This window comes from Pseudomonas sp. Leaf48, from assembly GCF_001421885.1.
GTDB lineage: Bacteria > Pseudomonadota > Gammaproteobacteria > Pseudomonadales > Pseudomonadaceae > Aquipseudomonas.
The window spans coordinates 56,498-101,648 of the sequence record NZ_LMLH01000013.1 but is presented as its reverse complement, the minus strand read 5'-3'; the positions used below and the strand labels follow the sequence as shown (position 1 = coordinate 101,648).

41 protein-coding genes and 1 tRNA gene are annotated in these 45,151 nt (G+C 59.1%); 24 read left to right on the top strand and 18 right to left on the bottom strand.

Annotation, left to right across the window (positions count from 1 at the left end):
* Window positions 1-116: 116 nt before the first annotated feature.
* From ASE98_RS12550 to ASE98_RS12540, 3 genes are all read right to left on the bottom strand, one after another.
* Window positions 117-2,018, bottom strand: a complete 1,902-nt coding sequence (locus tag ASE98_RS12550) for a PhoX family protein (RefSeq protein ID WP_060541677.1) — start codon at window positions 2,016-2,018, stop codon at window positions 117-119.
* A 67-nt stretch (window positions 2,019-2,085) separates the two neighbouring features.
* A complete protein-coding gene (locus ASE98_RS12545) occupies window positions 2,086-2,850 on the bottom strand; it encodes a TOBE domain-containing protein (RefSeq protein ID WP_060541676.1) in 765 nt (254 codons plus the stop codon).
* Between the two features lie 61 nt (window positions 2,851-2,911).
* Window positions 2,912-3,652, bottom strand: a complete 741-nt coding sequence (locus ASE98_RS12540; RefSeq protein WP_060541675.1) for a ComF family protein — start codon at window positions 3,650-3,652, stop codon at window positions 2,912-2,914.
* Between the two features lie 92 nt (window positions 3,653-3,744).
* Here ASE98_RS12540 and bioB point away from each other — a divergent pair, with 92 nt between their 5' ends.
* The 10 genes from bioB (at window position 3,745) to ASE98_RS12490 (ending at window position 16,346) form a co-directional block, all read left to right on the top strand.
* A complete protein-coding gene (gene bioB / locus ASE98_RS12535; protein WP_060541674.1) occupies window positions 3,745-4,800 on the top strand; it encodes a biotin synthase BioB in 1,056 nt (351 codons plus the stop codon).
* A gap of 173 nt (window positions 4,801-4,973) precedes the next feature.
* Window positions 4,974-6,152 carry an 8-amino-7-oxononanoate synthase gene (gene bioF, locus ASE98_RS12530; protein ID WP_060541673.1) on the top strand — a complete coding sequence of 393 codons (1,179 nt, stop codon included), beginning with the start codon at window positions 4,974-4,976 and terminating at the stop codon, window positions 6,150-6,152.
* On the top strand, window positions 6,145-6,876 hold the full coding sequence (locus tag ASE98_RS12525; RefSeq protein WP_060541672.1) for an alpha/beta fold hydrolase: 732 nt from the start codon (window positions 6,145-6,147) through the stop codon (window positions 6,874-6,876). The genes bioF and ASE98_RS12525 overlap by 8 nt, the downstream gene beginning before the upstream one ends.
* A complete protein-coding gene (bioC, locus tag ASE98_RS12520; RefSeq protein WP_060541671.1) occupies window positions 6,869-7,681 on the top strand; it encodes a malonyl-ACP O-methyltransferase BioC in 813 nt (270 codons plus the stop codon). The genes ASE98_RS12525 and bioC overlap by 8 nt, the downstream gene beginning before the upstream one ends.
* Window positions 7,678-8,358 carry a dethiobiotin synthase gene (bioD, locus tag ASE98_RS12515; RefSeq protein WP_060541670.1) on the top strand — a complete coding sequence of 227 codons (681 nt, stop codon included), beginning with the start codon at window positions 7,678-7,680 and terminating at the stop codon, window positions 8,356-8,358. The genes bioC and bioD overlap by 4 nt, the downstream gene beginning before the upstream one ends.
* A 107-nt stretch (window positions 8,359-8,465) precedes the next feature.
* Window positions 8,466-8,762 carry a hypothetical protein gene (locus tag ASE98_RS12510; RefSeq protein WP_060541669.1) on the top strand — a complete coding sequence of 99 codons (297 nt, stop codon included), beginning with the start codon at window positions 8,466-8,468 and terminating at the stop codon, window positions 8,760-8,762.
* 279 nt (window positions 8,763-9,041) lie between these two features.
* Window positions 9,042-10,847 (top strand): phenylacyl-CoA dehydrogenase, encoded by a 1,806-nt coding sequence (locus ASE98_RS12505; RefSeq protein ID WP_060541668.1) that lies wholly within the window; start codon window positions 9,042-9,044, stop codon window positions 10,845-10,847.
* Window positions 10,848-11,087: 240 nt separating this feature from the next.
* A complete protein-coding gene (locus ASE98_RS12500; RefSeq protein ID WP_060541667.1) occupies window positions 11,088-12,380 on the top strand; it encodes a GGDEF domain-containing protein in 1,293 nt (430 codons plus the stop codon).
* A gap of 86 nt (window positions 12,381-12,466) precedes the next feature.
* Window positions 12,467-14,263 (top strand): acyl-CoA dehydrogenase C-terminal domain-containing protein, encoded by a 1,797-nt coding sequence (locus tag ASE98_RS12495; protein WP_060541666.1) that lies wholly within the window; start codon window positions 12,467-12,469, stop codon window positions 14,261-14,263.
* A gap of 304 nt (window positions 14,264-14,567) precedes the next feature.
* Window positions 14,568-16,346: an acyl-CoA dehydrogenase C-terminal domain-containing protein gene (locus ASE98_RS12490; RefSeq protein WP_060541665.1), complete on the top strand. Its 1,779-nt coding sequence runs from the start codon at window positions 14,568-14,570 to the stop codon at window positions 16,344-16,346.
* 227 nt (window positions 16,347-16,573) lie between these two features.
* On the opposite strand, the gene ASE98_RS12485 is transcribed toward ASE98_RS12490, so the two are convergent.
* On the bottom strand, window positions 16,574-17,503 hold the full coding sequence (locus ASE98_RS12485; RefSeq protein ID WP_060541664.1) for a LysR family transcriptional regulator: 930 nt from the start codon (window positions 17,501-17,503) through the stop codon (window positions 16,574-16,576).
* A gap of 169 nt (window positions 17,504-17,672) precedes the next feature.
* Here ASE98_RS12485 and ASE98_RS12480 point away from each other — a divergent pair, with 169 nt between their 5' ends.
* A complete protein-coding gene (locus ASE98_RS12480) occupies window positions 17,673-18,956 on the top strand; it encodes an aspartate aminotransferase family protein (RefSeq protein ID WP_060541663.1) in 1,284 nt (427 codons plus the stop codon).
* Window positions 18,957-19,144: 188 nt separating this feature from the next.
* Window positions 19,145-19,303, top strand: a complete 159-nt coding sequence (locus tag ASE98_RS25815) for a YqaE/Pmp3 family membrane protein (protein ID WP_007947822.1) — start codon at window positions 19,145-19,147, stop codon at window positions 19,301-19,303.
* 107 nt (window positions 19,304-19,410) lie between these two features.
* Here the strand turns inward: ASE98_RS25815 and ASE98_RS12475 are convergent, their stop codons facing one another.
* The 10 genes from ASE98_RS12475 to ASE98_RS12435 form a co-directional block, all read right to left on the bottom strand.
* Complete coding sequence (locus tag ASE98_RS12475; RefSeq protein WP_060541662.1) at window positions 19,411-21,270, bottom strand: S9 family peptidase; 1,860 nt, start codon at window positions 21,268-21,270, stop codon at window positions 19,411-19,413.
* Window positions 21,236-22,408, bottom strand: coding sequence for a pyrroloquinoline quinone biosynthesis protein PqqE (gene pqqE / locus ASE98_RS12470; protein ID WP_060541661.1), 1,173 nt, complete (start codon window positions 22,406-22,408; stop codon window positions 21,236-21,238). Before pqqE ends, ASE98_RS12475 begins: the two co-directional genes overlap by 35 nt.
* Entirely contained in the window at window positions 22,380-22,655 is a 276-nt protein-coding gene (gene pqqD, locus ASE98_RS12465; RefSeq protein ID WP_008051583.1) for a pyrroloquinoline quinone biosynthesis peptide chaperone PqqD, read from the bottom strand. Before pqqD ends, pqqE begins: the two co-directional genes overlap by 29 nt.
* Window positions 22,652-23,404: a pyrroloquinoline-quinone synthase PqqC gene (gene pqqC, locus ASE98_RS12460; protein WP_060541660.1), complete on the bottom strand. Its 753-nt coding sequence runs from the start codon at window positions 23,402-23,404 to the stop codon at window positions 22,652-22,654. Before pqqC ends, pqqD begins: the two co-directional genes overlap by 4 nt.
* Before the next feature lie 129 nt (window positions 23,405-23,533).
* Window positions 23,534-24,445, bottom strand: coding sequence for a pyrroloquinoline quinone biosynthesis protein PqqB (gene pqqB, locus ASE98_RS12455; RefSeq protein WP_060541659.1), 912 nt, complete (start codon window positions 24,443-24,445; stop codon window positions 23,534-23,536).
* 81 nt (window positions 24,446-24,526) lie between these two features.
* The gene (pqqA, locus tag ASE98_RS25810; RefSeq protein ID WP_003422658.1) at window positions 24,527-24,601 is read right to left on the bottom strand and encodes a pyrroloquinoline quinone precursor peptide PqqA; all 75 of its coding nucleotides are present in this window, start codon (window positions 24,599-24,601) and stop codon (window positions 24,527-24,529) included.
* A 155-nt stretch (window positions 24,602-24,756) separates the two neighbouring features.
* Window positions 24,757-27,171 (bottom strand): pyrroloquinoline quinone biosynthesis protein PqqF, encoded by a 2,415-nt coding sequence (gene pqqF, locus ASE98_RS12450; RefSeq protein WP_060541658.1) that lies wholly within the window; start codon window positions 27,169-27,171, stop codon window positions 24,757-24,759.
* A gap of 38 nt (window positions 27,172-27,209) precedes the next feature.
* Window positions 27,210-28,004 (bottom strand): carbon-nitrogen hydrolase family protein, encoded by a 795-nt coding sequence (locus ASE98_RS12445; RefSeq protein WP_060541657.1) that lies wholly within the window; start codon window positions 28,002-28,004, stop codon window positions 27,210-27,212.
* Between the two features lie 12 nt (window positions 28,005-28,016).
* Window positions 28,017-29,699: a flavin monoamine oxidase family protein gene (locus tag ASE98_RS12440; protein WP_060541656.1), complete on the bottom strand. Its 1,683-nt coding sequence runs from the start codon at window positions 29,697-29,699 to the stop codon at window positions 28,017-28,019.
* Window positions 29,700-29,958: 259 nt separating this feature from the next.
* Window positions 29,959-30,420, bottom strand: a complete 462-nt coding sequence (locus ASE98_RS12435; RefSeq protein ID WP_060541655.1) for an Lrp/AsnC family transcriptional regulator — start codon at window positions 30,418-30,420, stop codon at window positions 29,959-29,961.
* A gap of 212 nt (window positions 30,421-30,632) precedes the next feature.
* Between ASE98_RS12435 and ASE98_RS12430 the strand changes: the two genes are divergently transcribed.
* The 7 genes from ASE98_RS12430 to ASE98_RS12400 all read left to right on the top strand — a co-directional run bounded on the left by ASE98_RS12430 (window position 30,633) and on the right by ASE98_RS12400 (window position 36,708).
* Window positions 30,633-31,310 (top strand): hypothetical protein, encoded by a 678-nt coding sequence (locus ASE98_RS12430; RefSeq protein ID WP_060541681.1) that lies wholly within the window; start codon window positions 30,633-30,635, stop codon window positions 31,308-31,310.
* A gap of 455 nt (window positions 31,311-31,765) precedes the next feature.
* The gene (locus ASE98_RS12425; RefSeq protein WP_060541654.1) at window positions 31,766-32,857 is read left to right on the top strand and encodes an integrase family protein; all 1,092 of its coding nucleotides are present in this window, start codon (window positions 31,766-31,768) and stop codon (window positions 32,855-32,857) included.
* Window positions 32,854-33,384 (top strand): hypothetical protein, encoded by a 531-nt coding sequence (locus tag ASE98_RS12420; RefSeq protein ID WP_060541653.1) that lies wholly within the window; start codon window positions 32,854-32,856, stop codon window positions 33,382-33,384. The genes ASE98_RS12425 and ASE98_RS12420 overlap by 4 nt, the downstream gene beginning before the upstream one ends.
* A gap of 72 nt (window positions 33,385-33,456) precedes the next feature.
* Window positions 33,457-33,735: a helix-turn-helix transcriptional regulator gene (locus ASE98_RS12415; RefSeq protein ID WP_060541652.1), complete on the top strand. Its 279-nt coding sequence runs from the start codon at window positions 33,457-33,459 to the stop codon at window positions 33,733-33,735.
* Between the two features lie 127 nt (window positions 33,736-33,862).
* Window positions 33,863-34,123: a hypothetical protein gene (locus ASE98_RS12410; protein WP_060541651.1), complete on the top strand. Its 261-nt coding sequence runs from the start codon at window positions 33,863-33,865 to the stop codon at window positions 34,121-34,123.
* Entirely contained in the window at window positions 34,113-35,246 is a 1,134-nt protein-coding gene (locus tag ASE98_RS12405) for a DNA-primase RepB domain-containing protein (RefSeq protein ID WP_060541650.1), read from the top strand. The genes ASE98_RS12410 and ASE98_RS12405 overlap by 11 nt, the downstream gene beginning before the upstream one ends.
* Window positions 35,239-36,708, top strand: a complete 1,470-nt coding sequence (locus ASE98_RS12400) for a primase-helicase family protein (RefSeq protein ID WP_060541649.1) — start codon at window positions 35,239-35,241, stop codon at window positions 36,706-36,708. Before ASE98_RS12405 ends, ASE98_RS12400 begins: the two co-directional genes overlap by 8 nt.
* Before the next feature lie 503 nt (window positions 36,709-37,211).
* Here ASE98_RS12400 and ASE98_RS12395 read toward each other — a convergent pair.
* A complete protein-coding gene (locus ASE98_RS12395) occupies window positions 37,212-37,886 on the bottom strand; it encodes a hypothetical protein (protein ID WP_060541648.1) in 675 nt (224 codons plus the stop codon).
* Window positions 37,887-38,018: 132 nt separating this feature from the next.
* Window positions 38,019-39,176 (bottom strand): DNA cytosine methyltransferase, encoded by a 1,158-nt coding sequence (locus ASE98_RS12390; RefSeq protein ID WP_082457531.1) that lies wholly within the window; start codon window positions 39,174-39,176, stop codon window positions 38,019-38,021.
* A 374-nt stretch (window positions 39,177-39,550) separates the two neighbouring features.
* Between ASE98_RS12390 and ASE98_RS26565 the strand changes: the two genes are divergently transcribed.
* Genes ASE98_RS26565 through ASE98_RS12375 form a run of 5 tightly spaced genes read left to right on the top strand, consistent with a single transcriptional unit; the run spans window position 39,551 to window position 41,051 of the window.
* A complete protein-coding gene (locus ASE98_RS26565; protein ID WP_156465498.1) occupies window positions 39,551-39,721 on the top strand; it encodes a hypothetical protein in 171 nt (56 codons plus the stop codon).
* A gap of 49 nt (window positions 39,722-39,770) precedes the next feature.
* A complete protein-coding gene (locus ASE98_RS12385; protein ID WP_156465497.1) occupies window positions 39,771-40,064 on the top strand; it encodes a hypothetical protein in 294 nt (97 codons plus the stop codon).
* The gene (locus tag ASE98_RS26560; protein WP_156465496.1) at window positions 40,061-40,222 is read left to right on the top strand and encodes a hypothetical protein; all 162 of its coding nucleotides are present in this window, start codon (window positions 40,061-40,063) and stop codon (window positions 40,220-40,222) included. Before ASE98_RS12385 ends, ASE98_RS26560 begins: the two co-directional genes overlap by 4 nt.
* 2 nt (window positions 40,223-40,224) lie before the next feature.
* Window positions 40,225-40,836 (top strand): hypothetical protein, encoded by a 612-nt coding sequence (locus ASE98_RS12380; RefSeq protein WP_060541645.1) that lies wholly within the window; start codon window positions 40,225-40,227, stop codon window positions 40,834-40,836.
* On the top strand, window positions 40,833-41,051 hold the full coding sequence (locus tag ASE98_RS12375; RefSeq protein WP_060541644.1) for a hypothetical protein: 219 nt from the start codon (window positions 40,833-40,835) through the stop codon (window positions 41,049-41,051). Before ASE98_RS12380 ends, ASE98_RS12375 begins: the two co-directional genes overlap by 4 nt.
* A gap of 202 nt (window positions 41,052-41,253) precedes the next feature.
* Here ASE98_RS12375 and ASE98_RS12370 read toward each other — a convergent pair.
* Both ASE98_RS12370 and ASE98_RS12365 read right to left on the bottom strand, forming a co-directional pair.
* Window positions 41,254-41,330: transfer RNA gene (locus ASE98_RS12370), tRNA-Ile, on the bottom strand.
* 15 nt (window positions 41,331-41,345) lie between these two features.
* Window positions 41,346-45,092 (bottom strand): EAL domain-containing protein, encoded by a 3,747-nt coding sequence (locus ASE98_RS12365; RefSeq protein ID WP_060541643.1) that lies wholly within the window; start codon window positions 45,090-45,092, stop codon window positions 41,346-41,348.
* Window positions 45,093-45,151: the final 59 nt, after the last annotated feature.

Sequence of the window (45,151 nt, the reverse complement as noted above, 5' to 3'; positions counted from 1 at the left end):
AGGAGGGGCGAAATCTCCCACGGTCTGTACTGCGTCAACAGTCAGAATCGAGCCTTGTCCCTCCTCCTCCCTTCAAGTCCTACCATACAAGCGAGCCTGCTCGCGATGAGGGCCGATCAGGCGCCGACGATCCCGCCATCTTCGCGAGTAATTGCAATCACCGAAGAGCGCGGCTTGCCATTCGGCAAGTGCTCAGGGAAGGTTGAACCACCGTTTTCCCCGGGATGCTGAATCCCGACAAACAAGGTTTTCTGGTCCGCAGAAAAGCTGATCCCGGTCACTTCACACCCCACGGGCCCGACCATGAAGCGACGAATCTCGCCGGTCACCGGGTCGGCACAGAGCATCTGGTTATTGCCCATGCCGGCAAAGTCCCCGGCATTGCTCGAATCGCCATCAGTCAGGATCCACAACCGCCCGGCCTTGTCGAAGCCCAGTCCGTCCGGGCTGTTGAACATGTTCTGTGGCGTGATGTTCGACGATCCGCCTTTTGCGGTGCCGGCGTGAACCCCCGGGTTACCGGCGACGACGAACAGGTCCCAGGCAAAGGTTTTTGAGCCGTGATCGTCACGCTCGGTGCGCCAGCGCAGAATCTGCCCGTAGACGTTTTTCTCCCGCGGATTAGGTCCGCCCACCGGCTGGCCGTCTTCCCCGCGTTTCGCGTTGTTGGTCAGCGTGCAGTAGACCTGGCCATCCTTGGGGCTGACCACGATCCATTCCGGACGGTCCATGCGCGTGGCCTTGACTACGCTGGCCGCGAGCCGCGCGTGAATCAGCACTTGGGCCTGGTCGGCAAAGCCGCTGCTGGCGTCGATACCGTTTTTGCCGTGGGTCAGCTCGATCCATTCACCCTGACCTTTCGGGTGGTCGGCATTGCCGTCGCCAGCGTCGAAGCGCGCCACGTACAGGGTGCCGTGGTCCAGCAGGTCGCGGTTGGCCTTGGGGTTCTTGTGGTCGATCTTGTCGCGGCTGACGAACTTGTAGATGAACTCGCCGCGCTCATCGTCGCCCATGTACACCACGGCATGACCGTCGCCGGTCTCGGCCAGGGCGGCGTTTTCATGTTTGAAACGGCCCAGGGCCGTGCGCTTGACCGGGGTCGATTGCGGATCGAACGGGTCGATTTCCACCACCCAGCCATGACGGTTCAGTTCGTTGGGATTCTTCGCCATGTCGAATCGTTCGTCGTGCTGGTGCCAGTTGATCTCTTTGCTGGTGACCACCACTGCGTAGCGTTTCTGCGCGGCGTCGAATTTCTGCTCGGCATTGCTGCTGCCGAAGCAGTCGGTGAAGTTCTCCTCGCAGGTCAGGTATGTGCCCCACGGTGTCTTGCCGTTGGCGCAGTTCTGGAAGGTGCCGAGAACGTTCTTGCCCTGTGGGTCGGCGCTGGTTTTCAGCAGCTCATGACCGGCAGCAGGACCGCTCAGGCTGATCGGCGCATTGCCATGAATCCGGCGGTTGTAGCGTGAGCCCTGGACGAAGTGCCATTGGCCGTCCTTGCGCTGCACCTCGATCACCGACACACCTTCACAGGCCAGCGCTTTGCGCACTTCTTCGGCCGATTGCGGCATGCCGCCGTGGGGGTAGAGGTAGCGGTAGTTGGTGTATTCGTTGTTGATGGCCATCAGCGCCCGGTCGTTTTCACCGGGAAACTCGAAAAGGCTCATGCCGTCGTTGTTGTCACCGAACTGCAGTTCCTGGTGTTCGGCGCTGCCGTTGCCGCTCGGGTCGAAGGCCGGACCGTCCTTGTGCAGCGGCTGGCCCCAACTGATCAATACCGAAGACTTGTAACCCGGCGGCAGGGTGATGGTGTCGCTGGTGGCGGCGGCAATACTTTCAAATCCCAACAACTGGCTGTTGCCGGCGCTGACACTGGCGGCCAGTACGCTGCGGCTCAGCAGGTTGCCACCGAGGAACATCGCGGCACCGCAAAGGGCTCCCGCGCTGATGAAGCCGCGACGGCTGAGACCGACCATGTTTTCGAGGTCGGTGGCTTGGTTTTCTTCTAATAGGCTCATTTCAGGCTCCCTGCGGTCAGAGCAGTCACCTTAATGATCGAGGATGAAACTTTTGTTGCAGTAGTGTTTACAGCGGCGTGCCCAGCAAAACCATGGAGGGTGAAAACTCCACACGCACCGGTTTGCCCATGCCAAGCCCCTGAGCTTCAAGATGTTCTGGCTCAGCCAGGGCACAGAGTGTCAGGCCACCGGGCAGGGTGATGCGCACTTCGCTGGGGCCATCTTCGGCATCGAGTATTTTCTCGATGATTCCTCTCAAGCAGTTGCTTGCGCAGGTTTCGCGGGTGTCGAGCGCCAGTACGTCGAGCCAGCCGGCCTTGATCAAGGCCACGACTTCGGTACCGATCTGCAATTCCAGGCGTTCGGTACTGTCGTGAGTGATCTGGGCATTGATGATCAAGCCCTCGGCGATTTGCAGGCGAATCAGATCGTTACGCCCATGGGAATCGATCGCCACGACCTTGCCATGTAACTGATTGCGCGCACTGGTTCGCAGCATCAAGCGTCCCAGCAGATCGAGGTCGCTCGCGTCTTCAGCCGCTTCCAGTACCTGGGCCTGCAGCGCTTGCAGTTTCTGATACAAGCGCAACACGCGCTCACCCTCGCTGGACAGCTTCGCCCCGCCACCGCCCTTGCCGCCGACCACCCGTTCCACCAATGGTTTCTGCGCCAGGTTGTTCAGCTCATCAATGGCATCCCAGGCTGCCTTGTAACTCAGGCCGGCGCTTTTTGCGGCGCGGGTGATCGAGCCCTGTTCGGCAATGTGCTGCAGCAGGGCAATGCGCTGCGGGCGGCGGACAATGTGCTGGGACAACAAGGTAGGCAAGGACATGGCAAAACGCTTTGGCTGTGGCGATGGGGGGACGTTGGCGGCTCAGGGCGCGGGAGTCAAGTCAGGGCGACTCGCCAGGCTTGGGGGTACGAGCCAGGCAATAGACATCGACCCGCGCCGCGCCAGCATCCACCAACAGACGAGCCAGCGCTTGTGTCGTGGCGCCGGTAGTCAGCACGTCGTCGACCAGGGCCAGGTGTTTGCCTTTGACGGTGGCGTTGGCTGCCAGGGCGAAAGCGTTGCGCAGGTTTTTATGCCGGGCATCGGCATTCAGTTCCTGTTGTGCGTCGGTGTCCTGTGTTCGCAAGAGCAGCTGTTCGTCACAAGCAAGGTCGAGACCGGCGCCGAGCCACCGAGCCAGCATCGCAGCCTGGTTGAAACCCCGTTGGCGCAGGCGCCGCTTGGCCAGAGGCACGGGCACCAATGCGTCGGGGCGGTCCAGGCCATTATCGAAGTTATGCTGCACCGATTGCGCGAGCAGTTCGGCGAGCAGACGGCCGAAGGGCCATTTCGCACTGTGCTTGAAACGAGTGATCAGGCTGTCGATCGGAAAGTTGTAGGTCCAGGGTGCAATAACTCGTTCGAAAGCTGGCGGATGCTTCAGGCATTGACCGCAGTACAAGCCTGCGCCAGGCAGGGGCAGGGCACAGGTCTGGCACTGATCGCCGAGCCAAGGCAATTCTGTTTCGCAGGCCGTGCAGATAGGGATGATGTCGTCGGCGGGCTCATCGCAGAGTAAACAGGATTGTTTGTTTTTTAACCAGATGTAAACCGGTCCATCGTATCGTGGTTGACAGCGCATCACTCTTCCTTAAATATGCCGAAACATTTGTGAAGCAACTGCGGGTCTCCATGACCCAGTCGCCTGCCAAGCATAATTCAAAGGAAACACCCATGAGCGCCAGCACCACTGCAACCCTGCGTCATGACTGGTCTTTGGCCGAAGTCAAAGCACTCTTCGTTCAACCGTTCAATGACCTGTTGTTCCAGGCGCAGACGGTGCACCGCGCACATTTCGACGCCAACCGCGTCCAGGTGTCGACCCTTCTGTCGATCAAGACCGGCGCCTGCCCGGAAGATTGCAAATATTGTCCGCAGTCCGGTCACTACAACACCGGTCTGGAAAAAGAGAAGCTGATGGAAGTGCAGAAGGTCCTCGAAGAGGCTGCGCGCGCCAAGGCCATCGGTTCCACCCGTTTCTGCATGGGCGCAGCGTGGAAACACCCTTCGGCCAAAGACATGCCGTACGTGTTGAAGATGGTCGAGGGCGTAAAAGCCCTTGGTCTGGAAACCTGCATGACCCTCGGTCGCCTCGATCAGGAGCAGACCGAAGCCCTGGCACAGGCCGGCCTTGACTACTACAACCACAACCTCGATACCTCGCCGGAGTTCTACGGCAGCATCATCACTACCCGCACCTACAGCGAGCGCCTGCAAACCCTGGCCTATGTGCGTGATTCGGGGATGAAGATCTGCTCCGGCGGTATCCTCGGCATGGGCGAGTCTCTCGACGACCGCGCCAATCTGCTGATCCAGTTGGCCAACCTGCCGGAGCACCCGGAGTCGGTACCGATCAACATGCTGGTGAAAGTCGCCGGCACGCCGCTGGAAAATGCCGACGATGTCGATCCGTTCGATTTCATCCGCATGCTCGCCGTTGCCCGGATCCTGATGCCAAAATCCCACGTGCGTCTGTCCGCCGGCCGCGAAGCCATGAATGAGCAGATGCAGGCCCTGGCGTTCTTCGCCGGCGCCAACTCGATTTTCTACGGGGAAAAACTGCTGACCACCGCCAACCCGCAGGCCGACAAGGACATGCAACTGTTCTCGCGCCTGGGAATCCTGCCGGAAGCCCGCGAAGAGCATGCCGACGAAGTGCATCAGGCAGCGATCGAACAGGCGCTGGTGGAGCACAAGAACAGCGAGCAGTTCTACAACGCGGCTGTTTGAAGCTTCTGATGATACCGCTGATGGAATGCATCCCTCCTGTGGGAGCGGGCTTGCTCGCGAAGACGGACTGACATCCAGCAACGATGTCGACTGGCCTGACGCTTTCGCGAGCAAGCCCGCTCCCACCGGGAGGGGCGTGTTCTGATTTATGTGAATTGATCCACGAGGCCTGCATGTCTTTCGATCTCGCCGCACGCCTTGCTGCCCGCCGTGCCGAAAACCTCTATCGCCAGCGCCCCCTGCTCGAAAGCCCGCAAGGGCCGCAAGTGGTGGTCGATGGTCAATCCTTGCTGGCGTTCTGTAATAACGACTACCTGGGCCTGGCCAATCACCCGCAAGTGATCGAAGCCTGGCGCGCCGGCGCTTCGAAATGGGGTGTGGGCGGCGGCGCTTCGCATCTGGTCATCGGTCATAGCGGCCCGCATCACGCCCTGGAAGAAGCCTTGGCCGACCTGACCGGTCGCCCGCGTGCCCTGCTGTTCACCACCGGCTACATGGCCAACCTCGGGGCGGTGACGGCGCTGGTGGGGCAGGGAGATACGGTGCTCGAAGACCGGCTCAATCATGCCTCGTTGCTGGACGCCGGGTTGTTGTCCGGTGCGCGGTTCAACCGTTATCTGCACAACGACGCCACCAGCCTGGCCAAGCGCCTGGAGAAAGCCACCGGCAATACGCTGGTGGTCACCGATGGCGTGTTCAGCATGGACGGCGACCTCGCCGATTTGCCGGCGCTGGCTCGGGAAACCAAGGCCAAAGGCGCATGGCTGATGGTCGACGATGCCCACGGTTTTGGTCCGCTGGGTGCCACCGGTGGCGGCAGCGTCGAGCATTTCGGCCTGAGCCAGGAAGACGTGCCGGTCCTGGTCGGCACACTCGGCAAGGCGTTCGGTACGGCGGGGGCTTTTGTAGCGGGCAGCGACGAGTTGATAGAGAGCCTGATCCAGTTCGCCCGGCCCTACATCTACACCACCAGCCAGCCACCGGCACTGGCCTGTGCGACGCTGAAAAGTCTGGAACTGCTGCGTAGCGAACACTGGCGGCGCGAGCATTTGCAGACGCTGATCCGCCAGTTCCGCCGGGGTGCCGAACAGATTGGCCTGGAGCTCATGGACAGCTTCACGCCGATTCAGCCGATCATGATCGGCGACGCCGGTCGTGCGGTGCGCTTGTCGCAAATGCTGCGCGAGCGAGGCTTGATGGTCACGGCGATTCGTCCGCCCACCGTGCCCGCTGGCAGCGCACGCCTGCGGGTCACCCTGACCGCAGCCCACAGCGAGGCGCAGGTACAGCTATTGTTAGAAGGATTGGCCGACTGTTTCCAACAACTTGATCCGGAGCCGGGCCATGCGTGATCGACTGATTCTACTGCCCGGCTGGGGCCTCGGCGTTTCGCCGCTGGAACCCTTGGCCGCCGCGTTGCAAGGCCTGGATGAACGCCTGCGGGTGGAGATCGAGCCGTTGCCGGAGTTGGAGTCTAGCGATCTTGAAGAATGGCTCGATGAACTCGACTCCAATTTGCCTCAGGATGCCTGGCTCGGCGGCTGGTCTCTGGGCGGTATGCTCGCGTCCGCGCTCGCAGCCCGTCGCGGCGATCGCTGCTGTGGTTTGCTGACGCTGGCCAGTAACGCCGCATTTGTCGCCAGTGACCAATGGCCGAGCGCAATGGCTGGCGAAACCTTCGATGCGTTTCTTGCCGGTTGTGCGGCCGATTCGCGACTGACGCTCAAGCGCTTTTCACTGCTCTGCGCCCAAGGCGCCGAAGATCCCCGCGGCTTGTCGCGGCTATTGCTCGGCGGGGCGCCCCATACCACGGCCGCCGTGTTGCTGAGCGGCCTGGAGCTGCTCGCACAACTGGACACACGCCAGGCCTTGCAGGCTTTTCGCGGCCCGCAACTGCATTTGTTCGCCGGCGTCGATGCACTGGTGCCGGCCGAAGCGGCAAGCGATCTGCTGGCGTTGTTGCCAGACGTTGAAATCGGTCTGATCGAACAGGCCAGCCACGCATTTCTTCTGGAAGACCCCCACGGTGTGGCGGGGGCTATCCAGGCCTTTTTGCACGAGTGCGGCGATGACTGATCTGTCCCTTTCCCATCAGCCCGGTGGCTTGCCCGACAAGCGTCAGGTAGCGGCTTCGTTTTCCCGCGCGGCGGTGAGCTATGACAGCGTCGCCCAATTGCAGCGTGACGTAGGCAGCCAGTTGTTGAGTCGTTTGCCGGAGGATTTTTTTCCGCGACGCTGGCTGGACCTGGGCTGCGGCACCGGTCATTTCAGCCGTGCCCTGGGTTCGCGTTTTTCTACCGGTCACGGGGTGGCACTGGACATTGCCGAGGGCATGCTCAACCACGCCAGGCCATTAGGCGGCGCAGCGGATTTCATTGCCGGTGATGCCGAGTGTTTGCCGTTGCAGGATTCGACTTGCGATTTGATCTACTCCAGCCTGGCGGTGCAGTGGTGCGAAGATTTCGCGTCGGTGCTCAGCGAGGCTCATCGGGTACTCAAACCGGGGGGGATTTTCGCGTTTGCTAGTCTATGCGTAGGCACATTGTGTGAGTTGCGTGATAGTTGGAGTAAGGTCGATGGCATGGTGCACGTCAACCGCTTCCGCGAGTTCGCTGTTTATCAACAGCTGTGTGCGGACAGTGGCTTGCGGGCGATCAGCCTGCAGACCCGTCCACATGTATTGCATTACCCGGATGTGCGCAGCCTGACCCATGAGCTCAAGGCGCTGGGAGCACATAATCTGAATCCTGGTCGGCCGGGTGGTCTGACCGGCAGGGCGCGGATTTTGGGTTTGGTTGAAGCGTATGAGCAGTTTCGTCAGGCCCATGGACTGCCGGCGACTTATCAAGTGGTGTACGCCGTACTGGAGAAGCCCTTATGAGCGCAGCCTATTTCATTACCGGTACGGACACCGATGTCGGTAAAACCACCGTAGCTGCAGGTCTGTTACATGCCGCGCGTTCGGCGGGCATGAGCACGGCAGCGGGCAAACCGGTTGCTTCCGGCTGCGACGTGACGCCCAAGGGCTTGCGTAACTCCGACGCCCTGGCGCTTTTAGCCGAGTGCTCGCTACCGCTGACTTATGCACAGGTCAATCCGTTGGCGTTCGAACCGGCCATTGCCCCGCATCTGGCGGCGCGCGAGGCCGGCGTGGCACTGACGGTGCAGTCATTGTTGGTACCGATGCGGCAGATTCTCGACATGCAGGCGGATTTCACCTTGATCGAAGGTGCCGGCGGCTGGCGTGTGCCGCTGGCGGATCAGGACAATGTATCCGACCTGGCCATAGCCCTGGATCTGCCGGTGATTCTGGTGGTCGGAGTGCGACTGGGGTGTATCAATCATGCCTTGCTGACTGCCGAGGCGATTGCCCGGGACGGTCTGCAATTGGCGGGTTGGGTGGCCAATATCATCGATCCGAAGACCTCGCGCCTGGAAGAAAACCTCGCGACGCTTGCCGAACGGATTCCGGCACCGTGCCTGGGCCGGGTGCCGAAACTCAAGACAGTCTCGGCCGAAGCGGTGGCCGAGCACTTGCAACTGGATCTGCTGGACTAGCTTTTGCCTATGACAAGGCATAGTGCCATTAGTGTTTTTGACGGGTGTTTTGCAAGCGGCTCTGCTTCAATGGTCACTGTTGATCCTTCACCAGGACGAACTCTCCCATGGAAATCTCAGGTAACAGCGCTTTTTATGCCGGTCTGAGCACTCTTCAGGCAGGCCAGAATCGTGTCGATCAAGCTGCCGGGCAGATCGCCAGTCATTCAATCGAACGCTCGGTCAGCAGCCAGTCCTCTGAGGCCCAGATCGATCGCCTGCAGTCGGTCGATCGCAGCCAGCGGTCGGACCTGACCAGTAATCTGGTGGAAATGGACCAGGGCCAATCCCAGGTCGAGCTGGGCGCCAGAGTCGCCAAGGCGTCCGATGAAGTGCTTGGAACCTTGATCGATACTTTCGCCTGACGCTTCACTGAACCCGCGCCCCTGAAACGCCGCGTTTGTTCGCGGCGTTTTTCTGCGTAAGTCGTTCTTCCTCAACTAATCTTTTCTACACGGCAGATAGCGATGCAAGGCGCCTGCCGCGTTGTTGCGTGCCTGGCTGAGTGGATATCGTGACCAGCGGCAAAAGAACGACGCTTGACAAGATTTCGGCGTAAACGTATGTTTCAAACAACTGTTTGATCGTAGCGACAAATCGCCGCGGTCGTTCATCCCCGGTTACATCAGCAGAGGTTTTTCGCTATGCCTGACTACAAGGCCCCCTTGCGTGATATTCGCTTCGTTCGTGACGAACTGCTCGGTTACGAAGCGCACTATCAGAGCCTTCCGGCTTGCGCAGACGCAACTCCGGACATGGTTGACGCCATTCTCGAAGAAGGCGCCAAGTTTTGTGAGCAGGTGCTGGCTCCGCTGAACCGCGTGGGTGACACTGAAGGCTGCACCTGGAGCGAGTCCGGCGTTAAGACGCCGACCGGTTTCAAAGAGGCCTACAAGCAATTCGTTGAAGGCGGCTGGCCAAGCCTGGCCCACGACGTAGAACACGGCGGCCAAGGCTTGCCGGAGTCGCTGGGTCTGGCAGTCAGCGAAATGGTTGGCGAGTCCAACTGGTCGTGGGGCATGTACCCAGGCCTGTCGCACGGCGCGATGAACACCATCTCCGAGCACGGCACCCCGCAACAGCAAGACGCTTACCTGACCAAACTGGTTTCCGGCGAATGGACCGGCACCATGTGCCTGACCGAACCGCACTGCGGCACCGATCTGGGCATGCTGCGTACCAAGGCCGAACCTCAGGCTGACGGTTCCTACAAAGTTTCCGGCACCAAGATCTTCATCTCTGCCGGTGAACACGACATGGCCGACAACATCGTCCACATCGTACTGGCCCGCCTGCCGGATGCACCGGCCGGCACCAAAGGCATTTCCCTGTTCATCGTTCCGAAATTCATGCCCAACGCTGATGGTTCGATCGGTGAGCGTAACGCGGTGTCCTGTGGTTCCCTGGAACACAAGATGGGCATCCACGGCAACGCCACTTGCGTGATGAACTTCGACGCGGCCACCGGTTTCCTGATTGGCCCGGCGAACAAAGGCCTGAACTGCATGTTCACCTTCATGAACACCGCACGTCTGGGTACCGCACTGCAAGGTCTGGCCCACGCCGAGATCGGCTTCCAGGGCGGCTTGAAATACGCTCGTGATCGCCTGCAAATGCGCTCGCTGACTGGCCCGAAAGCGCCGGACAAAGCCGCTGACCCGATCATCGTGCACCCTGATGTACGTCGCATGCTGTTGACCATGAAGGCATTCGCCGAAGGCAACCGCGCGATGGTGTACTTCACCGCCAAACAGGTCGACATCGTCAAGTACGGCGTGGACGAAGAAGAGAAGAAGAAAGCCGACGCTCTGTTGGCGTTCATGACTCCGATCGCCAAAGCCTTCATGACCGAAGTCGGTTTCGAATCGGCCAACCACGGCGTGCAGATCTACGGCGGCCACGGCTTCATCGCCGAGTGGGGCATGGAGCAGAACGTTCGCGACAGCCGCATTTCGATGCTGTACGAAGGCACCACCGGTATCCAGGCACTCGACCTGTTGGGCCGTAAAGTGCTGATGACTCAAGGCGAGGCGTTGAAAGGCTTCACCAAGATCGTCCACAAGTTCTGCCAGACCAACGAAGGCAACGAAGCCGTTCAGGAATTCGTCGCGCCGCTGGCTGCACTGAACAAAGAGTGGGGCGAGCTGACCATGAAGGTCGGTATGGCCGCCATGAAAGACCGCGAAGAAGTCGGCGCGGCTTCCGTGGACTACCTGATGTACTCCGGTTACGCCTGCCTGGCCTACTTCTGGGCTGACATGGCGCGCCTGGCTGCGGAAAAACTGGCTGCCGGCACTTCCGAAGAGGCGTTCTACTCCGCCAAGCTGCAGACTGCGCGCTTCTACTTCCAGCGCATCCTGCCGCGTACCCGCACTCACGTTGCAACCATGCTGTCGGGCGCCAACAACCTGATGGACATGAAAGAAGAGAACTTCGACCTGGGCTACTAAGTCCCGGCGAGGTTGTACAGGAAACCGCTGGTCCTTCGGGGTCAGCGGTTTTTTTGTATGCGAAAGCCTAGAACCAGCCCTCGCTGGTGTCTCGCCCTTGCATGACGGGCGCCCCGCTTGTCGGCAGTGAGGCTTTTTTTTTGCAAATACCGCAGTATTTCACTCAGTAACTTGAGGGTTCTGCCGTTACAGTAGTTGGCACATTGCCATCTATTGAATCGACGGGTCGGAGCTTTACCCTTGCCACGTTCTTCCGCTGTACGTTTCAGTCATTTCCTGCCGTCACTGCTGCTGTTACTGGCGGGGCTCGCGGCTGCGTACATCAAGGACCTGAACGTCTTCTTCACTTCACTGTTCAACGTGCTGCCAACCCTTGTGCTGCTGCTCGGCGGCGCCTACTGCGCGGTTTACCGACGTCAGCGTGAGTTGTTTCTGATGGCCACGGTGTACATCGCCTACTTTCTGCTCGACACCCAGACCGACTATTACCGCGACAACGGCAAGGTTCGCGACGACGCCGCCGTGGTCTTTCATTTGTGTTGTCTGCTGCTGCCGTTGATGTTTGGCGTGTTCGCGGCATGGCAGGAACGCACCCATCTGTTTCAGGATATGGTGGCGCGCTTTGCGGTGTTGCTGGCTGTCGGCAGCGTTGCGCTGGGCCTTGAGCAAAGTTACCCGCATGCGCTGTTGATCTGGCTGTCGGAGATTCGCTGGCCGGCGTTGCACGGTGCATGGATGAGCCTGATTCAGCTGTCTTACCCGGTATTCATTGCCGCTTTTCTGCTGCTGACCTACCAGTACTGGCGTAACCCGAGGCCGCTGCATGCCGCGCAACTGGTGGGCTTGCTCGGGCTGTTCTGGATGTTGCCGAAAACCTTCATCCTGCCGTTTACCCTGAACATCATGTGCAGCCAGGTGATGCTGATGATCGCTGCGGCCGTGGCCCACGAGGCCTATCAGATGGCATTTCGCGACGAGCTGACCGGGCTGCCGGGTCGTCGGGCGCTGAATGAGCGTATGCAGCGGCTGGGACGCAACTATGTGCTGGCCATGAGCGACGTCGACCATTTCAAGAAATTCAACGACACCCACGGCCACGACGTCGGCGATCAGGTGCTGCGCCTGGTCGCCAGCAAACTGTCGAAAATCGGCGGCGGCGGGAAGGCGTATCGCTATGGCGGCGAGGAATTTGCACTGGTGTTTGCTGGCAAGACCCTCGAAGAGTGTATGCCGCACCTGGAAGTGATCCGGGAATCCATCGCTACCTACAACATCCAGTTGCGTAATCAGGACAACCGTCCCCAGGATGATAGTCAGGGGCGCCAGCGTCGCTCCGGTTCGGGTGCTTCGAGCGTGTCGGTAACGGTCAGTATCGGCGTAGCCGAACGGATCGATCAGCGCACCCCGGAAGAGGTGCTCAAGTCCGCAGACCAGGCCCTCTACAGTGCCAAGGGCGCCGGGCGTAACTGTGTGATGGCGTTCGGTCAGAACCGCCGTGGCGCGGTGCGCATGGACGCCGCTACGGTTCAGTGATGATGGCGCATTCAGGGTCTGCACTGTGATTGTCGGGTGTGGCCGCCGGCAGTAGGTTGATTCAATCTGCTGACGGAGAAATGACCATGCCTGAGTACAAAGCTCCCTTGCGCGACATGCGCTTTCTGATCGACCACGTCTTCGATTTTCATGGCAACTATGCGGCGCTGGGGGCTACCGACGCCAGCCCGGACATGGTCAATGCGATCCTGGAAGAAGGGGCGAAATTCTGCGAAAACGTCCTGTCGCCACTCAACCGCAGCGGCGACGAAGAGGGCTGCCATTTCGACAAGGGCGTGGTCACGACGCCTGCAGGTTTCAAGCAGGCGTTCGCCCAATACGTCGAGGGCGGCTGGCATGGCCTGGCGGCGGATCCGGCCTACGGTGGCCAGGGCTTGCCGAGCTCCCTGGGCCTGGTCATCAGCGAGATGGTCGGTTCGAGCAACACCTCCTGGGGCATGTACCCGGGCCTGACCCATGGTGCGATGTCGGCGATCCATGCCCACGGCACCGAGGAACAGAAACAGACCTATTTGAACAAGCTCACCGCCGGCCAATGGACCGGCACCATGTGCCTGACCGAAGCCCATTGCGGCACTGATCTGGGCATCATCAAGAGCCGTGCCGTACCTGCGGCCGATGGCAGTTACGCGATCTACGGCAGCAAGATTTTCATCTCCGCCGGCGAGCACGACCTGAGTGACAACATCATTCACCTGGTGCTGGCGAAACTGCCGGACGCTCCGGCCGGGACCAAGGGCATTTCGCTGTTCATCGTGCCGAAGTTCCTGCCTGATGCCGGGGGAGAGGCGGGCGAGCGCAATGGTGTTTCCTGCGGCTCGATCGAACATAAAATGGGTATCAAGGCCTCCGCCACCTGCGTGCTCAACTTCGACGGTGCCAAGGGCTTCCTGATCGGTGAACCGAACAAGGGCCTGAACTGCATGTTCACCATGATGAACCACGCCCGGCTGGGTACCGGCATGCAGGGCCTTTGTTTGGGCGAGGCGAGTTTCCAGGGCGCGATCAAGTATGCCAACGAGCGCTTGCAGATGCGTTCGCTGACGGGCGCGAAAGCCCCGGAAAAAGCGGCCGACCCGATCATCGTGCATCCCGATGTGCGGCGCATGCTGCTGACCATGAAGGCCTTCAATGAAGGCAACCGCGCGTTGACTTACTTCACCGCGCAACTGCTGGACGTGGCGCACCGAAGCCCCGATGAAACGGCGCGTCAGGATGCTGAAGACCTGCTGGCGTTCCTCACGCCGATCTGCAAGGCCTTCATGACCGACACGGGCCTGGAGGTGACCAACCACGGGATGCAAGTGTTTGGTGGCCATGGCTTCATTCGCGAATGGGGCATGGAACAACTGGTTCGCGACTGCCGGATCGCGCCGATCTACGAAGGTACCAACGGCATTCAGGCGCTCGACCTGCTTGGGCGCAAAGTCCTCGGCAGCCAGGGCAAACTGTTGCGCGGCTTTACCAGAATCGTCCATAAATTCTGCCTGGCCAACGCCGCCCATCCGCAGCTGGCCAGCTATGTGGCGCAGCTCGATGAGCTGAATCGGCAGTGGGGTGAGTTGACTGGCAAAGTCGGCATGGCCGCCATGAAAAACCCTGACGAAGTCGGTGCCGCGTCGGTGGATTACCTGATGTACAGCGGTTACATCATCCTCGGCTATCTGTGGCTGCGCATGGCACTGGTGGCTCAGGCCCAACTCGATGCTGGCAGCGGCGAAGCCGATTTCTGCCGGGGCAAACTGGCGACCAGCGAGTTTTACTTCAAGCGACTGCTGCCGCGCACCGCCGCTCATCGGGCGGCAATCGAGGCGGGCAGTGATTGCCTGATGCAGTTGCCGGCGGAGTTATTTGCGCTGTAACGATGCCATCTGTCCGGTACTTGTAGGAGCGAGCATGCTCGCGAAGAACCAGAGAACGCCGCGGGAATTTTGAATGCCCGCGTTATCGTTACGACCCTCGCGAGCATGCTCGCTCCTACAATTGTCTGCGTTGTTGGAAACCCGCGATACAGCGGGTTTTTTTATGACCTGATAGTCAGTGACCAATCATTACAAATTGGTCACGGGCTGACCCTATGTGTCTGAAAAGTTGTTGGGTTACACTCGGACCCAACGCAAAAAACAACTCCTGTGAATCACCTGTTTAGATCTTGTGAGGTTTGCCATGGCTGACTACAAAGCGCCCCTGCGCGATATGCGCTTCGTCCTCAATGAAGTTTTCGAGGTCGCCAAACTCTGGGCCCAGTTGCCTGCTCTGGCCGAGACTGTCGATGCAGAAACTGTCGAAGCCATTCTCGAAGAAGCCGGCAAGGTCACCAGCAAAAGCATCGCGCCCCTGAGCCGTGGGGCTGACGAAGAAGGTTGCCATTGGGCGGACGGTGCGGTCACCACGCCGGCAGGTTTCCCACAGGCCTATCAGACCTATGCTGAAGGCGGCTGGGTGGGTGTGGGTGGCGATCCGGAGTTCGGTGGCATGGGCATGCCCAAGGCTGTTTCGGCCCAGGTCGAAGAGATGGTCAACTCCGCCAGCCTGTCGTTCGGTTTGTACCCGATGCTGACCGCCGGTGCCTGTCTGTCGATCAACGCTCACGCCAGTGAAGAACTGAAAGCGGCCTATCTGCCGAACATGTACGCCGGTGTCTGGGCCGGTTCCATGTGCCTGACCGAACCGCACGCCGGTACCGACCTGGGCATCATCCGCACCAAGGCCGAGCCTCAGGCCGACGGATCCTACAAAGTCAGCGGCACCAAGATCTTCATCACCGGTGGCGAACACGACCTGACCGAAAACATCATCCACCTGGTACTGGCCAAGTTGCCGGACGCACCGGCGGGTCCGAAAGGTATCTCGCTGTTCCTGGTGCCCAAGTTCATGGTCAATGCCGATGGCAGCCTGGGCGCACGCAACCCGGCGAACTGCGGCTCTATTGAACACAAGATGGGCATCCAGGCGTCCGCGACCTGCGTGATGAACTTCGACGAAGCCGTGGGTTACCTGGTCGGCGAGCCGAACAAGGGCCTGGCGGCCATGTTCACCATGATGAACTACGAGCGTCTGGGCGTCGGTATCCAGGGCCTGGCCACTGGCGAACGTTCCTACCAGAACGCTGTGGAATACGCCCGTGATCGTCTGCAAAGCCGTTCGCCGACCGGCGCGCAGAACAAAGACAAGGTGGCAGACCCGATCATCGTCCACCCGGACGTGCGTCGCATGCTGTTGACCATGAAAGCCTCGAACGAAGGCGGTCGTGCTTTTTCCACCTATGTGGCGATGCAACTGGACACCGCCAAGTTCAGCGAAGACGCCACGACCCGCAAGCGCGCGGAAGATCTGGTTGCGCTGCTGACCCCGGTAGCCAAGGCATTCCTGACCGACCTCGGTCTGGAAACCACCGTTCATGGCCAGCAGGTTTTCGGCGGCCATGGTTACATCCGTGAGTGGGGCCAGGAGCAGCTGGTGCGCGATGTGCGCATTACCCAGATCTACGAAGGCACCAACGGCATTCAGGCGCTGGACCTGGTCGGGCGCAAGATCGTCGGCACCGGTGGCGCGTTCTACAACCTGTTCGCGGACGAAATCCGTCACTTCACATCGACCGCCAGTGCGGACCTCGCGGAGTTCACCAAGCCGCTGAACGACGCAGTGACCACCCTCGACGAACTGACCGCCTGGCTGCTGGACCGAGTGAAAAACAACCCGAATGAAATCGGCGCGGCGTCGGTCGAGTATCTGCAGGTATTCGGTTACGTGTCGTACGCCTACATGTGGGCACTGATGGCCAAGGCCGCCATCGGCAAAGAAGCCGAGGACGATTTCTACGCCAGCAAAATGGGCACGGCACGCTTCTATTTCGCCCGTCTGCTGCCGCGCATTCATTCGTTGAGTGCATCGGTGAAGGCCGGTAGCGAGTCCCTGTTCCTGCTGGATGCAGGACAATTCTGATGTTGTAACGGCATGTAAGCATTCTCTTACATGCCGTGCTGCTGTTCTCCCATAGAAGCAAATTGGATCCAGGGCTAATCTACTTGCCATGGACGTAGCGCAGGAAGCGCAAAGCAACAACACGGACACGTAGGATTCTGCCAGGACGGTGGAGCGAAAAGGATGTCAGGGAAACAGTCTGCAAAGCCCCGCTTCGGCGGGGTTTTCTTTTGGCCGCGAAAAAGTTCTCAGCTCAATCCATCTATAGCCTGTGCGCTGTTCAAGCGCTCATCCTGAGCCTTCATCACTTCTTCCAGCACCGTGCGCAGCAAGGCCAGAGAGGCCTGTTGCCGTTGCACATCGCGACACACCAAACCGACTTTCAGTGGCACTCGCGGTTCGCTCAGGGGCTTCCACAGCAGTTCATCGGTGCCGTGGGTCTTGTGTGAGCGCCCGGGCAGTACGGTCGCCAGTCGCGTGTTGGGCAAGCTGTCGAGAATCCCCGCCATGTTGTTCAGTTCCGCTTGCACCTGCGGGCGGCGTCCCAGGTTTGCCAGTTGGGCCTGCCAGATCTGCCTGATCTGAAACTCTTCACCCAGCAACAACATCGGCAGCTCGGCGGCCTGACGGATGGACACTTTCTTGAAGTCGCGCAACGGATGCTCCGCCGGGATGACCAGGGTCAGTTCATCCTCATACAGCATCACGCCATGCAGGCCCGGCTGACGGGGCGGCAGGTAGCCGATGCCGATGTCCAGCGAGCCATTGAGCAGCCGGCGCTCGATTTCCAGCCCCGTCAGCTCGTAAATCTGCACCACCAGATGCGGCTGCGCCTGGCGCACGCGCTCAAGCATTTGCGGCACGAGGTTGGAGTGGACGGTCTGCAATACACCGATGGCCAGGGTGCGCAGCGCCTGCCCCTTGAAGTTGCCGAGGGCTTCGCGCGCACGCTGCAAGCCATCAAGCAGGGGCTGGGCGTGGTTGTACAGCGTATGGGCCGCGAGGGTCGGCAACAGGCGTTTGCTGCTGCGCTCGAACAGGCTCACATCGAGGTTCTGTTCGAGGTGGCGGATTTGTTGCGACAGCGCCGGCTGGGAGATTGACAGGCGTTCTGCGGCCCGGCCGACATGACCTTCTTCATACACCGCGACGAAATAACGCAGTTGCTTAAAATCCATAACTAATACTTATCGAAAATGCTCGGAAATCGAAATGGCTCTACGCCTTGGCTGAGCCTAGTCTAACTGTATTCACAAGGCTTACAGGGCCACAGAGCGCGATGAATACTGTTTGTTTCGATGGCATTTGCATAGGTAACGCAAAAAACCTCTTGGGAGGTTTTTGCCAATGAATCTATTCAGTCTACGCCGTAGCACGCCCAGCCTTGATGACCTGGTCATGGGCGCCGCCGCGCCATCCCAAAGCGATAGTCTATCCACTGAATACCTGATGCCGAGTGTCGAACGGCCGGCCCAGGTTTTTACGCGCGGCCAGGGTTCCTGGTTGTGGGACAGTGATGACCGCGCCTATCTGGACTTCTCCCAGAGCGGTGGCGCCAACAGCCTGGGCCATAGCCCCTCGGCATTGGTCAACGCGATCACGGCGCAGGCCCAATCGCTGATCAACCCGGGTTTTGGATTACATAACCGTGGCATGCTCAGCCTCGCTGAAAGACTGTGTGCCAGTACCGGCAGCGATCAGGCGTACCTGCTCAACACGGGCAGCGAAGCCTGTGAAGCGGCGATCAAACTGGCGCGCAAATGGGGTCAACAGCATCGAGGCGGCGCTTCGCGGATCATCGTGGCCAATAACGGCTGTCATGGCCGTAGCCTGGCGACTATTTCGGCGTCGGACAGTTCGACACTGACCAACCGCTTCGAACCGCAACTGCCAGGTTTCAGCCACGTGCCGTTCAATGACCTGCCGGCACTGCATGCCGCCGTGGATCAGCGGACCGTGGCGATCATGCTTGAGCCGATCCAGAGTGAAGCGGGAGTCATCCCTGCCACCGCGCATTACCTCAAGGGGGTCGAGCGGTTGTGTCGCGAACTCGGCATCCTGTTGATCCTCGACGAAGTGCAAACCGGCATCGGTCGTTGCGGCACTTTGCTTGCCGAACAATCCTACGGCGTGCGGGCAGATATCGTCGTGCTCGGCAAAGGCCTGGGCGGTGGGGTGCCAGTGGCCGCTTTGCTGGCGCGGGGCAAAGCCTGTTGCTTCGACATGGGTGAAATGACCGGGACCCACCACGGCAATGCACTGATGAACGCAGCGGCACTCGCGGTGCTCGAGAGCGTGCAGGACAAGGGATTGCTCAAGCACGTGGGAGAAACCGGCCAGTATCTGAGCGAAGGCCTGCGGCGTTTGTCCTGGCGCTACGGACACGGCGAATTGCGCGGGCAAGGGCTGCTCTGGGGGCTTACGTTATCTGACGATTCGGCCGCTGCCGTGGTCAATGCCGCACTACAGGAAGGCCTGCTGCTCAATGCCCCGCAAACCGACTGCCTGCGCTTCACCCCCGCGCTGACCGTCAGCAAGGCCAGCATCGACGAAATGCTCCTGCGCCTGACGCGCGCCTTCTCCCGCGTGCGCACCGCGCAATTGCACTGCCGCAAAGGGATTGCCGTCTGATCGCAGGCGTCCCTCAACTCATTCCAGAACCGTCTCGCGGTATAACGCACGCCCCATGCCTGATTCTTTTGGCGTGGGGCGTTTTTTTTCGCCGGGTTTTCCCCGGGATGCTTTACTGAACCCTGACGAACGGTAGCGGTCGATTAACTGTAGGGTTTTAGAAGCCCACCTCAACCAGGAGCAAGCCCATGGATTTTGTTCGAATCATCATTGCCATTCTGTTGCCGCCATTGGGCGTGTTTCTGCAGGTCGGATTCGGCGGGGCGTTCTGGCTGAATATCCTGCTGACACTGTGCGGTTATATTCCGGGGATCGTGCATGCGGTTTACATCATCGCCAAGCGTTGAGTGACACGTTGTCAGGTAACCAGCCCTCGCCAGCAGGCCCGCATTGGAAGTGCGTCGCTCACAAAACCTTGTGGGAGCGAGCCTGCTCGCGATGGGGGCGCTAAATTTCAAGCACTTTGCCCTGAACTCAGCCCCCCCTGATCCATCACCCGCCGATAAAACAGCCACTCCTGCTCCAGCGCATGGGCCTGGTTACCCGCCTTGCGAAAGCCGTGACGTTCGTCGGCGTAGTAGTGCGCTTCAACCAGTACGCCGTTGTCTTGCAACGCCGTGACCATGTCGCGGGTCTGTTGCGGGACGACCACGGCGTCCAGTTCCCCTTGAAAGAATATGACCGGCACGCTGATGTTGCTCGCATGCAGTAGTGGCGTACGGGCGGCGTAGCGCTCGGCATCCTGCACGGGATCGCCAATCAGCCAATCCAGATAATCGCCCTCGAACTTGTGGGTCGCCCGTCCGAGGGCCACAGGGTCACTGACACCGTAAAGGCTGGCGCCGGCGCGGAACACCTTGTGGAATGCCAGCGCGCAAAGGGTGGTGTACCCGCCGGCACTGCCGCCGCGAATGAATGCCTTGTCGCGGTCGATCAATCCGCGCTTGGCGAGATAGTCGACCACCGCGCACGCATCCTCTACGTCAACATCGCCCCAGCTCAGATGCAGGGCCTGGCGATAAGCCCGGCCATAACCACTGCTGCCGCGATAGTTGAGGTCGGCTACGGCGAACCCCCTTTGTGCCCAGAACTGGATGCGTGGATCGAGCATCGGGTAGCACGCCGAAGTCGGACCGCCGTGGATGAACACCACAAGTGGAGGTTTCGCCTCACCGGTCATCGCCGGGTAGAAGAAGCCGTGGGCTTCACCGGAGCCGCTGGGGTAGCGCAAGGTCCGCGGGCGGCTGATTTGCTCGGCAGGCAACGGTGCAATGCCACCGGCCAGGACCTTTACCTGTCGGGTCTGGCGGTCGATGGCGATCACCGCCGTGGCGCTGACGGGCGAAGCGGCGATGCAGTAAATGAACTGCTTATCCACAGCGAGATGACGGAAGCGACTGTAGTCGCCGGTGAAGTCTTCGCTGCTGGCGCCACACAAGCCCAGCCGGCCAAAGCCGCCGTCGGTCCAGCTGGCCAGATAGGTGTCTCCGTCCAGCGGCAGCCAGGTGCAGCCGCCCAGTTGCCAGGGCGCGGGGCCATGATCGGCGGGGGCACTGGGCAACGGGCTCAAGCCTACGGCCGATTCCACCCATGGCTGCCAGAATCCGCCGCGATCGGTCAGGCAAAACAGGCGGCCATCTGTATCAAACCGCGGTTGTTGCAGGGACTCCTGTGCGCTGTTGCCAGCGACGCAACGGGGGTTGGCATAACGGCCGTCGCCCTGGCGTTCGGCAACCATCAGGCGGGTCGCGGTCCAGGGTTGATCCGGTTTGCTCCACTCGATCCAGGCCAGACGTCGGGCATCAGGGCTCAGGGTCGGCGCCGCGTAGAAGTCGGCGCCTTCGGCGAGCAGATGACGCACGCCATCGGTGAGATCGATCGCCACCAGTCGGTGCCGGTCGCGATGTTCTTCAACGGCCAGCACCTGATTATTGGCAAATTGCAGATCACCGTAACGGCATTCCCCGGACGTCAGCAGCTCAGGTGTTTCGCCTTGCAGTGATTGGCGGTACAGCTGTTGATCCGCTTCGTTGACGAAAACGATGCCAGTGTCGGTCAGGCAAAACGCCCCGCCGCCGTATTCGTACACCCGACTGCGCACACTGAAACCCGGGGGTGTCAGGCAGGTCGCCGCATTGTTGTGCCAGTGCCAGTGCCAGTGCCAGATCCGGCACGCAGCGTCTGCGGGCCGATATTCGTTCCAGAACAAGCCATGCGCACCAACCTGCAGTTCGGTGAAATCGATGCCAGCCGCAACGGCTTTGGCGGCACTCAAGGGTTCAGCTTTTGGCGATGAGGCGTGAGTTTCGTTCATTGCGAAAGGCCAGTTGTTCGATGGTCCGGGTGGCGTGCTCGGCTTCTTCGCGAGCCTTGAGGATCACGCCGTGATGGTGTGACTTGCTGCATACCGGGTCGGCATTGCTCGCATCACCGGTGAGCATGAATGCCTGGCAGCGGCAGCCGCCGAAATCTTTTTCTTTCTCGTCGCAGGAGCGGCACGGCTCGGGCATCCAGTCGTAGCCACGAAAGCGGTTGAAGCCGAACGAGTCGTACCAGATGTGCTGCATGCTGTGGTCGCGCACGTTGGGAAACTGTACCGGCATCTGCCGGGCACCGTGACAGGGCAGGGCGGTTCCGTCCGGCGTGACCGTGAGAAAAATACTGCCCCAGCCATTCATGCAGGCTTTCGGTCGTTCTTCGTAGTAGTCCGGCGTGACGAAAATCAGCTTGCACGGATGCCCTTGGGCTTGCAGCCTGGCGCGGTATTCGTTGGTGATGCGCTCGGCCCGCACCAGTTGTTCCCGGGTCGGCAACAGCCCGACTCGATTGAGTTGCGCCCAGCCGTAGAACTGGCAGGTGGCGAGCTCGACGAAGTCCGCTTCAAGGGCAATGCACAACTCGATGATGCGGTCGATCTGGTCAATGTTGTGTCGATGGGTGACGAAGTTCAGCACCATCGGATAGCCGTGGGCTTTCACGGCGCGGGCCATTTCCAGTTTCTGCGCGAAGGCTTTTTTCGACCCGGCCAACAGGTTATTCACTTGCTCGTCGCTGGCCTGGAAACTGATCTGGATGTGGTCCAGACCGGCCTTTTTGAAATCACTGATTTTCTGCTCGGTGAGACCGATGCCGGAGGTGATCAGGTTGGTGTAGAACCCCAGTTTGCGCGCTTCAGAAATCAGCTCGGCGAGGTCCTGGCGCACCAGCGGTTCACCACCGGAAAAGCCCAGTTGTGCGGCGCCCATCTCGCGGGCTTCGCGAAATACCTTGATCCATTGCTCGGTGCTCAGTTCCTCGCCTTGCTTGGCGAAGTCCAGTGGATTGGAGCAGTACGGACATTGCAGCGGGCAGCGATACGTCAGCTCGGCGAGCAGCCACAGCGGCAGGCCGACTTCGGGTGTGGGCGGTACTTGCACCGATGAATCAGGCAAGTTCGATCCAGTGCTGCGCACGGGCAACCTCCATGAATTGCTCGATGTCGTCACCGAGTTCGGGCACGCCGGGGAACTGCTGGTCGAGTTCGGCAATGATCGCCGCGACATCGCGCTCGCCGTCGATCAATCCGCCGATCAGCGCGGCGCTTTCGTTGAGTTTGATCATGCCTTCCGGGTACAGCAGCACATGGCCTTTTTGCGCCGGTTCGTACTGAAAGCGGTAGCCGGGACGCCAGGTCGGGGTCTTGCTGCGGTCGAAACTCATAAGGTGATTCCTTTGTGCCAGACCCGTTGCCCGGTCACGCTGTGATACGGCGGGCGTTTCAGTTCGTAGGCCATGCTCATGGCATCGAGCATGCTCCAAAGAATGTCCAGTTTGAACTGGAGAATTTCCAGCATGCGCTCCTGGCCTTCCCGTGTCGTGTAGTGCTGCAGGGTGATCGCCAGCCCGTGCTCGACATCGCGCCGCGCCTGGCCCAGGCGAGTGCGGAAATACTCGTAGCCGGCCGGGTCGATCCAGGGGTAATGCTGTGGCCAGCTGTCCAGGCGCGACTGGTGGATCTGCGGCGCGAACAGTTCGGTCAGCGAGCTGCTGGCGGCTTCCTGCCAACTGGCCCTGCGGGCGAAATTGACGTAGGCGTCCACGGCGAAACGCACACCGGGCAACACCAGTTCCTGGGAGCGCAACTGATCCGGGTCGAGACCGACAGCCTGGCCCAGGCGCAGCCAGGCTTCGATGCCGCCGTCTTCGCCCGGGGCGCCGTCATGGTCGAGCAGGCGCTGGATCCACTCGCGGCGGATCTCGCGGTCCGGGCAGTTGGCCAGGATGGCCGCGTCTTTGAGCGGAATGTTCACCTGGTAGTAGAAGCGGTTGGCAACCCAGCCCTGGATCTGCTCACGGGTTGCCCTGCCTTCATACATCGCCACGTGATAGGGGTGATGGATGTGGTAGTAGGCGCCCTTGGCGCGCAGGGCGGCTTCGAATTCGCTGGGGGACATTGGGATGTCGGTCATTGCGGTTCTCCGGGGAACAACCGTTGAAATCGTTGGTGTCTGGTCGGACGTTTTCGCGAGCAAGCCCGCTCCCACATTGGAATGCGATCTCCTTTGTGGGAGCTGGCTTGCCAGCGATGGGGGCATCCGCTACAGCACAATACTCATGCCGTCATACGCCACTTCAACATTGCGCCGATCCAGCTCCGCGCGCTCCGGTGAGTCTTCATCGAGAATCGGGTTGGTGTTGTTGATGTGGATAAGCACCTTGCGCTGTTCGGGCAACTGCTCCAGCACTTCGAGCATGCCGCCTGGACCATTCTGTGCCAGATGGCCCATCTCGCGACCGGTACGGGTGCCGACGCCACGGCGCTGCATTTCGTCGTCGTCCCACAAGGTGCCATCGACCAGCAGGCAGTCACTGCCGGCCATGATCTCCAGCAGTGATGCATCGACCTTGCCCAGGCCCGGCGCATAGAACAGTTTGCCGCCGGTGGACAAGTCCTCGACGATCAGGCCGATGTTGTCGCCCGGATGCGGGTCGAAGCGGTGTGGCGAGTAGGGCGGCGCTGCACTGCGCAAAGGCAGCGGGGTGAATCGCAGGTTCGGGCAGGCCGGGATGCTGAAGCTCTGGTCGAGCTCAATGCGGTTCCAGTTCAGCCCGCCGTTCCAGTGGTTCAGCATGGTGAACAGTGGAAAACCGCTGCTCAGATCCTCATGGACCATGTCGGTACACCAGACCTGATGCGGGCAACCTTCACGCAACATGAGCAGGCCGGTGGTGTGATCGATCTGGCTGTCCATGAGGATGATTGCGCCAATCCCGGTGTCGCGCAGGGCACGGCCCGGTTGCATCGGGGCGAAGCTCTGGAGCTGGGCGCGGATGTCCGGGGAGGCATTGCACAGCACCCAGTTCACGCCGTCATCGGAAATCGCGATGGAAGATTGTGTCCGCGCCTTGGCCCGCAGGCTGCCATCGCGAAAACCTGCGCAGTTCACGCAGTTGCAGTTCCACTGGGGGAAACCGCCGCCGGCAGCGGAACCTAGAATCTGGACAAACATGGGTGCTCCATCATTTCAACGCTGAAAATAAAACGCCTCGGATAACCGAGGCGTTGTGCTGCGGATCTGCCACGGCAGAGATCAGCGGCTTGCGAAGTACATGGTGACTTCGAAGCCGATACGCAGGTCGGTGTAAGCCGGTTTTGTCCAGGACATGGGTGACTCCTTCAGGGTGATGGGATAGCGCTGTCTATAGTTATAGTCCACGGCAGCGCGGGGAGGTTCCAAATAGTTAGGCTGCTATGTTACTCAAAATTTCCAGGGGTTTGCCCGTGAATCTTTGAGAAAGCTCCTTACAGGCTCGGTAATGATCATTTCGCCGCTTGCCACGGGGCGCCGGGCATGGAATCGCTGGCGAGGCAGAGCCAGCCGCCTTCGATGTTGTTTAACCGTTGCGCAGCAGCCAGCAACTGCGGGGCGTCGAGTTGCTCGATCGCGGTGACCAGTTGCGCTAGATAATCCGACGAGTGGCCGGCGAGCCTGGCCTGCCAGAGCAGTTCGCCAGCGTCTCTGCAGGATAGAGACGAGTCGTCGAATTGATCGGCAAGACTCTGGCGCAGTTGGCCCAGGCTGGCCTCATCAAGTTGTGTAACGAGCGTCGGAATGTTTTCGAGAAACTGCCGAATGTGGCCGAGCAACTCCACCGATGTCACCGTCGGGGACTGCACGCCAAACAGCAATCCGGTTCGCCCATGGATCTGCCGCAGGGCGCTGAACACCGCATAACCCAACTGCAATTCACCCCGCAGGCGTTGATAGAACGGTGTCTGGCACAGGTGCGCCAGCAAGCGCCAGGCCGCTTCGTCGGCGATCTCGCGGCTGGCGACCGGACAGAACAGCAACAAGGCGTGTTCGCTGGAAGCCGTTTCAATGTGGCGCCACAAGTATGGTGTTGTGAACGCTGTCTGTGCCGGCAATTGATTGTCCGGTATACCGGGAATGCGGCTCAGGGCCAGGCCCATCGCCGATTGGGTTTGTGGGCTGAGGCCCAGCGCCCAGCCATCCCAGCGGGAAGTTGTCCACAGGTGTTTCGCGTCGTTGGAGGCTTGCGCTGATTCCAGGCAATGCTCCGGGAATGCCTTGAGCAATTGGCGGATGGGCAACAACGGCGTTTCCGGCTCTGCGCGCGGGGAATCGGCATCAATCTGTGTCAGACATTTCAGCGCATGTTCGAGGGCTGCGGGTATCGACTCTTGCAGGCCGGTCAGTTTCAGCAACCATTCATGGCCACTCGTGCTGAACGACAACTCGACACCGGCCTCGCGCGCATCTTGCTGTGTTTGCCAAAGACTGCCTTGCAATTGCTCTTGCAGGTCAACCGTGGCTGCGGCTTCCATCCGCCAACGCAGATAAATCGCGCCTTCATCACCGTCATCCCGCCATGCCTGACTGAACTGCATCGGCGAGCGCTCTCGGCGGCTGCGCGAGCGGTCCTGGGCAAACGTGCGCAGACCGCGGTGGGCGCTGGTCTGGCCACGAATCAATCCGGCATTGGCCAGCGGTTCACTGCTGCGCAGGAAGGGATTGGCGGTGGGCAGGTGCCAATGGTCGCTGAAGTTATCCACAGTGCCGATTTCATTGAGAATCTGTTTGAGGGCGGCAACGCCGGACTCGGACAAGCCACTTTCAAGCTGTTCGCTGTCGAGGCGCGCCAGTTGCAGTGCGCCGCTGACTTGCTGCTGTCGTTGCTGCAGTGCTGCGTATTCCTCGCGCAGCGGTGCCCAATCCTGTTGTGCGAAGAAGCTGAACCAATCTCGCAGGTGTTCGCCAATGGCGCTCAATGATCCGGATGGCGCGGTGAACTGCAGATGCAGCATGCCTTGTCGGGAGAAATGATACAGCGGCGCGGCTTTCAAACCGTCGGCCAGATTCCGGGCCTGCAAGTACGCGAGCAAACCACCTGGCTTGGTGCAATTGAGCCAATGACAAAGAAACGCCATCGCCTCGGCAGAGGTGTCCGGCAACGCATCGAAGGCAAACAAAAGATTGCCGTGCTGCTGGCCGACCTGTTGATAACTTTTCACCGCCAGCGGCGAAGTGGCTGCCTGCGGGTTTTTATCCCCAACCGGTAGCGTCGCTGAAAACTGCTCTGCCAGCGTGCGCAAGTCATCAAGACTTTGCGGTCCGACCAGACTCAGGGTCATCTGGCCGGTGCGATAAAACTGCTGATGGAAGTCTTTCAATGCCTGCTGAAACGCTGGCAATTCAACCTTCAGGCTGTCCCGATTGCCCGCATGAAACCCGCGCAACGGATGTTCTACCGCCAGTCCTTCGTACAGCGCGAACTGCTGCTGCGCCTGAGGATTCTGCGACCAAGCGATATATTCCGCCTGCAACACTTCCCGCTCCCGCATCTGATCGTCCGAATTCATGCACGGTCGGGCGAGCATGTCTGACAAGCGTTCGAGCCCGCCACTGAGCGATCGGGTTGGCAGTTCAAAGAAGAAATCGGTAGTGCGTTCGCGGGTGCTGGCGTTCACCTGCCCACCGTGACGTTGCACGTAGGCCATCAGCGCTTCGCTTGCAGGAAAACGCCCGGTCCCGAGAAACAGCAAATGCTCAAGGAAATGCGCCAGCCCCGGCCACGCCAATGGCACGTCATGACTACCCGCCGCCACTCGCAACGCAGCGGCGCTGCGTTTCAGGCCGGGCACATGACGCAGGGTCACGCGCAAGCCATTGGCCAGGGTTTCGGTGTGAGGGCGGGGGAGTATCGGCGCAGGCATGGGCACTTCCAGAACAGTGAAGTGCCAATGCTAGCGGATTAACGCTTGTTGAGCGCGTGGTAAAGCTCGGGCCGGCGGTCGCTGAGGTAACGATTGGCGGCGCGGGAGTCGAGCATCAGCTGTCGATCCAGTTCGCCGACGATCAACGCTTCATCCAGTCCGGCCTGGGCAATGCGACTGCCGTCCGGAGCGGCGATGCTGCTTTGCCCGCAATAGTGGATCTCGCCTTCGTGGCCGCAGTAATTGGCGTAGGCCACGTAGCATTGGTTTTCGAAGGCGCGCGAACGCACGGTGACGTCAGCGACGAAGTCGAACGGAACCATGTTCGCCGTCGGCACCAGAATCAGCTCGGCGCCGGCAAGGGCCAGGCGGCGCGTGTTTTCCGGGAACTCCAGGTCGTAGCAGATCAGCATGCCGAGCTTCCAGCCGTTGAGCTCAACCACTGGAAACTGGTCTTCACCGGGGCTGAACATCGAGCGATCCAGATCACCGAACAGATGCGTCTTGCGATAATTGCACAGGCGTTCACCGTTGGCGTCGATCAACTGCACAGCGTTGTAGATCTGCCCGTCAGCGGTGCGTTCGGGATAGCCGTACACAATCGCCAGGCCGGCCGCCTTGGCGATCCGGCCGATCTGCTGCGCCCATTCACCGTTGTACACCTCGGCCAGCGTGCTGACCGCATCGGTGCCAATGTTGTAGCCGGTCATGAACATCTCCGGCAGCACCAACAGGTCGGCGCCCTTGGCCTCCATCGCCAGTTGATGCAGGCGTTGCAGGTTGGCGGCGGGCTTCAATGGCAGCGGTGGACATTGGTAAAGGGCTACGCGCATTTGGGATTCCTCTTACTCGGGCAGGGCGATAGGGCCGATGTCTTTGAACACATCACCCGGGCCCGGGTTCGCTTTATGTGTCGACCCGCCGAAGTGCTTCATGATGCCCCATACCGCGTTGAGCGAGGTCTGTACCGCGCCTTCGACCCAGGCCGGCGTCCATGAAACGTCGTCGCCGGCGATGAAGATACCGCGCTGCTCGGCCGGCATGTCGTCCTGCATGAAGTGCGCGTACATGCGCTGGTTGTAGCGGTAGTGGCCGGGCAGGGCGCCTTTGAACGCGCCGAGGAAGTAAGGATCGGCCTCCCAGGACACGGTGATCGGATCGCCGATGATGCGTGCGGCGATGTCGACTTTCGGGTAGATCTTTTTCAACGCGTTCAACGCCAGCTCTACGCGTTTTTCCACCGGGTGCGGGAGCATTTTCAGCGCATCGCTCATCCACGAGTACGACAGGCAAATCACGCCGGGCTTGTCGTCGCCGTTGTCGAACAGATAGGTGCCACGGGTCAGGCGATCGGTGAGCGTCATGCTCATCAGGTCACGGCCGGTTTGCGGGTCCTTGTCCTTCCAGAACGGGCGGTCGACCATCACGAAGGTTTTCGACGATTGCATGTAGCGGGTGCGGTCCAGGGCCATCCACATCTTTTGCGAGAACAGGGTCTCGTCGCATTCGATCTGGGTGGTCAGCAGCCAGCTCTGGCAGGTGGTCAGCACGGCGGCGTATTCGCGGGTATCGCCATTGTTGTCGGTGACTGCAAAACGGCCATCGGCGGCGTGGGCGATTTTTTTCACGCCGGAGCGCGGGGCGCCCCGGTGCAGGGACTTCAGGCTGGTGCCTTCGGGCCAGTGCACGCAACGCTCAGGCACGTGACGCCAGATGCCTTGCGGCACTTGTTCCACACCGCCGACCACCAGGTGCTGGTGATCGTCGCAGTTGGTCATGACCACGCGGAAGATTTCCAGCATCGAATTGGGAAAGTCCGAGTCCCAGCCGCCGGTGCCGAAGCCGACCTGGCCGAACACTTCGCGGTGATGGAACGACAGCTTGGCGAACGCTTTGGAGGTGGCGACGAAGTCGTAGAAGGTGCGGTCGTCCCACAGTGGTACGAGGGTGTTCCACAGTTCCTTGAGGCGCGGAACGTCACGGTCGCGGATGGCTTGCTGAATATCGGCGAACTGCGAGCCGGCTTCCAGGGCATCGGCCCAGGCGTCAGCGACTTCCTGGAACAAGGCAGGAAGATCGGCCAGTTTCTGTGCGTAATGCGTCTTGCCTTCCAGGTCGATCACGGTACTGCCGGAGGCAGGCGTCAGCGGGTTTGGAAAGGGCTTGGTCTCAAGACCAAGCTTGTCGACGTAGTGATAAAACGCCGTCGACGACACCGGGAAGCGCATGCCACCGAGTTCGGCGACGATGCCATCCGTCCCGTTGAACGCCTGCGAGCGCAGGCGGCCGCCCAATTTCGACGCTTCGTAGACCACCGGTTTCAGGCCGAGCTTCATCAGTTCGTACGCCGCCACCAGACCAGCGATACCGGCGCCGACAATCGCCACTTCGGCACCATGATTGTGCTCGGGAATGCTGCCCAGGCCGGCCGGGTGTTCGATCCAGTCGTCGAAGGCGAAAGGAAAGTCGGGACCGAAGATGGTGACCGGTTTTTTACCGTCTGCAGGATGGCGATTATTCTTGTTCATGGCTGACCTTGCTGGCGACCCGACGCGGAATGCGCATCTGAGTATAGGAAAAGATGCCAGCCATTCTAGAGAGCACAGAACACGTTAATAAGACGCAAAGTGTCGTCGTTTTGCCATATTTATGATCAGTCTGACGATCAAGCTGTACATATCGTCACTGTGGGAGCGGGCTTGCTCGCGAACGCGGAGTATCAGTTGCCACTGGAGTCGACTGACACGACGCATTCGCGAGCAAGCCCGCTCCCACAGTGGATAGCGTTCAAACCGGCTGCCCCCGATCCACCTTGCTGCTCAAGATAATCGAAGTCGTGGTCTTCTCCACCCCATCCACACTGCCAATCTGATCCAGCAACTGATCCAGCTGTTCCGGCGAGTCGGTACGCAGCCACGCCACATAATCAAACTCGCCACTCACCGCACACAACTGCTGCACCTGCGCCATCGCACTCAACCGCCGCACCACCTCCTTGCCCGAACGCGGCTGCACGGTAATCCCGACATACGCTTGCAACCCGCCATCCACCACGCGCTGACCAAGCCGCACCCCGTAGCCGGTGATCACCTTGGCCTTTTCCAGCCGTGCCAGGCGCGAAGTCACGGTGGTGCGAGCAATCCCCAGTTGCCGCGCAAGCATGGCCACGCTCTCACGGGCGTTGATCTGCAAGGCTGCAATCAACTGGCGATCAATTTCATCAAGAACAGGAGGGCGAGTGTCAGGCAAAGGGATGTCTCCAGCGGGACAGGTCAATGGCCAGGCATGTTACAGGCACATCCTGCACAGCGCTCGCGGCGGTTGTTTGAGCGGGGCCCTACAGTATGATGTCCAGTGAGCGTGAAGACTGTGGCCACCAAAGATCCCTTGTGGGAGCGACAGGATCGACAGTGACCGTCACTCGTAGTCGAATGCGAGAACGAGGATCCGAGACAAAGGACATGACGACGAAGCTGCCTGCCGCTGTACGGGACCGTGCATTGCAGATCGCCCATCACGAAATGGGCCACTACGTCGTGGCCCGTGCCTTGGGTTTCGCCACAGGCGGCGTGACCCTGACGGTGACCATGGATTTGCGGCATCAAGGTGGAGCGTCCATCACGTTGACGCGGCCAATCGCTTCGATGGAAGCCATGAAGGAACATCTGGAAGCCCGGATGATGGTGCTCCTGGCTGGGGCAATGGCGCAGACACTTCCTTCAAAACCGTCCGCGAAACGCGTCGACAAAGTAAAAGCCATCGCCATCCTCAAAGGCGAGCAGGGCGCAGAACAGGACTACGCAAAAGTCAGGGAGCTTCAGCATCTGCTGCGCAACATCGTCTATCCGGATACCGATCCAGCGTCGACTGAGCGCATAGCCGCGCAGCTTAAAGCGATGACTGATCAGGTGTGGCTGCGCACGCAAACAGTCGTCGAGATGTTGGCCGATACGATTGCCGAATTGGCCGGGGTGCTGGTCGACGGCATGGCTATCGTCGAGCAATGGGGGCGGCCGGCGGATACCTATGAGGTTGTTTACACGGGGCCGATGCTGGAGCGGTTGCGGGTGGTGCAGGCTATTGCTTCGTTGGGTGTCTGGTCTGACGGTGTTGGTGATGTCATTCAGGGCTTGGAATAATGAAGAACCGAAGAAGGCTGGCTCTATCATTCCCACAAAGGGAACGTTCGGTCCCATTTCAGAACCGTTGGAGCTGCCTGATGGTGCGATGTTCTATCTATCGGCATCCGTCCTCGCTTGAACAGATTGCAGGGGCAGTACCGTCACCACACCATCAATGCGGCGCTTTGCTCATCGTCGTCAGTTCCAATTGAGGCGATAAGAAGCGTCTCTGTAAAGACCGGCCAGTCAGACACGCAAAAGCCGCGCAATGCGCGGCTTTGAGTATGGTGGGCCCACACGGACTTGAACCGTGGACCAAAGGATTATGAGACCTCTGCAATACCATATCCGGATTTATTAGGAATCGCTGAAGCCTTTATTCTACAAGGGTTTCGTAGTTTAATACCTCTCCCAGTTATTCCCAAGTTGTTACCCCAAACGGGGTGTCAAACGGGGTGTCAAAGGAGAGCAGGTTGAAGCTTACTGATAAAGCCGTACGTGCGGCCCCATACGGTGCCAAGCTGACCGATGACGGTGAGTACGGGGGTGGACGATTGGTTCTGATCGTCTCCGCCACCGGCACGCGCTCATGGCATATCCGCTCACGCGTCAACGGCTCCGACCGCTCCCGCAAGTTGGGCGAGTATCCGACGATGGGGCTGGCCGCGGCCCGAACTGCTGCGCGTGCGATGGGCGGCAAAGAGCTGGTCCGCACCGGCACACTTCTCGACTTGCTCACGGCTTACCGCGAAAGCCTCGGTGAGCGGCCGACCGCACGCGATGCCAAGATTGTGTTCAATCTGGCCTTCCCCGAAGGCGACCCATTGCTCAAGCGCGAAGCTGCGAGCATCACCACCGCCGAGGTGGCCGCTGTACTCCGCCGCCGTGCGGCAACGGGCATCACCACATCCGTCAACCGTCTGCGCAGTCTGCTTCACGCTGCCTTCGCGCACGCGGCCAAGTACGACTATGACCCACGCAAGCCAGCCGGCACCGCTACCTTCAAGATCAGCCACAACCCCGTCACCGGCACGCCCCGTATTGCTGAGTGGGAACGGGCCAACGACCGGGTGATGACCGATGACGAGATCCAGTTGTTTTGGGCAAAAGCCTCCGCGGCCGGGCCGGTCGGTGCCTTCTGGAAACTCATTCTGTTGACCGGCGCACGCATGGAGCAACTGCGCACCGCCGACTTCAGCAGTGAAGAACTGATCACCATCACCGACACGAAGGGCCGCGGCAGTCGGGCGAAGGTTTGCTTGTTGCCGGTGATCGACACCGACCTGACCGCCGCGGCCAAGATCGCCACCGAGACCGCAAGCGTGGACAGCCTCCGCGGTGCCGGGCCGCGCCTGTTGCCGAAGGGTGTGAAGCCCAGCGACATCCGCCGCACCGTCGAAACCCGGATGCAGGAACTGGGTATCAGCCGCGACCTGCGCGGGGCGCTGTTGTCGCACGGCCAAACCGGCGTGCAGGCCAAGCACTATGAGCGGGCCGAGCTGTTGCCCGAGAAGACCGCCGCCTTGTTGTTGTGGAAGGCCAAGATTGAGGAGCTGGTCGCATGACGCCCGAAGAGTTGAACCGCATCAATGCCGAGCACTACGCCAAGCAGCAGAAGACGTTCGCTGAGCAGTGTGAGAAGCACCCCGAGCGGCTGGTAGTCGCAGCGCGCCGCGCCACCAAGCTAGTGCAGATGGGCCTTTGTGGTGATGCGGACTTTCTGGAAGACACCAGCATCGAGGCGGTGATGGGAGCCGAGAGCCGTCGAGAAAGCAGCTACCAAAGCCGCCACCAAGCCAACGTCGCCAGCAAGCCGCGAAAGAAGAAAGAAAAAACTACACTGAGCGGCGAATTCATCGAGCGGATGACGTCCGAGCGCGACGACGAACGGTCCCTTACTGAGTTCATCGACTTAGCGCTGGCGGACAAAATTGAAGGCGTCGGCCTAAAGAAACACCCAGCCGTGCCACTGGCTTACCTCGCAACAGCCTACGCGGTGCCTGTCGAGTCTGACGACGAAGCAAAGGGCTGGAAAAAAAAGTCGCACGAAACGCTCAAGGAGTGGTGGAAAAAGGCAGGGAGAATTATTTAGGGTGGAGTTAACCGGCTATTCCACCCTTAGGCCTTTCAATAGGTAACGCAAACCCATCAGGAGCGTTACCCCATGAACGTTTTAAACCGAGAAGCCCCCGGCATCACGCCGGTCTATGTCGATCAGAACCTTGTCGCGACCTCATTCGGCATATCGCTACAGACCCTCCGCAAGATGGCGCTTGTTGACCCGGACTTCCCACAGGCCGTGCGCATCTCCCACAAGAAACGTGTCTTCCCTTGGAATGAGGTGAAGGCTTACTTCGACGCCCGCCAAGGCAACGTCGAGCCCATCGCGACCAGCCTGCGCGTTGCCGCGGCCGAAGCGAAAGTAGCCGCTGCCCACCAATAAAAACGCCGCCCCGGTCGAGAAACGGGGCGGCGTCGGATGCAGCGTGCTTGAAGGGCAAGGTCATTTTCCGCTCTTTCTGCACGTTCGTCGATGCCCCCTGCGACTCCTCCCGCGGCAGGAGGAAGTTATGTCAACCGAACAATGCCTCAGCCGAACATCTGCCCACCAGCGGGCAAACCTGCTGGTGAAGAAACACGGCGCCGTGTCCATCGAGGAATGCTCTGAAGTTTTGTGGTACGAGCCGTATAACTCTTTCGACATCTACGAAGCCCGCACCCTCAGTGTGGAAATTTTCCTTGTGAAGCAAAGAACGGATGAGGACGTGGCCCACGCGCTGATCCATGAGCGGTTTGGCCTCGGTGATGAGGTAGAGATTCATGTCTGGTAAGACTGGTGACCTCAACACATTCCTCGACTTGCTGGCCGAGGGGCTCCGCCCGGATGAGCGGCTAACCGGCAGTGCCTTCGCAGGCGATCCGACCAAAGACAACGACAACCCCAAAGCAGCGCGGGGCCGCTGGAAGGTCCGTGGCCTTGTGCGCTACTCCGATGGCGACTGGAACTTTGACGGCGATGCGCAGATGAACCGCTTTGTGTCCTTTTCTGCCTTCCACATCGACGACGACGGCCAGCGCCGACGCTGGCGCCGACGCAAGCAGAACTTCGCCGCGGGCTGCGCGCTGATGGTCGACGATGTTGGCTATCTCGCCGACGCAATCGCGAAGGCCGAAAAGAAAAACAAGCAGGCCATCGCCGCGGGCGAACCGGGCAACTACGAGTCGTCGGTGAAGTTTGATTTTGCAATCCTCGACGGATGGACGCCCACGGCACTTATTGAAACGTCTGAAGACAATTTTCAGGCGTGGTATGTGCTCGACGAGCCCTGCCGTGACCGCGCGCTGTTCGCCCGGCTGCTGGACCAGTTCGTCACGGTGCGAGGCGGTGACAAGAAGTGCAAGGACATTGCCCACGTCGGTCGCACACCCGAGTCGAAGAACTGCAAGGACAAGTATGACGCGGATGGCAAGAGGGGTTGGCAGGTGCGAGTGAAGCACCTCGACGGCCCGCGGTATTCAGTGGAAGTCCTTGCCCACATCTACGGACTCGACTTGACGGTGCCGTACCAGCGCCCGTGGGCACATGTCAGCGGCAAGACGATGGAGCGGCAAGAATCCTACTTCAAGCGTTGCCTCAATGTGCTGGAGGCGGCCGGGATGGTGAAGGGCCAGCGCGGCGAGATGATCGACATTATTTGCCCGTTCATTGGCGACCACTCCGACCGAGCCGACACCGGCACGGTGCTCATGGAGCCGAGCGACACCAACGGTTGGACCGGGGCATTCGACTGCAAGCACAGCTCTTGTGCGACCAATCGCGATGCGTCCGGTCGCCGCCTCGACGACAGCGGGCGGGGTTGGCGCGAGTACACCGACTGGGTGAATGAACGAATAATCCCCCAACTCAACGCGGCCAACGCGCGGTTATTTGCGCTGGAGTTTTTCGATGACTGAGAAGAAAAAAACAAGTCCGGTATTCGATAAGGGTGTCACTGAACTGGTCGCGGTACGCAAGGATATCAATGCAACGAAACAAGCGGCCCACGAGGCCAAACGTGAACAGCTTGCTTGCCGCTGGGATGCAAACCGAGCCGCCGACGCGACGGAATTGCTGACCTGCGCCGATATGCTGAAGCGGTGCCGGTATGTGCGCAAGCTGAATGCTGTGGTCACGCTTCCTCATGAAGACTTTGAAAAGGGGGGCGTTGTGCTGGACGTCTTGGGTATCGACCACTTCAAGACCGAGTACGCAGCCTCGGTGGAGACAGTGCCCAACTCCAAAGGCACAGGCACAAACGACGTCAGCTCAGCGGAGCTTTGGCTGAAGGATCCGGGGCGGGTTCCAATTGCTGACGCGGGTTTGGCGATTGGCCTGCCCCGGATCTATGTCGCCAAAGGCGTGTGCATGGTGAATACCTGGACGCCTCGCGAGCGTCACCCGGCGACGGCGGATATTGCGCCGTTCCTTGAGCACATCGAATATCTGATACCAGCGCTGGAAGAGCGTGAGCGCTTCCTCGATTGGCTGGCGCATTGCGAACGAGTGCCGGAAGTGCTGCCGCATCACGGCTACCTCTTCTACACGCCGACGATGGGGATTGGTCGCAACTGGTTGGTTGATGTTCTGTCTCAGGTGTGGCCCGGGGAGGTAGCCAGCGGTCTGGACTTGGGCGGACTTTTGCAGGGTGCCTTCAACGACGACATCGCCGGCACCCGGTTCGCTTGCGTCGATGAAATCCACATCGGGACACACAAGTCCTTACTCGATCAAGCCGCGAAGCTACGAAGCATGATGACCGCGAGCGAGCGGCGAATTAACGCGAAGTACGGCAAAAAATACTGGGAAAAGAACTCGGTGCGGTGGCTGATTTTATCAAACCATGTTGACGCCTTGCCGATTGACGCGAAGGATCGCCGCTGGGCAGTGATCAAGAATCCGGAAGAGCCAAAGCCCGCGGACTACTACACCCGCCTGTACAACCTCGTCACGCCTGAATTCGGGGCCGCGGTGGGGGCATGGTTGGCCAAGCGAGACATCAGCAAATTCAACCCCGGAGAGCGTCCAGCCATCAATGATGCGAAGCGCGCGGTGATCCTTGCCGCGACTTCGCAATTGGAACAGGACTTGGGCGAGGTGCTAGCCGACTGGAAGGCCGCGGGCGTGCCCGGCTTCGGCAGCGAAGACCTGCGGCATGCGCTGGGTATTGATGAGGGAGTCGCGTGGACTAATGCCTCGAAGGCGTTGGCCTTCATGCTGCAACGGGCTGGTGTTCACAAAATCGGTGGCCCCCGCCCCCGCATCAAGCGCGTGCAAGAGAGACTGTATGCTTTTGATGAAGGCTTCGTTGTCGATGTCATCGCTCTGGAGAAAGCGAGGGAGCCGATGAGTGGTCACGCTCTGGCACAGAAGTTGTGACCGAGGGGGAGTTCTGAGTTGATGCGTGCGACTCAACTTGGAGCACGGCTGAAAGCCGCTAAATAGAGCCGTCGGCGTGTTTTTTGTTCCAAGATCTAAGAGTATTCAAATAGTTTAGGATTATATTTTTAGAAAGAGCCGGCTCAGCAGCCCGGTATCGCGGGGAGTTTTTTAGCTAAATCTCGGAACATGGAGCAGCGCCATTCCCGAGGCTCTAACTCAATGGTCTCTGGCTGTTCCGAGAAGCGCGAAGATGCGCAGAAATCTTGGAGCAGCCCGAAATCCACCCCCTCGGTCAGGTCGGATCGCCGCCATCCACTTCCCACGAGGCAAACAACATAACCGACAATGACGACATCGAATGCGATGAGGATGGAACCATGCCCGCCCACCGCAAGATGTAGTTTTCTCAACAAAGTCAGAGTCAGCCCCTCAAATTGACCAAACTCAAATTGAGAGCTGTCGAAGAAGCGGGACGGCCTTATCGTTCCGATCAGAGGTACCTACAAAACCAGGGGCGATGTACTTTTATACACAGAGTAGATGCCGTCCACGGTGCCTGCCTTATCAATAATTCTCCTGTATTGTAATCGCCACTGAAGTGCAGGGGAGATTGTTAAATACCCTTGTTCCGGAGGATTAGTCATCACGCTCTCAGCTAAACGTCTCAACTCAATCTCATCACTAGTTAAGTGCCGAGACACCATGAAATCCATGACATCATCTTCATTCCCTTGGTTTGCCAAAAGTTCAATCAGTCCCTTGGTCATTTGGAAATCTGCGGTTTGTTCTTTCTCTACATAAATTGTATCCGTAATTCGCAATGTAGCCGTGCGCATTCCTGGGTCATCAAACTTCTCATATACAAATACAATTAGAGAATACCCTAACCCATAAATTTTCTGGCGGAGAGATCTAAATGGACATGACGACTGCGGCTGCCTAGTACTTGTGACCTTCATGTCCAAATTAAGATTAGGGAAGTCTAGGCCGCTAGCAGAGTTTCCAGACTCAAATATGTAGCCCTTATCAAGCAAATAAGTTCTAAATTTTAGTTCCAGATAAGTTCCAACTGCCTTTCCGTCAGTAACACCAAACAGTGTGTGCTCTTGATGTCTGCTTTCGGCAGCCGAAAAAACTTCCGCTTCTTTGCAGAGAATTTTATCCGTCAAGTACATTGTTAATTTTCCTTTCCTGTCGTTTAGGGCAATTGTCCATTGCGCAACACGTTTTTATGCGGCTTTAAGATGCAGGAAAAAATATTCTTCCATGCCATCAACGCCACTAAAAATAAATAATCAGGCTTCCTATCAAAGCAATTCCATTTGCTCTTCAAGAACCAAAGTCGTCAAATTTATCCCCTCTTCAAATGTCTCCAGATTCGTAAACTCATCTGATATCAATTTGCTTAAAGCCCATTTTACAAGCGATGGCGGCACAGCGTTACCATACAAGGTGTACTGATCATAGATAGATACCGCATCACAGTGATCATCGGAGAATCCTTGTATCCGGGCATATTCTACATTCGTTAACCTTCGATATTCTTCACCTACCTTATAACGTTCGTAGTGACGACTAGCTGTGCATGTCAGGGTAGGTGCGACACCATTAATGCCAAATATGGAATATCCCATCCTAGCTCCGCCTTTTTGATTATATAAAATTTCTACTCCGCTGTAGTACCTGTTAACTTCGTCACTATTTTTTATGCGCTCTATTGTGTCTTCTGTGAAGAAAAACTTATCGTTCGGCCTTGTCTCTAATACGCTGCTCAACTTGACCGGTTCAGTTTTCTCTGAAAATACGTCAACATCAGAGTGGAAAAAATGTCCATCTAAAGCCAGACCCCAAGTTTTAAACTTCAGACCATGCTCTTCGATTTTTTTCCAAGAACTTTTATCTTTTGCTTGAGTTAGCTGTTTTTTTGTCAGTTGGGACAAATCTTTTAAATTGCATAGCTTTGAAGTCGAAGTGTGATCTTTTCTGCCTGTAATTACAATTCGCTCGCGATTTTGTGGTAGACCAAAATCAACAGCATTCAAAAGCCTCCACTCGATCAAATATCCTATATTTGACAGTGCATCTAATACCGTTGCGAAGTGCTTACCGCTGTCCATGGACAATAGTCGCTTAACATTTTCTAGTACAAAATATTTTGGCTTTCTCTTATCTAGAACGTACACTATTTTTTCAAAAAGCGTACCGCGCAGATCCTCAATGCCTAATTTTTTGCCGGCGCTTGAAAATGGTTGGCATGGAAATCCACCTGTCAATACATCATGTTCAGGAACAGTGTCCAAAAGATCTTCTATGTTTCCTTCGTGAAAATTATCAGCGCCAAATTTTTTTCTGTACACTTTTGCAGCTTTTACACTTATGTCATTAGACCAGACTGTTTCAATACCTAAAGAATCGCAAGCTATTCTAAAGCCACCAATGCCACAAAATAATTCAACAGCTTTCATTGTGTACACTCTCAATAATAAATCACTGTATAACCGTGTTTGCGGCATAGGCCACACATTATGAAATTATATCTATATTTTGCTTTTGAGACAGCCTTCTTTGAGCCCATAGCTGTAAGTCAATTATACGAAAACTAGGCATTCAGAATCTCTGGCGTCTGAACAGTGGCCTCTATACGACGAAAACGCACCTTCAGAGGGGCTCCCGCGCTGCTCAAATCCGTAAGCCACGACGAGCTGAACAGAAAGTCCCGCAGTTTCGCGAAAGAGAAAGTTGTCGACTGGGCAAAATATTTACACAGTGGCAAATCGGTCGCATTCTATGGCGTATCTGCCATACTGAAAGCAAATCAGCGCGAATCAAGGTTCCCGCCATGCCCGGCCGAATTCACGGATCAAAGAACACCAAGCCTTCCAAAGCCGACATACGGCGCTACATGGACGGGCTGCGTGCCGAAGCCGACGCTGGCAGTATTGCCGCTCGTCTAGCGTTGATTGAGTTGTCGGTGAAGTTGCTGGCCGCGAAGTATGACAACAAGTCGTAAGCCGGCAGACGGTGCCTTGCGGCTACGTGCGGCAAAGCTGGGCGCTGACATGCTGGACGTCCTTGAAGCGCTCGCCCGGGCGGGCGATGCCGGCGCGGCCAAGGCGATCCTGAACAAGAGCACGCCGGACTTGAAGCCCGTCGCGGCCATGGTGACGTTCACACTTCCCAAGGGCCAAGACCTCACCTCCGCCAGTTGGGCGGTCCTCACGGCCGTGAGCACGGCCAAGTTGTCACCGGACATCGGCGCCACACTGATTGCCAGCCTTGCGCAGATTGCCCGCATAACCGAATGCACCGAGTTTGAAAAACGACTCGCTGCATTGGAGGGACTTCAACAATGAAGATTATCCGCCTTCGGGCACTTGAGAAACGGCGCGGCCCACAGCGGCTGACCGCCATCCAGCAACGCATTCTCGACAAGGCCAACGCGCTGCACCGGGCCAACCCCGGCATGACCGCCAACGATGCCATCGACGCCGCCTTAGATCAGGAGTTTTGAGCATGAAAGAGCAGATAAACTATGACGCCGCGGCCGGGAAGGTGGCAGCCCTTGAAGCCCAGATAGCCGAAGCCCGCGACAAGGCCGGCGATCACGTCCGCCTTCTGGAAAAAGTTAAAGCACTCAAGGCAACAGCGGCCGCGGCCGGTGCGTCTGCAATTGCCGCTGGCATGACGCTTGGCGACAACAGCGATTGGCAGCAAGCGAGAAAAGAACTCTACGCGGCCGAGGAGTCATTGGCGTTGTCTGAAGATTGCGCCGCGGCCTACAAGGCGCGCATCGACGATCTGAATGACCAACTCCATGACGCCAAGCTCACGCTGAAGGACGCCGCCAAGGCGCTCACCGAAGCCCAGCACGACGAAGCGTGCAAGGCGGAGGCATTGGCCGCCCAAGCCTTCCTCAAGGCTGGAGATGATTTTTACGCGGCTCACTGCGCATTGGCTGCGACTATCGACGTGCGGGTTAAGCTTCGCAACAAGATCACCGGCTTACCTGAGCACATCGGAGGCGGCTACCCGGTTGAAGTTTTGCTTATGCCTCCTCGGGGCTCAACATTCACTCGTGAACAACTCACACGCCGACCACCCAACGCGCTGAAGGGGGTTGCATGAAATCTGTTGAAGAACGAATTGCGGCGATTCTGGCCGCGGTTGAAGAGCTGTGCCGCCGTCGCGCAATCACTGACAAGTTCGATCCGATGGACGCGCCCGGGCAGTGGAAGCCGAAGGACAAGGCGGCATTGACCGGCCGGGCCGCGGCCCTTGCCCACATCGCCATCGACCATAAGCGAATCGAAGCGATCAACGCCAAGTTAACCTCACGCTGACGACTCCCAGCGTGAGTTGAAAAGCCCGAGGCTGGTCGCGTCTTCATCTCCGCGATTCAGCCGCAAGGCTTTTCGATACCCCCGGTTTTCTCATCGTCGGCCGGGGGTATTTTTTTGGGGGTTGGAAAACCAAACGGGGTGTCAAACGGGGTGTCGCCAGCCTTTCGGGGAAGGCTCAAGCGGCTGAAACCCTTGAGATAGATGGTGGGCCCACACGGACTTGAACCGTGGACCAAAGGATTATGAGTCCTCTGCTCTAACCAACTGAGCTATAGGCCCTCAGTAGGTCGCGGATTATAGCGATGGTTTCGCGGCTGTGCCATCCGAAAAAGTGGTTAGGGTTGTACGAAGAAATGTCGCGGCGAATTCGTCGGGTGCGAGGGGTGGGCTGACGATGTAGCCCTGGATTTGTTCGCAGCCTTCGCTGGCGAGGAATTGCTGCTGTGCCTGGGTCTCGACGCCCTCGGCTATCACGGTGAATTGCATGCTGCGTCCGAGGGCGATGATGGCGCGCACTATGGCCGCGTCGTGGGGGTCGTCCGGCAGGCCGCGGACGAACGACTGGTCGATCTTGAGGAAGTCCAGCGGCAGGCGTTTGAGGTAACTCAGGGAGGAGTAACCGGTACCGAAGTCGTCGATGGCCAGTTGCACGCCCAGATACTTGAGTTGATGCAACACCGCCAGTGCCTCTTCGGCCTGGCTCATGATGAAGTTTTCGGTAATCTCCAATTGCAGAAGTTCGGGGCGCAGGCCGTTGTCCTTGAGTAGTTGCTCGATCCGGCCCAGCAGGTTCGGCTGCCGGAGTTGAGCGCCGGCGAGGTTTACCGACAGTGAGCCCAGGCCTTCGTACTTCTGGCTCCATTCGTGCATCTGGCGGCAGGCGGTTTCGAGTACCCAGTCGCCGATCTGCAGGATCATGCCGTTTTCTTCGGCGAGCGCAATGAAGTGTTCCCGCGGTACGTCGCCAAAGGTCGGGTGACGCCAGCGGATCAGCGCTTCGGCGCCGACCAGGTGGTAGCCGTCGAGGCTGATCTTCGGTTGATAGTGCAGGTGCAATTCGTTGCGTTCGATAGCGCGCCGCAGTTCGTGCTCAAGCGCCACGCGTTCGCTGGCCTGGGCGGTGAGGTCACGGGTATAGCTTTCAACGCGGTTGCGCCCCTTGGCTTTGGAGCGATACATCGCTGCGTCGGCGTTTTTGATCAGTGTGGCGACGTCGCAGCCATCTCTGGGATAGAGGCTGGTGCCTATGCTGGCGCTGATGAAAAACTCGTGTTCGCCGGCCTGGAACGGCGCACCGAAGCAGTTGAGCAGCTTGCTGGCGATGGAGTCGGCATCGCCGGGGTGCAGCAAGCCGGGCAGCAGGATGATGAACTCGTCGCCACCCAGGCGTGCCACGGTATCGATGTCGCGCAGCTGTTCCTTGAGGCGCACGGCAATGCCTTTGAGCAGCAGATCGCCGACCGGGTGGCCGAGGCTGTCGTTGATGTGCTTGAAACGGTCCAGATCGAGGAACAACACCGCGCCTTGCCCACCGTTTTCCTGCTGGGTGTTGAGCGCGGTCAGCAGCCGGCTTTCGAACAGGGTGCGGTTTGGCAGGCCGGTCAGTGGGTCGTGGTGCGCCTGATAATCGAGTTTGGCCTGGGCGTGTTTGAGGCTGGAGATATCGGCGAATACCGCGACGAAGTGGGTGATGAGCTCGTCTCGGTTGCGCACGGCACTGATGGTCAGCCAGCTCGGATATAGCTCGCCATTCTTGCGCCGGTTGGAAATCTCGCCTTGCCAGTGCCCCTCGGCGGTCAGTTGATGCCACATGGCTGCGTAAAACGCGCTGTCATGCAGCCCCGAGGCGAGCAGGCGCGGCGTGTGGCCCAGGGCTTCGCTCTCGCTATAGCCGGTAATTTCCGTAAACGCGCGATTGACCGCGCTGATGTGTTGTTGGGTGTCGGTGATCAATACGCCTTCGGCGGTACTCTCGAACACGGTAGCGGCCTGTTGCAGTTTTTCCTGCATCAGGTGGCGCTCGGTGATGTCCCGGGCGATGGTCAGCATGCAGTCATCATTGCCAATCGGTAGCGGACGACTTGATACCTCACAGAGACGGATCTGCCCGTCGCTGCGGCGGATATGGCAGCTGAAGTCGCGGACGAAGCCGTCCCGGTGCAGCAGGTCGAGCATCTGTTTGCGTTCGTTGAGGTTGACCCAGATCCCGAGTTCCAGCACCGAGCGATCCACCGACATTGCGCTATTGAACCCGGTGATGCGACTGAAGCCTTCGTTGACCTCCAGCAACAGTCCATCGCTTTGCCGGGACAGCAGCAAGCCGTCGGGGGAAGCGTGGAAAGCCTTGGCGAACTTTTCTTCGGAGGTTTGCAGTTGCTGCTGGGTTTCCTTGAGTTGTGTGATGTCCCGCACCACCACCACCAATGCGGGAGTCGTGTCGAGGTCGAAAGGTTCGGCGGAAATGAGGCCGGTAAACACCTGGCCGTTGCTGCGACGGAAGGGCATCTCCAGGTTGCGGATGCTGCCGGCCTGTAAACGCTGCAACAAGCCCGGTCCCACGCCGGGTATGCCCCAGATATTCAGGTCGGTGGCAGTCTGGCCGATGACGTCTTCGGCGCGCAGGCCGATCTGTTCTTCGAACGCCTCGTTGACCTCCAGAAGGCAGCCGTCGGACAGGCGAGCGATCACCAGAATGTCCGGGCATTGCTGGAACACCGAGGCAAACTTCTGCTCCGACAGACGCAAGGCTTCTTCGGTACGCTTGGCTTCGGTGATGTCGATCATCAGCCCGCGCATGACCGGTTCATGTCCGTGTTCGATCAGGCTGACGATGTCGCGCACCCATATGCAACGGCCGTCGGCGGTGATGACCCGGTAATCGAGACTGTGATCGCGTCCGGCAAGTACTTCGTGATCGCAATAGGTCTGGGCGCGGGTCAGATCGGCCGGGTGGATGATGTTGCGCCAGAAGCCCGGAATCAGCCAATGCGACAGGGGGTAGCCGAGAAGATCCTCGGCGTGAGGCGACACGTAGCTGTAGGTGAAATCGTCGATCTTCGCTTCCCAGGCGATGGCCGACAGGCTCTCTACCAGGCCGCGGTAGTGGTATTCGCTACTGCGCAGCTCCTGTTCAAGGTCGACACGGCGGGCGATTTCTGAGCTCAGGCGGCGGTTAATGCGGATGACTACCGCCAGGACAATGGACAGCAGCAACAGTCCGGGTATTCCGAACACCAGCAGATTGTTCCAGAAAGTCCGATGATCGAGGACGTTGCCGACCCAATGCTCCTGAATCGAGCTGATTTCATCCGGGCTCATGTCGGCCAGTACTTTGTCGAGAATACCGGCCAGAATTTTGCTGTCCCGGGGGACTCCCATGGCCAGCTGATAGCGATAGGGTGTTTCACCGCTGACGTATAGCCCGTCCAGTTTGAGTTGGCGCAGGCTCCAGACGCTGGAGGCCAGGTCGCCCACCACGGCATCCACTTCATCGGTTGCCAGCGCCTGTAATGCCGAGCTGACGTTGGGCATGCCTACCAGATTGAGGTCGGGGTTATGGGTGCGTAGCAGTTCGTGGGGGGCATAGTTCTCCACCACGGCGACTTTCAGCCCGTACAGGTCTTTTAGCTTGCGTGGCTGTGGGCCTCCGGCGTGAGCCAGGATAACAATCGGAAAGTCCAGGTAGGGGCGGGTGAAGGACAAATACGTCTGGCGTTCCGGAGTCGACATGACGCCTGGCAGCAGGTCGATTTTTCCTTGTTTGGCCTGGTCCAGGACAACTGTCCAGCTGGCGGGCTCGACGGGGGTGAGCTTGATGGCCAGCCGCTGCCGAATCACATCGATATAGTCCGCGGCGAGCCCCTGGTAATGGCCATGATCGTCGCGAAATTCAAAGGGTGGCCAGGACGCATCGACACCCAGGCGCAAGTCCGGATGAGCTGCCAGCCAGCCACGTTCTTCATCAGTCAGTGTCAGCGCGCCAGCCGTTGCGGTCCACGTCATCAGCGACAGCAAAAAAAGCACGGTCGGCAGTCTGGGCATAACGGTCTCGTTATGGCACGGAGGAATGCTTCGAGTGTAGACGGGCTACAAGGTGCAAG

What these genes read in the sequence shown, in the direction of transcription:
- ASE98_RS12550 (WP_060541677.1), bottom strand. Translation starts at nt 2,018, where the DNA reads ATGAGCCTATTAGAAGAAAACCAAGCCACCGACCTCGAAAACATGGTC.
- ASE98_RS12545 (WP_060541676.1), bottom strand. Translation starts at nt 2,850, where the DNA reads ATGTCCTTGCCTACCTTGTTGTCCCAGCACATTGTCCGCCGCCCGCAG.
- ASE98_RS12540 (WP_060541675.1), bottom strand. Translation starts at nt 3,652, where the DNA reads ATGCGCTGTCAACCACGATACGATGGACCGGTTTACATCTGGTTAAAA.
- bioB (WP_060541674.1), top strand. Translation starts at nt 3,745, where the DNA reads ATGAGCGCCAGCACCACTGCAACCCTGCGTCATGACTGGTCTTTGGCC.
- bioF (WP_060541673.1), top strand. Translation starts at nt 4,974, where the DNA reads ATGTCTTTCGATCTCGCCGCACGCCTTGCTGCCCGCCGTGCCGAAAAC.
- ASE98_RS12525 (WP_060541672.1), top strand. Translation starts at nt 6,145, where the DNA reads ATGCGTGATCGACTGATTCTACTGCCCGGCTGGGGCCTCGGCGTTTCG.
- bioC (WP_060541671.1), top strand. Translation starts at nt 6,869, where the DNA reads ATGACTGATCTGTCCCTTTCCCATCAGCCCGGTGGCTTGCCCGACAAG.
- bioD (WP_060541670.1), top strand. Translation starts at nt 7,678, where the DNA reads ATGAGCGCAGCCTATTTCATTACCGGTACGGACACCGATGTCGGTAAA.
- ASE98_RS12510 (WP_060541669.1), top strand. Translation starts at nt 8,466, where the DNA reads ATGGAAATCTCAGGTAACAGCGCTTTTTATGCCGGTCTGAGCACTCTT.
- ASE98_RS12505 (WP_060541668.1), top strand. Translation starts at nt 9,042, where the DNA reads ATGCCTGACTACAAGGCCCCCTTGCGTGATATTCGCTTCGTTCGTGAC.
- ASE98_RS12495 (WP_060541666.1), top strand. Translation starts at nt 12,467, where the DNA reads ATGCCTGAGTACAAAGCTCCCTTGCGCGACATGCGCTTTCTGATCGAC.
- ASE98_RS12490 (WP_060541665.1), top strand. Translation starts at nt 14,568, where the DNA reads ATGGCTGACTACAAAGCGCCCCTGCGCGATATGCGCTTCGTCCTCAAT.
- ASE98_RS12485 (WP_060541664.1), bottom strand. Translation starts at nt 17,503, where the DNA reads ATGGATTTTAAGCAACTGCGTTATTTCGTCGCGGTGTATGAAGAAGGT.
- ASE98_RS12480 (WP_060541663.1), top strand. Translation starts at nt 17,673, where the DNA reads ATGAATCTATTCAGTCTACGCCGTAGCACGCCCAGCCTTGATGACCTG.
- ASE98_RS25815 (WP_007947822.1), top strand. Translation starts at nt 19,145, where the DNA reads ATGGATTTTGTTCGAATCATCATTGCCATTCTGTTGCCGCCATTGGGC.
- ASE98_RS12475 (WP_060541662.1), bottom strand. Translation starts at nt 21,270, where the DNA reads ATGAACGAAACTCACGCCTCATCGCCAAAAGCTGAACCCTTGAGTGCC.
- pqqD (WP_008051583.1), bottom strand. Translation starts at nt 22,655, where the DNA reads ATGAGTTTCGACCGCAGCAAGACCCCGACCTGGCGTCCCGGCTACCGC.
- pqqC (WP_060541660.1), bottom strand. Translation starts at nt 23,404, where the DNA reads ATGACCGACATCCCAATGTCCCCCAGCGAATTCGAAGCCGCCCTGCGC.
- pqqB (WP_060541659.1), bottom strand. Translation starts at nt 24,445, where the DNA reads ATGTTTGTCCAGATTCTAGGTTCCGCTGCCGGCGGCGGTTTCCCCCAG.
- pqqF (WP_060541658.1), bottom strand. Translation starts at nt 27,171, where the DNA reads ATGCCTGCGCCGATACTCCCCCGCCCTCACACCGAAACCCTGGCCAAT.
- ASE98_RS12445 (WP_060541657.1), bottom strand. Translation starts at nt 28,004, where the DNA reads ATGCGCGTAGCCCTTTACCAATGTCCACCGCTGCCATTGAAGCCCGCC.
- ASE98_RS12440 (WP_060541656.1), bottom strand. Translation starts at nt 29,699, where the DNA reads ATGAACAAGAATAATCGCCATCCTGCAGACGGTAAAAAACCGGTCACC.
- ASE98_RS12430 (WP_060541681.1), top strand. Translation starts at nt 30,633, where the DNA reads ATGACGACGAAGCTGCCTGCCGCTGTACGGGACCGTGCATTGCAGATC.
- ASE98_RS12420 (WP_060541653.1), top strand. Translation starts at nt 32,854, where the DNA reads ATGACGCCCGAAGAGTTGAACCGCATCAATGCCGAGCACTACGCCAAG.
- ASE98_RS12415 (WP_060541652.1), top strand. Translation starts at nt 33,457, where the DNA reads ATGAACGTTTTAAACCGAGAAGCCCCCGGCATCACGCCGGTCTATGTC.
- ASE98_RS12410 (WP_060541651.1), top strand. Translation starts at nt 33,863, where the DNA reads ATGTCAACCGAACAATGCCTCAGCCGAACATCTGCCCACCAGCGGGCA.
- ASE98_RS12405 (WP_060541650.1), top strand. Translation starts at nt 34,113, where the DNA reads ATGTCTGGTAAGACTGGTGACCTCAACACATTCCTCGACTTGCTGGCC.
- ASE98_RS12400 (WP_060541649.1), top strand. Translation starts at nt 35,239, where the DNA reads ATGACTGAGAAGAAAAAAACAAGTCCGGTATTCGATAAGGGTGTCACT.
- ASE98_RS12395 (WP_060541648.1), bottom strand. Translation starts at nt 37,886, where the DNA reads ATGTACTTGACGGATAAAATTCTCTGCAAAGAAGCGGAAGTTTTTTCG.
- ASE98_RS12390 (WP_082457531.1), bottom strand. Translation starts at nt 39,176, where the DNA reads ATGAAAGCTGTTGAATTATTTTGTGGCATTGGTGGCTTTAGAATAGCT.
- ASE98_RS26565 (WP_156465498.1), top strand. Translation starts at nt 39,551, where the DNA reads ATGCCCGGCCGAATTCACGGATCAAAGAACACCAAGCCTTCCAAAGCC.
- ASE98_RS12385 (WP_156465497.1), top strand. Translation starts at nt 39,771, where the DNA reads ATGCTGGACGTCCTTGAAGCGCTCGCCCGGGCGGGCGATGCCGGCGCG.
- ASE98_RS26560 (WP_156465496.1), top strand. Translation starts at nt 40,061, where the DNA reads ATGAAGATTATCCGCCTTCGGGCACTTGAGAAACGGCGCGGCCCACAG.
- ASE98_RS12380 (WP_060541645.1), top strand. Translation starts at nt 40,225, where the DNA reads ATGAAAGAGCAGATAAACTATGACGCCGCGGCCGGGAAGGTGGCAGCC.
- ASE98_RS12375 (WP_060541644.1), top strand. Translation starts at nt 40,833, where the DNA reads ATGAAATCTGTTGAAGAACGAATTGCGGCGATTCTGGCCGCGGTTGAA.
- ASE98_RS12365 (WP_060541643.1), bottom strand. Translation starts at nt 45,092, where the DNA reads ATGCCCAGACTGCCGACCGTGCTTTTTTTGCTGTCGCTGATGACGTGG.